Raw genomic sequence first — 57,671 nt, 5'->3', positions numbered from 1 at the left:
ATATTTACTGTCCGCTTCCGGGTCGGCACCAATGGCAGACATGTGCACCATCGTCGAAATGCCTTCCAAGGCAGCAAGGCGCGCAATTCTCTCGGCCCCTTCGGACTGCACCTCGTCAAAGGTGTTCTTTCCGGCCTCGGTCAGAATACCCACGCAGTTCACGACCGCATCCGCCCCATTTAACGCGGCGGCGACCGAAGCATCATCGCGTATGTTGCAGAAAATTGGTTCAACCTGACCCACAGTGCCGTAGGTGCGTACGAACAACGCCTCGTTCGGGCGCCGTACAGCTACGCGAACACGCCATCCTGCCTTGGCCATGCGACGCGTAATATAACGCCCGACAAACCCCGAGCCGCCAAAAATTGTGACAAGCTTAGACATGATCATACTCCCGCGCAGAAAACTTGCGTTCACAGATACATCTCGGCCCGACTAGGAACAAGCCGCAATTCCGCCCACAAGCGGGGTTACGATACAGCAAATGCCGCGCCAGCCGTCGAAAAACCTGCTGAACGAACCTGCACAAACAAGTTGCATGAATTGACGGAATTCCAATTGACACCTCCGCCCTGCGGGATTAGAGCACCCCTCACGACACCTGCCCAGGTGGCGGAATGGTAGACGCGCTAGCTTCAGGTGCTAGTACTGGCAACGGTGTGGAGGTTCGAGTCCTCTCCTGGGCACCAAAGTCAAGCTCAAAAACCCAGCAATGCTGGGTTTTTTGCGTTTTTGCGGGTGTTTTTCCCGAAAACTGCCCCACAGACTGCCCCACATTCATGATCCGCTACCGATGGAACCATCCGGCCGTCCGGTTCTGGGCGAGATTTCCGGCCAAGCCTGGTCGGACCGATCTCCCTTCCATCGCAATGGATGGAGAAAAACATGAACATATCCGACGAAAAGCTACAGGCAGCCCGGATGGCTATGATCCGGATCGTGCAGGCCCGACCAGATGGAAAGAAGTTCGTCCCCATTGTGCTCGAACTCGAGCGTCAGATCGCGGCTAACACGAACATCGACAGCGAGCTTGCTCGCATCATGAAGGAAGCGGCTTAGGCACCACGGGCAATGCAGTTGAATGGCAACGCGATCCAAAAGCGGTGCCGGATACCATGGGTAGTCAATGTTTGGGAGGTCGCACCCGGAAATATCCTTCTGCGCCACGGCAATGAGCTGCGAGCGTAGGCACGTCCGCTACCCCTTGGGGGGATCTTTGTGATTGTTGAACATTGCAAGTCGTCGTGCCCCGCGAACGCCGCCGCGGGGCACGATCAACTCGGTGGGGTTCACCTTTTCTTGATGGTCTCGACTACGTGGGTCGATTTGCGCTCAGTAGCCTTCTTGACCGTGGTGAACCGTCCGGTCTTCGCGCTGCGGCCAACTTTGAATGATTTCGATTTCATTTGTTCTGCTTTCGATAGTGCATTGAGGGCGGGAGGCGCGCTCATCGCGCCCCCCGTTGATCTGGGTCGGGTGCTATTCCGGGATCAGAATAGGCCACGCCCGCAGGCCAAACGCTTTCGCGTAAAGCCGGGTGCCGGTCTTCGGGCATGTCCGCCAAGGGCGGAAAACATACCGGTAGCCCGGCGGAGGGGGTGTGTGACGCTTGGTCATTACACTCTCCACTTCGGGGCGTATCTTGCCTTTGTGCCCAGATTGCGCTATGAGCAGTCCTGCGTAGGAGACTGATTTGCGCGTCTGGGAGGCTCTGCATCGTCAAGCCCCTGATGCACGATGAAGAAATCTGTGAGGAGGCTCGGGTGCCAACCTGAGCCTTCTTTCGTTAGAGCCACCCCCTCTTTGTAAGATCGTCAAGGCGGTAGCTGGCGGCGGGCCGGGAGACGCCGAAACGCTCCATCAGGTCCTCTGCGCTGTCGAGGACCGTAATGTGGCGACCCGGCATCAAGAGCGTGCTGGCAAACCGGTTGGCTTGTTTTTCGGCAGACCGATACGGCTTGAGCTGCTCGTTCGACATCGCGCGCGCCAGCGGCTTGTCGGCATCGGTGTGGAGGAGGAGGTGGCCCAGTTCATGGGCAAACGTGAACCGGGCGCGAACACCGCCGGTGCAGGCCTCATCATACACGTCCTCGCGGATGCGGATGAACCGCCCCCTGGGACACGTCAGCCCTTCAGCGCCATCCATTTCTGCATGCGTGCAGATATCGAAGCTAATCTCCTCAAACCGGTTGGCGAGCAGCTTTTCGACGACGTCGACTACTGGAAAGTAGGGCACCTCCTCAAGCCGGAAGCTGTTCCGGACACTGTCAGCAGCGGCGTCCACCTGCGCCCAGCTCATAGCAGGAGCCCTGAAATCGGACATGTCACCCATCAATCTCTGTCTCCCTTGCGGAGGATGGCGAGTATCTTCTCCAGTTCGTCCGGAGACAGGGCGTCCATCTTGGAACTCATCCGTCGAGCCATCAGCCCAGCGGCATCGCGCTCCAACGGCGTCTGCGCCTCGATTGTGAATGCCTTCCGCGACCGGTCTGCGGCCCGGCGCAGGGCATTAGCTGCATCGCCTGCGAGCTGGTATGCGGCGATGACAAGCTCTTCAAAGCCTGAAGGCGGACTCTTGGAACCGCGCTCGACTGCGGAGATGAAGGCCGACGACTTCTCAAGGCGACGTGACATATCGTAGAGGCGTTCATCTCGATCAATTCTTAGCTTCCGCAGCTCCTTCCCGATATCTGTGGTCATGGTTGGTCTCCTGGTGGTTCGAAGCACAATATGTAGTGTATCGCCGCATCTGTCAACCTCGTTGGTTAATTTCTTGTGCCTGACAGGGTAAATGGCTGAACTCCATTGATTGACGCCGGGCCAGTGCTCCAGGCACCGGGAGGCTTTCGGCCCGATAGTCCTCGAGTCTCGGCCCGCGCAAGTGAGACGGAGACCCGGTTTTGAGGAGGGTGCATTCAGCACCAGTTCCTCGCAATGAGACACTTCGATCAAGCACACTTTGAGACGGCCTCCGCAGCGCCGATCCTCACCACCGAAGCCTATGTCCGACTGCTGCATCCGGAAGATGCGATCGGCAAAGCGACCCTCATGGCGAAGGATGCGACCGGACGTGCACATTCCAGAACCTACACCCTGACCACCGCGCCAGTGTTGGCCAACAATTTCCTGGATGGTGACGGCTACATCAGCCTCCATCGCTTCCATGGCCCTCGAACGGTAAACCAGCTTGCTGCTCTGAACGGCCTATTCCTGGATCTCGATATTGACCGCCTGCCACGCGGCACCAGCAGGTCCGTGGGGGCGTGGTCGCTCGACGTGACGATGCATTGCCTGTCCTTGAAGCTGCCGCCCCCGACCGTGCTTCTTTTCACGGGGCGTGGCCTGGCGGCCATCTGGCTGATCAAGCCCCTGCCGTCCAAAGCCCTGCCGCGGTGGCAGGCGGCGCAGAACGTGCTAATTGAGCTGTTCCGCTCCCTCGGAGCCGATCCCGCCTGCCGCGATGCCGCACGCATCACACGGCTGCCCGGTTCGCTCAACAGCAAAAGCGAAAAGATCGCGTCGATCATCGACGGCACCCTGGAGCGCTACGACTTCGATCAGCTGGCCGACGAGATCTATATGGCCGCCGGCCGCCCGACACGGGAGGAGTTGAAGCACCGGAAGGCGCGCCGGAAGCAGCGCGGGGCGCGAAAGCATTCCGGCGGCCTGCCCGTGGCGGCGCGTTTCGCGGCCATCATGCGGGACCTTGATCGCCTGCGCATCTCATGGGGCGGAAGAGTGCCCGTTGGTGCCCGGAACACTTGGCTGCATCTTTACGCAACCTGCCTCTCCCACACGTTCGGCACCGCAGAGATACCGGACCGTGTTCAGGCGATGGCCGCCGCGGCCACCCCTGGCCTGTCCCCATCCGAAGTGTCTGGCGTCGCAAGGATCGCCGCCCGGCATGCTGCCTTCCCCAAGAACGGAGCATCCCTCTCCGACGGACGATATCATTATGCTGGTGCCACGATCGCCGACTTGCTTGGGGTGACAGCCGCGGAAACACGAACGCTCGGCCTCGAGCAGATCATGCCGACATGCGAGCGTGCGCGAAGGAAAGCGGAGCGAGAACGCCAGCGTCGCCGGACTGCCGGCGCGATGTCGCGCGAAACCTGGCTCGAGGAAAACAGCCGGGAGGCGCGGCAGCCTTGGGTGAACCTCGGCATCTCGCGCACCACTTATTACCGCAGATTGAAAGCAGGTGAGATCGTGGACACAACCGAGCCAGCCTCGGCTCCGCATGTTGAGACTGGTCCGTGCCCGCAACAGGGGGGCTCTGCCTTGCCGGAGGCGCCGGCGGAGGGGCGGAGCCCCGCCGGCAAAGACCCCACCCCCACCCAAAGCCCCAGCCGCCGCACCCGGCCGGAGCAACGCAAAAGCCAAGAGATTGAAAAGCCCCATAGAGCCGGGCTTTACGAAGTGGTTGTCGAACACAATTCCCAAGTGCATTCTCCCCATCAACAGGGAGAAGTAGATTTTGCACATCGACGAATTTATTACCCGCTGGAGCGCGTCCAGCGGGAGTGAGATTGCCAATTTTCAAAGTTTCGCACATGACCTCTGTGCATTACTCGAGGTTGAACGTCCGAAACCCGCGCAAAGTGACGGGCAAACGAATGACTACAGGTTCGAGCGCCCCGTCACCGAGACCCATACAGGAAAGCGACGTAGCCGGCGGATCGATCTCTATCGACGTAGCTGTTTCGTCATGGAGGCCAAACAAGGGGCCGGCCCAAAGGCCGAGGCCGAGCAGCTCAGTCTTCTCTCGCCACAGGATGCACCGCAGACCCAGCTCGGTCATGGGCGTCGGGGCACGCGCGCTTTCGAGGATACGATGCTTCGTGCCCGCAACCAGGCTGACAGCTACGCGCGTGCCATCTCCAAGGAGGACGGCTGGCCGCCCTTCCTGCTGATCGTCGATGTGGGCCATGTCATCGAGGTCTACGCTGACTTTTCCGGCCAGGGGCAGGGCTACACCCAATTCCCGGACGGCAACCGCTTCCGCATCACGCTCGAGGATCTGCGCGACGAGGCCGTGCGCGACCGGCTCCACGCCATCTGGACGAACCCCCAGTCGCTCGACCCCTCGCGCACCGCCGCCCGGGTCACACGCGAGATCGCCGACCACCTCGCACAGCTCGGTCGCAGCTTTGAAGGTCAGGGCCATGACGGCGAGGCTGTGGCCCGCTTCCTCATGCGCTGCCTCTTCACCATGTTCGCCGAGGATGTGGAGCTGCTGCCCAAGGATTCCTTTCGCGACAAGTTGCGCGAGCTGCGGGGCAAGCCCGAGATGGCCGCGCCAGTGCTCCAGTCACTCTGGGAGACGATGAACACCGGCGGCAATTCCCCGGTCCTGATGGCCAAGCTCCTTCGCTTCAACGGAGGTCTCTTCCGCGAAGCCAGCGCGCTGCCGTTGAACGAGGTCCAGCTGAGCCTGCTGATCGAGGCGGCCGAGGCCGACTGGAAACAGGTGGAGCCCGCGATCTTCGGCACTTTGCTGGAACGTGCCCTCGACAAGAAGAGCCGCCACAAGCTGGGTGCCCATTACACCCCGCGCGCCTATGTCGAGCGGCTGGTGATGCCCACCATCATCCAGCCCCTGCGCCGGGACTGGGAGGCGGTTCAGGCCACGGCCGACCTTCTGCGCAGCCAGGGCAAGGATGCGGAGGCCTTGAAAGCGGTGCAGGACTTCCATCGCAAGCTCTGCGAGGTCACGGTGCTCGACCCGGCATGTGGCAGTGGAAATTTCCTATATGTCGCGCTCGAGCTGATGAAGCGGCTCGAGGGCGAAGTGACCGCAACCATGGAGGAGCTGGGCCAGACCCAGGCCTCCTTCAGTCTCGCGGGCCACACCGTCGATCCGCACCAGTTCCTGGGGATCGAGTTGAACCCCTGGGCCGCCAACGTGGCCGAGCTGGTGCTGTGGATCGGCTACCTGCAATGGCATTACCGCACGCATGGCAAGGCCGCCCCGTCCGAGCCGATCCTGCGCGACTTCAAGAACATCGAGCATCGCGACGCCGTGCTCACGTGGTCGGACCGCACGCCCCGGCAGGACGAGTATGGAGTGCCGGTGACCCGCTGGGACGGCACGACCACCATGCGCCACCCGGCGACCGGAGAGGAGGTGCCGGACCCTTCGGCCCGGGTGCAGATCTACGACTACGCGGACCCGCGTCCGGCACAGTGGCCCGAGGCGACCTTCATCGTCGGCAACCCGCCGTTCATCGGCGTCAGCCGGATGCGCGAGGCGCTTGGAGACGGCTATGTCGAAGCGCTGTGGCAGGCCTACCCAAAGATGCCGGGCAGTGCCGACTTGGTGATGTTCTGGTGGGAGAAGGCCGCGCTGAAGGCCCGCGATCCGAAATCCGGCCTGCGCCGCTTCGGCCTCATCACCACCAACTCCCTGCGCCAGACCTTCAACCGCCGGGTGCTGGAGCCGCATCTGGGCGATGCCAAGCACCCCCTGTCGCTGCTCTTTGCCATTCCGGACCACCCTTGGGTGGACACGGTGGACGGCGCGGCGGTGCGCATTGGGATGACGGTGGCGGGGGCGGGGAGCCGGCCGGGGAGGCTGGTGACGGTGGTGTCCGAGAACGGTGAGCGGAACGAGGCCGAGGGTCGGCAGGTCGAGCTGAAGACCGAGTTGGGTCGCATTTTTGCAAATCTGCGGATTGGGGCCGATGTGGCAGCCTCATCTTCGCTATCTGCAAATAAAGGTCTCGCTGCTATGGGTATGAAATTACATGGGGCAGGATTTATTATCTCGAAAGAAGAAGCACTTCGCTTTTCATCGGAAAATCTTGAAGACGCTAAGTTAGTGATCCGCCCCTATATGAACGGAAGAGACTTGGCTCAATCTCCGCGTGGGTTTTGGGCAATAGATTTTTATCCATTTTCACAATCAGAAGCTCGCAGTAAATTTCCCGCGGCACTCCAACATGTCATCGATTTGGTTAAACCTGAAAGGGAAACAAATCGGGAGCCATGGCGCAAAGAGCACTGGTGGTGGTATGGTCGGACCCATGAGGACTTGCGCAACATGACCTCAGGTTTATCACGGGTAATTGGAACCACTCGAACGGCAAAGCACAGGGTTTTCTCATTCCTGCCCGCGACAACAATTGCTGAGAGTAAAATTGTCGTTTTAGGGTTGGAAACAGGCGAGTGGTTGGCGATGCTCTCAAGCCGGCCACACGCTTTGTTCTCGCTCGCTGCGGGTGGCTGGCTCGGAGCGGGAAATGACCCGACTTACAATCATACTGATTGCTTCAACAAATTCCCCTTCCCCGACCTCACCCCATCCCAACGCACCACCCTCCGCCAAATGGGCGAGGAACTCGACGCGCACCGTAAGGAGCGGCAGGCGCAGCACCCGAAGCTGACCTTGACCCAGATGTATAACACCCTTGAAAAGCTCCGTGCCGGCGAGGGGATCGAGGGCCGCGACAAGCAGGTCTACGAGGACGGGCTGGTGGGCTTGCTCAAGGACATCCACGACCGCATCGATAGCGCCGTGGCCGAAGCCTATGGCTGGCCCGAGGGCCTCTCCGAGAACGACATCTTGATGAACCTCGTCGCCCTCAATCACGAGCGCGCCGAAGAAGAGGCTCGAGGCCATGTCCGCTGGCTTCGCCCCGACTACCAGAACCCCGAGGGTCGCGCAGCCGAGGCCAAGCAGGGCAAGCTCGAGATCGCCGCCGGCGCCAAGTCGGGCAAGGCCCCCTGGCCCAAATCGCTCCCCGACCAGATCGCCGCCGTCCGCGAGGCGCTGGAGGATCTCGGCGAGGCCGATGCCGAAACCGTCGCCCGCACCTTCCTGCGCGGCCGCGCCAAGTCCGTAGAGCCTTTGCTGGAAACGCTCGCGGGTCTGGGTATGGCAGAGATGACCGACGAGGGCCGCTATGCCATCTGACCGCCGCTTCATCATCGAGCCCGAAGGCTTGCCTGACCTGGCCGGCATGATGATCGCCATGCTCGACGCGCTGCGACAGCTCGGCGGCTCAGGCAGCATCCAGGAGATCGACGAGACCGTCATCGAGATGGAGTGCGTCAGCGAGGCCGAGCAGGCCATCACGATGCCGAATAACGAGCAGCGTCTGAAGGTGAACTACTACCTCGCCTGGGCGCGCACCTACCTGCGGCGTGGCGGAGGGGTCGAGAATTCGGCCCGCGGCGTGTGGGCGATCACCGAGGCGGGGAGCGTGATCCATAACCGCGGGCCTGTCGCTGCCATCGTGGAACTGGTTCAGGCAGAAGAGCGCGAAAAGGCGCGGCAGAAGCGCAAGGCCAAGGAAGCGGCAGAGGATGTGCCCGGCGGCGCAGGGGTCGCAATCACGGACGCAGACGCCGGCCCGGTGGATGAAGAGGACTGGAAGACAGCACTGCTGTCGGTCCTGGGCGCCATGGACCCGAGCGCTTTTGAGCGCCTGTCTCAGCGCCTTCTGCGCGAGGCCGGCTTCACCAAGGTCGAGGTCCGCGGCAAGACCGGCGACGGCGGTATCGATGGGCTCGGTGTCCTTCGCGTGAACCTCGTCTCGTTCCAGGTCTACTTTCAGTGCAAGCGCTGGAAAGGTGGCGTCGGCGCGAAAGAGATCCGCGACTTCCGCGGGGCACTCCAACGGCGTGCCGATAAGGGCCTGTTCATCACCACGGGCCACTACACGCCGGCTGCCTCCGATGAGGCGACCCGAGATGGTGCCATCGCCATCGACCTTATCGACGGCGACCGACTGTGCGAACTTCTCAAGGAGAACGGACTCGGCGTTGCGACGGAGATGGTGGAGCGCGTGCGCATCGACGGCTCCTGGTTCGACGGGGTTTGAGGCATCAGAAAAAGTTGACCTGACGCTGCCGAATTGTTTTTCGCCCGGATCGGTCGGACCCAATTTCTCCTTGCCACCCCGAGGGGGCGGTAGCGCTGGTAGCGGTAATACCGGCGCTTACCCTACCAAAAGGAGCCGATCATGGCCGGAAAGAACAACAAGACGACCGCCACACAGCTTGAGAAGAAGGTTCGCGCCGCGATCGCCGAACTTAGCAAAGAGGGCAAGCGCCCTACATATGCCAACGTCCGGGACGAGATCGGCGGAGGATCGTTCCGCGACCTCGGACCAATCATCAAGGCGATCCTCGCCGAACAGGAGGCCCGGGCAAAGGCCGAGAGCGCTGTGCCCGAGATGCCCGCCGACGTCGCCGAGCTCGCAGCTGCTATCTGGGAAGGCGCCTATCGTTGTGCCGACGAGATCGCGGGGGCCGATCGGCGTGCCCATGCCGAAGAGCTCAAGAAGCTCCGGGAGGAGATCACCGAGCGCGAAGGTGATGTCACCAAGGCGGAGGATGCTCTCTACGACATGACCGCTCGCGCTGAGGCGGTGGAAGAGATTCAGTCGCAGCTCGAGAAAGAGATCGTGGAACTTCGGGTGGTTGTGGCCGGTCTGGAAGGCCGGCTTCTTGGTCGGGAAGAGACTGTGCCGGATGACGCAGAGAAGCATAAGAAAAGTGCGGCAGAGGCAGACGATACCCGTCAGATCAACCTTTTCGCCGAATTGGTTTCTGACGGAGAACTGCCTGCCACCCGCTTCGAAAACGAACTTGATGGAGAAGGGGCCGACCTTAACACGAAACCCGCAAGCGAAGCAGCTCATGAAGAAATTTTTGCGTTACCGGCATCGCACGAGTGCGCCGAAGCTGCGATTGTAGACACCGGAGCCGACGCGGAAGCCGAGAAGTCCTCCCGTCGTTCCCCGAAGAAAGATGAGACGGAGACAGCTGACCTTCCCGTTCCCGGTATTGCTACCGAACCCGAGCCTGGTCCTTCCGAATGACTTTTGGCCCCTCCTCCATCTGGTCGCGGTGAAGCGCGGCCAGATCGGGGCTCAGTGCATTCGCAACATCCTGCCGACCTGTATCAAGATCAAAGCCCCGCTGCGCGGCGCCGGCCTCAAGGACCTGCACCCCAATCTCGAATTTTCTGCGAAGCGTCTCGTCGTTTTCCACCAGACGAACCGCATCACGGGTCGCCAAGTAGGCCTCCCGAAGATCCAGGTTCGGGGAGGCATTCAGACGATCGCTGATCTCCTTGGGGTTGGCCCCTGGGGAGATTGCCCAAGCGCCCGGAAAGCTCTCTTCGTCATAAGTTATTCCCTTGTCGCCGAGGACTTCACGCAGGACCTTTGGAACCGCAAGTCGACTGCGCTCCAATTCCTGGGCGACGATTGCAGCTTGGCGACGCAGCTCGGCTTCCTTTTTCTCGCGAGCGGCTTCACGGTTGGCCTCGGCCTTTCGCTGGGCGAAGGCGCGCTTGGCGATATCGACCACGAAATCATATGCCGGTCGGATGGCGTCGATCAACGTGGCGCGCTCTGTCTTCGTCACCGGTGCATTGGGGCCGAGTTTGAGACCCTCAGTAATTTCCTCGGTTTCCTCCCGGTAATCGACCTCTCGGTTATCGACAGCGTCCCAGCCTCGGAGCGTGGCCCTCTGAAGCGCCTCAGCATCCGCCGTCTGACGCACTCCGCGTTCGATCTCCTCCTCGGCCCGGGCCTTGGTTGTGGCTGCCTCGCTCGCTTGGACCAGAACGTCGATTTTCTCGGCTTGGAGATCCACCGACTGCCGCGTGAGATCCTGTGCCGCAGCTCTGGCCTCCCGAAGCATCGTGCGGATCTGATCTTCCTGATGTGCGATTTGTGCCGCCAGCGCCTCGCTTCGCTCTTGATCTCGCGCCGCTTGTTCCTGTGCCGCCTTGCGGTCATTGTATTCTGCGGTGGTGAGGCGCTCCACTCCTGGGCCCCTACGGAGGAGCCCTGCCTTTCGGAAGACGTTTTCGTGGATACCATCCTGCCAGACGCGCATGGCATCGCAGTAAGCGCGGTTGCCTGCTTTGCGGACATCCTTCGGATCGTCGCCGGTTCCTGTGCGCGTCGCATGGAACTCTGCCTTGGCCGCCTTTCGGGGGTGAAGGTGATCGACCCGCCCCTGCTGCGGGTCGAGGCTGTAAAAGTGAGCGTGGACCATCCTCTCGTCGAGGTGGATCACGCCCATCATCATCTTCCCGCCAAGGGGGTCGACACGCGTGCGCTCGTCCTCCATGGCCGCCTGAAAAAGCTTCCGGCAGCTCTCCAGCAATGCCGGATCGGCGAGAGCATCCACAGAAGTGATCGGAAGCGAGACAATGGTTGTGTGCAAGGTGGGCGCATCAGCACGAAGCTTGCGCCGCCGCGCCTGAACACTGCCGTCCTTCTTCGTATACCGGAAGCTCTCCTTCTTAGCAGAGGCTGTGGCATGCGCGTTCCGCAGCGCATCGAAGCTTGAAACCTCGCCGGCGATGATCTCCGGGGGCGGCCCGCCCACACCGACATGCATCGACGCCAATTCCTTCCGCTCGGCCTCGTCAATGATCTCTCGTGCTGTCCAAGCTTTCTGACCGCTTTTCTTCTTCGCAGTCGCGTCGGGTCCGGCCCCGGGTGCGCCCTTGACCGAATAGGTCTCCATATGGGCAAACTGATATCCCTGCATCGCTGCGCTCCGCCTCCTGATTTTGTTTGAAGCGGACGGGACATAGGTAAGACCTGCTGATGCGAAAAAGAGAGCTGGGGCGCCCTCCGGAGGCCGGGCGCAATACTCATAGGGACCGACTATGCGTATTCCGAGGCGACCCTTTGGGCCTGAATACGCGCCGGCTCTCCGAGGGCCCCTCACGCCGGGGGGGCGGTCTTGCGCAGACGGCGGCAGGGCGTTCGCCACCCCTGCACTCCGGCGCCTTCCGGCGGATCGAGGGTGTCGTTCGCCACTCCCCCTCGAAACCCCCTGGCGTCTCCGACGGCGCGGGGGAGCGTCGTTCCGCACTCCTCCCCCGCGACCCCCACCTGCTCGCCGCTCCCCACGGCCGGCGAAGAGAGGGCAGGCCCTCTCCTCGACCTCTCCCAGCATGTCCGGCGATTTCGCGAGCGCCGGGTGTCGAAGCGAATGATCGCGGTGTGTATCATGCCTGAACCACCCGTCGCCCATCTCCTTTCATGGCAGGAGATTGGCGATAGGAGGTTTGCCATGATAGATCGACCACCCGTTAGGGAAACCGATCAAGTGATCAGCCCGTATGGGACAGACAACGCAAGAGATCGCCAGCATGAGTGCCGGGCGAACCTATTTCTGACAATCGTCCAATGCATCAGCACCCGGGATATCGAACTTTACTGTGGGAACCTGTTCTTGGGTGCTGTGACGCCCACGGACCCGGGCAGCAGCGATGAGGTCGCCGAGATCTACACTGTGGCACTGATCGAATTTATCGTCGTCCTCGGGCGGATGTCGAACCACGAACGCATGCTGGTTGTCGAGGGGATCACACGGCCTCAGGACTTGACCACCGCACCGTCGCGCCCCGGTCTGTTAACTACCACCAACTCCCGTTTCGGGGCGCACAACAATGGGATTTCTTGGAGAACGATAGAATGAACAGCGCAGCGTCACCCTGGTCCCGGCTCCTCTTTGCGAGAGCCGTGCCCAGGGGAGCCGCAGCCCGAGAGGAATGGAAATCGAACGAACTTGACCCGGTCTTGAGCCGGACACTCCGAGAAACCAGGAGACAACATGTTCGATTTTACCGATACTATCACTGCCGCACCGTCGAAAGCCCTCCAGGAACTGCGGTCCTTTGCAGGCGAGAACGCTGATGCGCTCGCCTGCGCCGCAGCTTTGCTGGGCGCGTCGCCAGGTGTCCGCAACGCTCTGAGTGCGCTGGACGGTCTGGCCAGCCAGGGCCGCCCGACCGCACGCACGATGCGCGCGCTCGACGATTTGGTCGACCTTCTCATGCTCAAGAACGTGCATGAACCACATCGGATCGAAGCCGCATGTTTCGCTGCGTTGGACCCCGCTGAGCCTGTCGTCGAAGAGATCTGCATCCTCGCAGATGGCCTCGCTGACGCCCTTGGAGCATACCGCAAGGACGCGCGCGAGCCGTTGGCCTCTGGAGTGGCAGCATGAGTGGGTCGCGCACGCTATCCCGCTTCGCCGCCCTGGTTGATGGCATCGAAATGACCCCGGATCTGCTCACTGGCGTTGTCACTGCCGCGCTGATGCAAGCCGATGTCGTTGCGGATGAGCTTCACGAGACCATCATTCCGGAACTGCCACCTGCGCAGCGTGCGTTCCCCTCGGCGATGGCAAGCAAGATCGCCAGCCGCGACATCTTCGACGACAGCTTCGCCCGGGATCTCAGAACCCTCATCGAGCTGCTCGGCGGGCAAGTCAGGAAACGCACTCACGTCTTCTTCCATGGCGATGAAAATCACGTTCGCGGGGGTTACGAGAGCATTTTTCGCGAGCCCGGGGTGCAGCCTCTCGCAGCCGCGCTGGGTGAACTCGATCTGTTCTACGACCTCATATCCGCTTCTCTGAGCGCCGCTGACGCGGCCCGTGTAGCAGCGACTTTGATGGACGAGTGAACGTCACGGCGCCCCTGCCTGGGGCGCCGCGCATTGAGGGTCGACTGACCCGTGTCCATGGAAGGATCACCATGGGCAGGCGTGTTGGCCTTCAATCCTTCTGCTGCGCAAGCCGACACGCCACTGACCGAAGCAAAAGGCATTACCGTATCTCCGGCGCGCCGGCGTGGTTAACGGAGCCGATACCCCGCTTCCTCAAGCAGCCTGTCGATCTCCTCCCGGATCTCGGCCCGTGGGCGCGGCTTCCAGCCACCGCCTTCAATCCCAACCAATTCTTGAAGGAGCGAACGCATGATCAGCTCCAATTTGGCACCGTAGACAGGCCGTCCACGAAGCTTGCCGATCGAATGTCCCATGAGCTGCGCGCGCTCTTCGTTGGTCATCGAAGCCTTGTCCATCCGGTCTTCGAAAGAATGCCGAAGCCCGCTTATCACGTAACGATCGGTTGTTTCTTCCGGTAGGGACGGAAAGAGTTTGTTGTTGCGCAGGTAGTTGTTCACATCACCAGAGTAGGAAGCCTTGCCGCGATACTTCGTGAATCCCTTGGGGTGCCGGCGCATTGCTTCCAATGCCGGCCCTTGCAACACAATCGCTCGAGATGTCGACTGCATCTTCAGCTCACGCTTGTCCTCTCCCTCCAGCACAACACGAATCATGATGTGCGGGATCGGAGCGTCCAAGTGGATGTCTTCTTCTGGCAGGTCGTAGATCTCAGATGCTCGGCAACCGCAGATGGCCGTAATGATGGCAATGTCCGAGGCTTGCTGGTTGCAACCTTCGAGCACCCTGTCGCCGATCAGGCGCTTGCACACCCAATCCTCGGGCAGCGGCAATTTCTTCCGATCGTCATCCGCCGCATCGTAGGCGAGCTTCTTGACGCCCAGCCCCTTGAAGAAGTTGACACGCTTGCTGTTGGGCAGTCGAATATCTTCGAAGTGGGCGTCGACCATCTGCCGGACGTAGCGGACCTGCTTGTTCGCGTAATTGGACGTCACCTCGCCGGACTTCGCACGCTTCTTCCAATAGTCCTCGTATTCGGTCGCGTCCTGCTCGGAGATCTTGAGGACGGTTCGCTTTCCGATCACTGCGGTGAAGTCCTTTGCCGCCCGCTTGTAGTTCCCCCACCACTCGCGGCGCTGGCGGGGGTTTTTCGCGCGGATCTCGGCCGCCTTCAAATCCGGCATGCGCTCCGCCATCTCAGCGAGCGTCGCATCCGGTAAATCGAGCGTCCCAAGCGCAGCGGGAACAGCCGCTGAATTCAGGTCCATTTTGGCGACGATCTCGATGCGCGAGAGAAGGTCGTCGATTGGTCCCGTCAGCAGGTCGTCCAGTGGGCTAAACGTCAGCCCCCAACCCTTCAGAAGTTCGATCGATGTATCGAAGATCGCGCGGGTGTCGGCCGCCTTTCCGGCACGTCGCGCGCGCCACTCCGCGAAAAGCGCCACCCTGGCGTTCGCGCATTTTGCCTCGGCGTTCACCCGGTCACGGGTCTTCAACGACCTGTTGATCTCGAGAAGAGGTTCGACGTCGGCGAACTCGGCCGGAACGCGCATGCGAAGGTAGTAAGTTTTTCCTCGAAGCTCGAGGTAATCGGCGGTGGAGGTTGCCACAGAATCTGCCCCACATTCTGCCCCACAATGGGGTCGGTTTTCAGGAACCCCATCCAGAGCCGGATGGAGCGGTTTCTCCCTAAAAACTTGGGTTCATTTGTCCGAGCAGGGAAAAACCGGATCTCCCTCAGGACAGCCTCTCCTGGGCACCACTTGAAACGTATCAGCCAACTGATGTTATGTTTCCGGTCGCAACGAAACCATAGCTTGAATTCGCCCTGCATGACGCAGGCAAATCAGCATGGTTTTGGATACCTCGAGGCGGATCCGCGATAATATAGCCAGGCAATCCTCAATTGGCCGAAGGATCCACAGCGCTTAGGCGTTGCCTGCCCATGACAATTCATACCCAAGAATTTGCCCGCGCATATCAAGAAGCCGTTTGCGCTTGATCGTCTGCCAATCTGCCAATGCCCGAAGGAACATCCCGGCACTTCCCGGATTGCACGAAACGAGATGGCTCCGGAATTGATGTTACAAAACTAAGCTACTTTTCAGTTTTAAGTAACATTTAAGTTGCTGCGAATCGCATCTATCTCTACATTTGTGAATAAGGGAGACTTTCATGGACGCTTATATTTGTGACGCGCAGCGCACACCCATTGGCCGTTTTGGCGGCGCACTTTCATCGGTTCGGGCTGATGATCTGGCCGCTGTACCAATTGCCGCGTTGATGGCACGCCATCCCGATCTGGACTGGTCCAAAATCGATGACGTGATCTTTGGCTGCGCAAACCAGGCCGGCGAAGACAACCGTAATGTGGCCCGTATGGCCGCCCTACTGGCCGGTCTGCCGGTCGATGTGCCCGGTGCAACGATCAACCGTCTGTGTGCCTCTGGCATGGATGCGGTCGGCGTCGCGGCCCGTGCGATCAAGGCCGGCGACATGGATCTGGCGATTGCCGGCGGTGTCGAAAGCATGACCCGCGCGCCTTTCGTGATGCCCAAGGCGCAAACCGCCTTCTCGCGCAGCAACGCCGTATATGACACCACGATCGGCTGGCGCTTTGTGAACCCCAAGATGAAGGCGCAATACGGTGTCGAATCCATGCCCGAAACCGGCGACAACGTGGCAACGGATTATGATATCAGCCGCGAAGATCAGGACGTCTTTGCCAAGCGCAGTCAGGACCGCTGGGAAGCGGCGGACAAGGCCGGTGTTTTCGCCGACGAGATCACCCCCGTGTCGATCCCGCAGCGCAAGGGCGACCCGATTGTCTTTGACCGAGACGAACACCCGCGCCCCGGCACCACGATCGAAGCGCTGACCAAGCTGCGCCCGATCAACGGCCCCGATCTGACCGTGACCGCGGGTAATGCCTCTGGCGTCAACGACGGCGCGGCGGCGATGCTGATGGCGTCCGAAGCAGCGGCGTCGCAGCACGGGCTGACCCCGATTGCACGCGTTGTCGGTATCTCTGCCGCCGGTGTTGAACCACGCGTCATGGGCATCGGCCCTGTTCCTGCCAGCCAGAAAGTTCTGGCTCGCGCAGGTCTGACCATCGACCAGATGGATGTGATCGAACTGAACGAAGCATTCGCTTCGCAAGGGATCGCCACATTGCGCGCGCTTGGCGTGGCGGATGATGCGCCTCATGTGAATGCCAACGGCGGCGCGATTGCCATCGGTCACCCGCTGGGGATGTCCGGTGCCCGTCTGGTCATGACCGCAGCCCTGCAGTTGAAACGCACAGGCGGCCGCTATGCGCTGTGCACCATGTGTGTCGGCGTCGGCCAAGGCGTCGCCATCATCCTCGAACGCGCTTAACGCAATTATCCCCCTGAAAGGATCTGAACGATGTATGCACAGATGATCAAATCCACCGGCCAAGGTGTCAAATCTCTCGAAGATATGGATCCGCAGGAACGCGCCTTTCAGGAACGGATAAATGCGGGCGGCAAGATCGAACCGAAAGACTGGATGCCGGAGGGGTATCGCAAGAACTTGATCCGTCAGATCGGCCAGCACGCGCATTCGGAAATCGTGGGCCAGTTGCCAGAAGGCAACTGGATCACCCGCGCCCCGACGCTGGAGCGTAAGGCGATCCTGCTGGCCAAGGTGCAGGACGAGGCAGGCCACGGTCTGTATCTGTATTGTGCCGCTGAAACACTGGGGGTCAGCCGTGACCAGCTGACCCGCGACCTTCTGTCGGGCAAAATGAAATACAGCTCTATCTTTAATTATCCGACCCTGACATGGGCCGATATGGGGGCTGTGGGCTGGCTCGTGGATGGGGCCGCGATCATGAATCAGGTGCCCCTGCAACGCACATCCTACGGTCCCTATGCCCGCGCGATGGTGCGTATCTGCAAAGAGGAATCGTTCCACCAGCGCCAGGGCTACGACATCATGATGAAGATGGCGAAGGGCACAGACGCGCAGCGCAAGATGGCGCAGGACGCGCTGAACCGCTTCTGGGGTCCCGCGCTGATGATGTTTGGCCCGTCGGACGAAAACTCTGTCCATTCGGCACAATCGATGGCGTGGAAGATCAAGATGAATTCCAATGACGAACTGCGTCAGAAGTTCGTCGATGAATGTGTCCCGCAGGCCGAATATCTGGGCCTCACCGTTCCCGACCCCGATCTGAAGTGGAACGAGGAACGCAGGCATTACGACTTTACCCAGCCCGATTGGGACGAATTCTTTGACGTGCTCAAGGGCAATGGCCCCTGCAATACCGAACGGCTCGCCGCGCGCAACAAGGCGTGGGACGACGGCGCGTGGGTGCGGGACGGTTTGATGGCACATGCGGCGAAGAAACGCGCCGCGAAACTGGCAGCGGAGTAAGCAAGATGAGCAGCCCGGAAGCAAAACCCTACCCCGGCACCCAAGCGGTCGACCACGGCAAGGCTCGCGCCGATGAATGGCCCCTGTTCGAGGTTTTCATTCGCGGTCAGCACGGGCTGAGCCATCGCCACGTCGGGTCGCTTCACGCCGCTGACGCCGAAATGGCGATCAAGAACGCCCGCGATGTCTACACCCGCCGCAACGAAGGCGTGAGCATCTGGGTCGTCGAGGCCGCCCATATCGCCGCCTCCTCGCCCGAGGAAAAAGGCCCGCTGTACGAGCCCGCCAACGACAAAGTCTATCGCCACCCCACCTTCTTTGACATTCCAGACGAAGTGGGGGCGATGTGAGCACGGCAAATATAGACCCTAACAAAGGCGATTTGTTCGAATTTCTATGCCGAATGGGGGATAACACCCTTGTTCTGGGACACCGCGTTTCGGAATGGTGCGGCCACGCCCCCGTGCTGGAGGAAGACATCGCGCTGGCGAATACCGCGCTGGACCTGATCGGCCAGACCACACTTTGGCTGGATCTGGCGGGTAAGGTCGAAGACGCGGGTCGCGATGCGGATCGGCTTGCCTTTCACCGTGACGTCTGGGATTTCCGCAATCTGTTGTTGGTCGAACAGCCCAACGGCGATTTCGGCCAGACGATCATGCGCCAGTTCCTGTTTGACGCATGGCACCTGTCGCAGCTGACCGCCCTGATGGAAAGCAGCGATGCACAGATCACCGCCATCGCGGAAAAGTCGAGCAAAGAGGTGACCTACCATCTGGAGCGCGCGACAGACACGGTGATCGGCCTTGGCGACGGGACCGAGGAAAGCCACCGCCGCATGCAGAACGCGCTGGACCTGTTGTGGCCCTATGTCGGGGAAATGTTCGTCGCGGACGCCGTGGACGAGGCTATGGTCGCAACGGGCATCGCGCCCGATCCTGCGTCCCTGCGCCCCGCCTATGATACCTTGGTGAACGATGTATTCACCGCCGCCACGCTGACACGGCCCGAAACCGACTTCGGCCATCGCGGCGGCAAATCTGGCAAACGCCATTCGGAACATCTGGGGCATATGCTGACGCAGATGCAATGGCTGCAACGCGCCTACCCGGATGCGACATGGTAGTCGAAAAGCCTTCGTTAGAGACGATTTGGGGCTGGCTCCACGCCGTGCCGGACCCCGAGATTCCGGTGATATCGCTTACCGATCTGGGGATCATCCGCGATGTGCAATGGCAGGATGACACGCTAGAGGTCACGGTGACGCCGACATACTCCGGCTGCCCCGCGACGACGATCATCAACCTTGATATCGAAGCGGCATTACGCGGGCACGGGATCGAAAAACTGGCTCTAAAGCGCCAACTTTCGCCTGCCTGGACCTCTGACTGGATGACCGACGCGGGTCGCGCCAAGCTGGAAAGCTACGGCATCGCCCCGCCCCAACCCGCAGGTGGCCCCGAACGCTGCCCCCGTTGCCAATCGACGCATCTGGAAAAGATCAGCCAGTTCGGATCGACACCCTGCAAGGCGCAATGGCGCTGCACCGACTGTCTGGAACCCTTCGATTATTTTAAGTGTATCTGACCCATGAGCCAATTCCTCCCCTTATTAGTGACTGATATTCACCACACCATCCGTGACGCGGTGGTCTTGACCCTACAACCCGAAGACCCACAGGCGTTTGCCTTCAAACAGGGTCAGTATCTGACCTTCAAACAGGATTTCGACGGGACCGAGCTGCGCCGTAACTATTCCATTTGCGCCGGTCTGGGCGACGGCGTGCTGCAAGTGGGGATCAAGCGGGTCGATGGCGGCGCCTTCTCTACCTTTGCGAACGAGGTATTGAAGGTCGGGGATACGCTGCATGCCATGCCCCCCCAAGGCACGTTTTCCGTCGGGTTAGAGCCTGATCGCGCGCGGAATTACCTTGGCTTTGCCGGCGGGTCGGGTATCACACCCGTTCTGTCGATCCTCAAGACGGTGCTGAAACGCGAGCCCAAATCGACCTTTACGCTGGTCTATGCCAACCGCGCTGTGAACACGATCATGTTCCGCGAAGAGCTGGAAGATCTCAAGAACCGCTATATGGGCCGGTTGAGCGTCATTCACATGCTGGAAAGCGGGCAGGACATCGACCTGTTCACCGGCCGTGTAGACCAGAATAAATGCGCCGAGTTGTTCAAGACCTGGATCGACGTGTCGGACATGGACATGGCCTTTATCTGCGGGCCGGAGCCGATGATGTTGGCCATCGCGGATGCCCTGAAAACCCACGGGTTAGAGCCTGATCAGATCAAGTTCGAACTGTTCAGCGAAAGCCAGCAGGGCCGTCTGGCGAAACAGGAAATGGCCAAGCGCAGCGAAGGTCAGGCGCAAACGCAGGTGACCGTGAAAATCGACGGCGCGCAGCACAGCTTTACCATGGCCAAGGGGCAGTCGGTGCTGGATGCCGCGCTAGAGAATAAGCTTGATGCGCCCTTTGCCTGCAAGGCGGGGGTCTGTTCGACCTGCATGTGCAAGGTCACCGAAGGCGAGGTCGAGATGCTGTCGAACCACGCGCTGGAGGACTACGAAGTCGAACGCGGATACCGGCTGAGCTGCCAAAGCTATCCGCTGAGCGACACGCTTTTCATTGACTACGACCATCACTAAGGGGCCCAATATGCGCGATATCCAAAGCTTTGCCGCCGGACAATGGATCAACCCCGGTGCCGGTGCACGCAACATCGCAAGCGCTATCACCGGCGATGTGATCGCCCAAGCCGGCAATGACGCGCTGCAGGTTCAGACGATGCTGGCCTATGCCCGCGACATCGGCGGCCCCGCCCTGCGCAAGCTGACCTTTCACGACCGTGCCCGGATGCTCAAGGCCGTCGCGCTCTACCTCAATGACCATAAACAGAGCCTTTACGAGCTGTCGTTCGACACAGGCGGCACGCAGGCTGACCACATGATCGATGTGGATGGCGGGATCGGCACGATGCAGGTCTACGCCGCCAAAGGTCGCCGCGAAATGCCAGATGATCAGGTCTATCTTGATGGTCCCGTCGAACAGCTGGGCCGCGCGGGTCAGTTCATGGGCCGCCACATCTGCACACCGATGCAGGGCGTTGCGGTGCATATCAACGCTTTCAACTTCCCCGTTTGGGGCATGTTGGAAAAGCTCGCCCCGACGCTGCTGGCCGGGGTGCCTGCCATCGTCAAACCCGCCACCGCCACCTGTCAGGTGACCGAGGCCTGTTTCCGCCTGATGATCCAATCCGGTATTCTGCCAGACGGCGCGATCCAATTGGTGACGGGGGGCTTGGGCGATATGCTGGACCACCTCGATTGTCAGGATGTCGTCAGTTTTACAGGCTCTGCCGAAACCGCGCTACAACTGCGCGGCACCCCTGTGTTGGTCGAACGCTCCGTCCGTTTCGCGTCTGAACAGGACAGCCTCAATGCTTCTGTGTTAGGGTCTGATGCGGGCCCTGGCACGCCCGAGTTTGATCTGTTTGTGAAAGAGATCCAGCGCGAGATGACGGCTAAGGCGGGGCAGAAATGCACCGCCATCCGCCGGATCATGGTACCGCAACCCCATGTGGATGCGCTGATCGCCGCGCTGTCGGAACGATTGGCCAAAGTCACCATCGGCGATCCGCGGCTTGAAGGCACGAAAATGGGCGCGCTTGTTTCACAATCGCAGCGCCGCGACGTGCTGGAGAAAGCCGCCCTGATCAGGACAGAGGCGACGCGTGTCTTTGGTGACCCCGATGCCTTTGCGGTCGAGGGTGCGGATGCCCAGAAAGGTGCCTTTGTCCCGCCGATGCTGTTCCACTGCGCCGATCCCGATGCCGCCACGCATGTGCACGACACCGAGGCTTTCGGCCCTGTGTCCACCATCGTGCCTTACCGCGACACCGATCACGCCATCGCGCTGCTGAACAAGGGCAAAGGGTCACTGGTCGCATCCATCATCACCCGCGACGGCAAGACCGCGCGCGACATGGTGATGGGCGCAGGCGCGTTTCACGGGCGGCTCTATTTCAACAACCGCGACTCGATGGCCGAGGCGACGGGCCACGGTGCCCCCCTGCCCCATATGGTCCACGGGGGTCCGGGGCGTGCAGGTGGCGGCGAGGAACTGGGCGGCGTGCGCGGTGTCATGCATTACATGCAGCGCACCGCCATTCAGGGCAGCCCCGATATTCTGACCGCCATCGGCAAGCAATGGGTGCCCGGCGCGACCGAGATTTCGGACCGCGACCACCCGTTCACCCGCCGCTTTGGCGCGCTGGATCTGGGCGAGACGTTCAATTCTGCCAGCCGCACCGTGTCGCTGGAGGATATCGAGACTTTCGCCCATTTCACCGGTGATACGTTTTACGCGCATATGGATGACGCCGCCGCCAAGGCGAACCCGTTCTTTCCGGGCCGTGTCGCCCATGGCTATCTGCTGCTGAGCTTTGCCGCAGGGCTGTTCGTGCAGCCCGACCCCGGCCCTGTGCTGGCGAATACCGGGCTGGATAACCTGCGCTTTATGGCACCGGTGCAGGCGGGCGACAGCATCAAGGTCCGGCTCAGCGTCAAGGCAAAGACGCCTCGCAATGACGAATACGGTGAGGTACGCTGGCACGTGACCCTGACCAATCAGGATGATGCCGCCGTGGCCGAGTATGAATTGCTGACGATGAATGCGTACTAAAACCTTCGCCGAGGCGACCAACGCCCTCAAGGATTTGAAAGGCCAGCGGGTCTGGTCGCTGATGATCAGCCTTTTCGGCGATCTCGCGCGGCGCGACGGTGATGCCATCAACGGCCCGGTGCTGTCCGCGATCATGACTGCTATGGACGTACGCCCCGAAGCTGCCCGCGTTGCCTTGCATCGGTTGCGCAAGGACAACTGGATCGCATCGGAAAAACACGGGCGCATAAGCCGACACAGCCTGACCCGGGAAGGCCGCAATCAAAGTCAGGCGGCCAGTCCGCGCATATATGCCACGCCGGGAGATCTTGATCAGTCGTGGCAAATGGTCATGACCGAAGACGTGGGCACGCCCACACTGGAACAGGCAGGCTTCACCGCGTTCCTTCCGCGCTGCTATGTTGGCCCGGCCTCCTCCAAGGTGCCGGTGGGTGCGGTGGCACTGGTCGGTCAAAAGGTTCCCGAATGGATGAAGCTCCAGCTTGAGCCCGCGCAATTGGCTGAAAGCTACGATCAGCTTGCCCATGCACTTGAGCAGACTGCCCGCTTCTTACCGTCCCCCACAGACCTTACCCCGCTTGAAATCGCTACATTGCGATGCCTGATCGTGCACAACTGGCGCAGGCTGGCGCTGAAGCATCCGTCGCTTCCACGCCCCTTGATGCGCGATGAATGGCCCGGGCTCAAAGCGCATGTCCTGGTTGCCGATCTGCTTGAACGCTACCCCCGCCCCGATCTATCAGAGATATCGGTGTTATAGGGAACCCGCGAAAGCGACACTTTCGCACGGCGACGTGGGGCGATATAGGAAAGCCATGACAAATAGACTTTATCAACATGACTTGCCTGACGGGTTGGATCTGGGCCCCATCGTGGCGATCGACTGCGAAACCATGGGCCTGCACCCACATCGTGATCGCTTGTGTGTGGTTCAGCTTTCGGGCGGTGACGGCAACGCCCATCTGATCCAGATCGCACCGGGGCAAACCGACGCCCCGAACCTGTGTCGTCTTTTGGAAAACCGGAACGTGCTCAAGCTGTTTCATTATGGCAGGTTTGATATCGCGGCCTTGTTGAATACCTTTGGTGTCACCACATATCCTGTGTACTGCACCAAAATCGCCAGCCGTCTTGTGCGCACCTATACCGATCGGCACGGGTTGGCAAAGCTATGTCAGGAATTGTTGGGCATCGATCTGTCAAAGCAACAGCAATCCAGCGATTGGGGTGCGGAAAAGCTGACTAAAGCGCAGATAGAGTATGCTGCGTCCGACGTATTGCACCTGCACAAGCTGCGGGACACACTGAACCAGATGCTGATCCGCGAAGGTCGTGTCGAGCTCGCGCAAGCGTGTTTTGAATTTTTGCCAACCCGTGCCCAGTTGGATCTGGCAGGCTGGCCCGAAACGGATATTTTTGCACACGCATGAGCACCCCATTCCTAGATACCGCCCGCCGCGTCATTCGCACCGAAGCAGAAGCACTGGTGCAACTGGCGGACAGCCTTGATGACAGATTTCGCCAAGCGATTGACATGCTTGTCGCGACGCGCGGCCGGGTGATCGTCACCGGCATCGGCAAATCCGGCCATATTGCCAAAAAGATTGCCGCGACCTTGGCCAGCACGGGTACACCCGCACAGTTCGTTCACCCCGCCGAAGCGAGCCACGGCGACTTGGGCATGATCACCAGCGATGATGTGGTACTGGCGATCTCCAACTCAGGCGAAGCGCCCGAGTTGGCAAACTTGATCTCTTATTCGCGCCGCTTTTCCATTCCACTGATCGGCATCACGAGTCGGGCAGAAAGCAGCCTTGGCACCCAATGCGATGTCATCTTGCAACTGCCGCAGTTGTCCGAGGCCTGTGGGACCGGCGTTGTCCCCTCGACGTCAACCACCATGACGCTGGCGATGGGTGATGCAGTAGCGATCGCATTGATGGAAAACCGCGCCTTTACAGCCGAGCATTTTCGCGAGTTTCACCCCGGTGGCAAACTGGGTGCGCGACTGAACCGCGTCGCGGATCTGATGCACACAGGCGATGCCCTGCCGTTGGTGCAGGCTGATGCTCCCATGTCCGAAGCCCTGATGGCCCTGAGCAGCAAATCCTTTGGGGTCGTTATCGTTGCCGACGCTGACGGTACCTTGCAAGGTATCATCACAAGCGGCGATCTTGGCCGTCATCTTGATGGGTTGCTGTCGAAAACCGCCCGTGACGTGATGACAAGCAACCCCGTGACCATCGCCCCCAACGCTTTGGCTGAAAAGGCCGTAGGTATCATGAATGGTCGCAAGATTACCTGTCTTGTGGTTGTCGAACCTGATGGAAACAACAAGCCAACTGGCTTGCTTCATATTCACGACTGCCTGCGTATCGGTTTGGGCTAGCGCTCCGATGCAAAGGGATCGCTACACACGTCTGGTGTCCTGGCTCAAGGTGCTGTTTCCCCTGATGGCACTTGGTCTGCTATCCACCTTGTTTCTCCTGTCACGCGCCATCGATCCCGGACAGGCTTTGCCATTTGCGGAAAAGGATATCCAGGACAGGTTGCGCGATCAGCAAATCACCGGGCCGTTCTTTTCGGGCGCAAGCTCTTCCGGCGACGCCCTATCGTTTTATGCGGACGTGCTGACCACGCCGGATGGCAAGGTGGGGACCAACCGTGCCCGCAATCTCCGGGCGACGATCAGCACCCCCAACGGCACGACGTTCCGACTGCAATCGGACACGGCAGATTTTGACTTGGCGCAAGACTACGCCGAATTACTGGGTGATGTCATATTCACAACCTCCACAGGCTATCGATTGACCAGTGAAAAGATGACGTCAGAATTGTCAAACCTGAACGTCAAATCTCCGGGTGCGGTATTCGGAACCGCTCCTGCCGGTACCCTGGAGGCCGGAGCAATGTCTGTCACTCAGGCCGAAAATGACGAAGCGCCCCAATTGCTTTTCACAAACCGGGTGAAGCTGATATACAAACCGAAACCTTTGATAGAGTGACGAGCATGAAATCTTTGCTTCTGCCCATTTTCCTATTTTTCTCCGCGCTCCCGCTTGCGGCGCAGGGCACAAATGTGGCTTTCGGAACGATCCGGCAAGATACAAGCTTGCCCGTAGAAGTGACGGCAGACAATCTGGCTGTCGATCAGGCTACCGGTACCGCTGTATTTACCGATAATGTCATAATTGGTCAGGGTGAAATGCGCCTTTCCGCGGCACGTGTCCTGGTAGTTTACCGCGACAAGAACACTGGCATTGCGCGGCTTGAAGCGACTGGTGGTGTTACCTTGGTATCTGGTCAGGACGCGGCCGAATCAGAGCGTGCCGATTATGATATCGATACCGGGGAAATCGTCATGTCGGGCAATGTGCTGCTGTCACAGGGGCAAAATGCGATCAGTTCGAACACCATGACCGTCAACCTTTCTGAGGGCACTGCGCGCATGTCAGGCAGAGTTAAAACTATACTGCAACCCGGCAGTAATAACTGATGCCCAAACCTTCGCTGACTGTCGCCGAAGGCTCGAGCGGGCTGCGCATAGAACATCTGCGCAAGTCATACCGCAAGAAAACCGTGATTCGCGATTTTTCGATGACGCTTGACAGAGGGGAGGTCGTGGCGCTGCTGGGCCCGAACGGGTCTGGCAAGACCACAACCTTCTATGCCGTGGCGGGTCTGGTCATGCCGGAGGGCGGCACCGTCACCATTGACGGTAAAGACGTGACGTCGCTGCCGATGTACCGCCGCGCGCAGCTTGGCATCGGGTATCTGCCGCAAGAGATGAGCATCTTTCGCGGCCTAAGTGTGCAGGATAACATCGCCGCCATTCTCGACATTTCCGTTTCGGGTGCCCGCAAGCGGCGCGAGCGGCTTGAAGCATTGCTATCGGAATTTTCGATAGAACACCTGCGTCGCGCACCGGCGCTTGCCCTGTCGGGCGGAGAACGGCGCCGTGTCGAAATCGCCCGCTGTTTGGCGGCCAATCCCAAGTATTTGCTGCTGGATGAACCTTTCGCGGGCGTGGACCCTATTTCGGTCGACGATATCAGGCACCTTGTCTCCGATCTCAAGAAACGCGGTATCGGCGTGCTTATCACCGACCACAACGTGCGCGAAACGCTTGAAATTGTGGATCGGGCCTACATTCTACACGAGGGTAAGGTTTTGATGTCCGGCACACCCGATGAAGTCGTGGAGAACGAGAATGTTCGGCGCGTGTACCTGGGCGATAATTTCCGTATCTCCTAAAAAGTCTTGGTAATATTGCGCCAATATCCGCACAGTCTCGCAGCAGTTTTATTTGACATCGTACCGCTTTCCAGCGCTCAATAGAGGAATGGTGACACTGCGTTTCACGTTTGTCTTGCATCGACCCTCCCCTAAGGGGGTGATGGATTTCAACCAAAACGCAACACCATTCCCCCGCATCTGAACGTATCATTCTCGCGCATTCTTGCGCACGATGATGCTGTTCGGAATGATAAGAATAAGGAGAGTTTATGCGGTACCAAATCAGTGGCAAACAAATCGACATCGGCGAGGCGCTTCAAACCCATGTAAAAACAGAATTGGGCGAAGCCGTTAAGAAATACGCAGAGCGCCCGACAGACGCCAATGTCGTATTTTCCAAGTCAGGACATGAGTTCGTCTGTGAGGCTACGGTTCATCTTTCCACGGGTTTGACAGCCTCTGCAAAAGCCCATGCTACTGATATATATGGATCTTTCGATTCCTGTGCGGCCAAGATGGAAAAACAGCTCAGGCGCTACAAGCGGCGGTTGAAAGATCATCATCGCGAGAGAGCAGAACCGGTTGAACTTTTCGGTGCATCCTCGTATATCCTCGCCTCAGAAAGCGATTCAGACGCGCAGGAACCCGAAACCCTCAACCCCATGATCATCGCGGAAATGCAGACAAAAATCGCAACCTTGTCTGTTGGTGAAGCTGTCATGCAGATGGAGATTTCGGGGTCACCGGTCGTCGTGTTTCGCAAGGACGGTGCCCAAGGTGTGAACGTTGTGTATCGCCGCGAAGACGGAAATATCGGATGGATTGATCCGTCGTAACACGAAACCGGCGATAAGTGCCACAAACAGAGCGAGCAGAATGAAGTTATGGATTTTGCGAAACTCTTAAAGCCGGACGCGGTAAAAATCCTCACGTCGGCCTCGAGTAAAAAGCGCCTGCTCCACGATATCGGGGAGCTGGCGCACAATGCCTACGGACTGGATGCCGGCAACGTGGTCGATGCGCTCATGACGCGCGAATCTCTTGGCCCGACAGGCGTGGGCCATGGGATTGCCCTGCCGCACGCCCGGCTTGAAGGGTTGGACAAGGTGCTTGGTGCGTTTGTTCTGCTGGACAAGCCGATTGATTTCAACGCGGTTGATCGCCAGCCAGTCGACATCGCCTTTGCCCTTTTTGCACCCGAAAGCGCAGGGGTCGAACATCTAAAGGCTTTGGCTCTTGTATCTCGAACCCTTCGCGATGAATCCGTCTGCTCCAAGTTGCGGGCCAACCCCGAACCTGCGACGCTTTATACCATTCTCACCGAAGCACACGCCACAAAGGCGGCCTAACCACCTAGCGCCAACGGTCAAACCCGAACATCATATAGTCTCTTTGGTACGCGTCCGCCGCCAGCTTTTCGATTTCGTCGTCATAGATCGCGCCTAGGTAGAAAGGCTTTTGTGGACGCCGCGGGGGCAGCGCAGGGGACGTCGACAATCCGGCGCTATGGGCCAGCCCATGCAATTCAAGTTCAAGATCGCTTTCCCGAATGATCCGGTCAGGCAGCGCGAATTCACCAAAGCCCTGGATGGCTTGCGCTTGTGTGCACCATGCCTGATCCACGCGAATGGCGGTCTGGCCGTTCAGATTACCTTTGATAAAGGTTAAAAATGCCTTGAACGCCACCCGATGTTCCGCCTCATCATAACTGCTGTCAGGCTCACCGTCCGGCAAAGGAAGCTTATAGCGCTTGATAAGCGTCGCACGTAGCTGGCTATATGAACCCTTGCCCGTAGTCACAATGTGGCGGCAAAACGCGTCATGCGCACGATCAACGGGATGTCGTAAAACGGTAAAACTGCGGTGACCGGGGTGCTTGCGCTTCCACTGGCGCAATTGCTTTTGGTTCATCTTGCTCGGCAGATCACCGCGCTCGCTATTGTCCAACGCTGCAAGCCAGTCCAGTATCTGCGGTTCCGGCCCGCTGCGAAGCGGTAGATACAACAACGGGGCCTTGGCCGCAGCCACATATGACGGCACCACAGGCCCCCTGCGCGGCTCAAAGTTGGGGGTGCGCGTGAGATCAAACTGATCAAACCGGCTTAGGGCGGCCTGCATCTCGTCAAAGTTGCTCACCTTGGCGGCAACCGGTTCGGGGTTCTGTTTCTTGAGGCTTTTATCAAGCGCTTCAAGCCGGTCATCGACACCCAGATAACAAGCAAGTCCGTTCATCACCTCGACGCTTTGCAGGTCTTCATAGGCTATATAGAACGCCGTCTGCCCTTGGGTTTGCAATCTGCGCAACAGCATAAGCTGAAACTTTTGCAAGTCCTCAATATGGCTGGCAAATTCACCCTCATCAAACACCGCGTGCCCTGATTTGTGGGCCTTCATATCCGTAAGTTTCCACTGGCCGGTGGCCTGGGCGATTTTCCAGCTCACATAGCTTTCAACAGGGTTACGGGTCAGGATGATCTTGGCACAACTGGTATCGTCAATCAGAAGATCCACAACCCTCGGATCATGGTCGTGAAAATAGCGGAATCCACCCAATCCGTCGGATTGTGTCTTGATCGCCTCCAGCAGAATTCGAGGATCGTTATCGCGGGTCTCTTGATCCACCCCCAGAATTTCAGACGTGTTGGGATATCCGATGAAATGAGGATTGAAGGCCTCTCCATGGCAAGTGATGCCCGAAAAGGCGTTCAGATTGCTTTCAAGGAAGTTCGAGCCTGTTCGCATTTCGGCAAAGACAACGAAGCTGCTAAAATTCAAAGACATATGTTATTGCACCAAATATGGCTTGCGCGGTGGTTTCTGCGGCATCGCCACGTCCTGCTCGATAGGAAAGTCGCCCATCAAGTAGGGGTGCATGCCTTGGTTCTTCAGGTTTTGCAGAAATTGTCCGAACCCTCGTAGATCAACCATTTTCGGTACCTCCGATACCCGGTGTGAACGGGTTTGGCCAATCTGCTCCAAAATACTTTGCAGTGGTTCGATAGGGGCTTCGATGAATTCGGCCATAGTCCAAATTCGCACGCGGGCTTTCGTGTAAGGTGAACGGAAAATCTTGATCTGTTCGCTTTCGATCTTTTGCAACACCGCCGCTTTGCGCCTTATATCCGCGAAATCCTTGTTGGATTTGAACAGTTGAACAGCCCATGCGCCGGTAATCATCGACAGTTGTGCGTTGGGATCCTTGGCGATGTGCCAACATATATCCTGATTGTCATTTGGCCCGTACTGAAAGCATTGGCGTTCGCCCCGGGTATTCCAGATCAGATTGGTCAGAAAGGCTTTGCTATCGTAATCACGCACAGCTGCGCTGGTGCCAAGTGCCCCGTTTATCGTCGACTGATCGTCCGAATAATGCACATGATCAGGTGCAAAAAGATGCCCGTGCACCCGAACGCCCGTGGCTTTGCCCAACCATGGTTCAAAGTTATCGAACAAGTCGGAAAATCCCTGAAAAACCGAATAGGGTGCCGCAGTCACGCCGTTTTCCCAGTCCTCATTCGGGAAGCGGCTCTGCATATATAGACCCGATCGGCCGCGTGTGCGGCGCTCCACTGCTTTGGCAAATACCCGGTCAATCTTGCCCGGATTGGGCTCTGTCCGTTTCAATGCAGTTCCAGCGTCAATCAAAAAAGCCTCGTACAAGCGGTCAGCATGCGGCCAGATCTTGCGCGCCACGAAGCAATCGGACCGACGCAGCAATTGCAGGTGGTCATCATAAAAAATGTGCGGCTTTCCCTGAAAATCGAATTTTGACAACGTCAGTGACCGGCTTTCGATCCGCCGTGCGTACTTTCGCGACAACGTCTGAAAATAGCTTTCATCCGGGATCCAGACTCGCTTGAAGTAACGGTCGTATTCAGCGCGGTCAGGGTCTTGCAGGATCGCGGAAAGCGTCTGGCGGGTAAGGCACCACCACTGTGACCCCATATGAGGCACGACACCCGCCGGTAATCTTCGCTTCATGTGCAGCCTACGCTGCACAGCAACAGCCTTGTCAAAAAGATACCTGTGCCGCTTCCACGAGAACGGAAACCGCAGGGTGAAACGTTCGTGGTCCAAGCCTCCTACAGTCCATGGCACGTCTGCGGTCGTCGCGCTTTCGATAAAATCGGTATGGGGACGCGCGGCAAGATAGCTGACCAATTCGCTTACCGGGCGCAGTGGCAAACAGGACCCAGACGCCAGATAAACATGGCGCACATTCGGAAAACGGGCGAGCATCAGCTCGGACCCCGCCTGCGATGCCGCCACGATTCCCCAAGTCCCCCATTCGCAGCGATAGCGCGTGGTGAATACTACGTCCGGCACGGTGGCAAGGTTTTCAACAAAGGCGTCACGCGCCTTGCTCGGGACGGCTTTGTCGATGTGGATCACCACCGGGCATCCATTCGCCGCCCAGTGCCGCGCGACCTGTTCGGCACGGTCAAGCGCAGTGTGCACCAACATGACTATACCGACCGTCATGCCCAGTTCCCTTTTGACATGAGCCCTAAAATCTCAAGCTGTCGCCAGTTTATATATTGTTCCGACCACTTGCACCAAAGCTGTGGGTCATCTTGCAAGCTGGCCGCATAGGCTTTGTATTCGACAGAACCCGCATAATGCTGGCCGCGCTCAAGTTCTTCCTTCGCTTTGGAACCGAACGTATCCAAAAATTTGGCATGAAGCAGCACACCGGACGCTTTTTCGCCGCCCCATTCGTCATAAACCTGATTTAACCCTCGGGGCAGAAGCATGTGGGTTGAACTGACATAGACATAGCGCCGGTCCCATTTGACCAACGGAATCTTGTTCAGGGCCGGGGCCTTTTCGGGTGCATCCTTGAAGAAAACCCGCATGCGCGGACCGCCCTGTATCCACAGGTTAGCGTATTTTGAATTTCGCCTCAAAGAATAGTTCCCGCTGTCGAACCACGAAGCGATCTCGATCGGGTTTTGGCCAGATTGGTAGGGCTGGTCATCAAGACGGCCCTTTGGGTACATATCCAGAAGCATCGCCGAAAACGATTTTATCGATGACGCATCAAGCCAGTCAGTCAAAGCCCGCAGCGGGCGAGTGTCGCAAAATGGGTAAACCAGAAATTCGTCAGGGTCGACCGTCAGCGTCCAGTGACCATGCGCATGTTTCATCTGAAGCCAGTTCAGCCAATCCGCGCCAAACCGAGACCGGCGATAGCTGGCCCGCGTGGTCCACACCGATACGTCAGGCTGTTCAGACAAATACTCTAGGGAACCATCGGCACTGCCGTTGTCGACAAAAAAGAAGTGCCCCACACCCATCTTGCGATAATAATCCAGAAAATATGGCAGTCTGATTTTTTCATTTCGCTGCGTGCAATACAGCAAAATATCATCGGGTCTGATCAAGCGGGTCTGGTCCACAACCTGCTTGAGCTCGCGCCGCTTGCGAAACGCACGAATGCGCCATCGTTTGCGCTGAAGCCGAAGCCGGTATGATCGAATTAAACCCAAAAACTGCCCTTCACATCGGAGTCTATATCACATTCCGGCGCACTCACCTTTAAGCGGTCACCTTAGTTGCGGGCGCTTAACACAGTACTGAAGTGTTCAGTCCACGTTGGGCCAACAAAGGTTTGCGATATCTCGTCCTGTTTCGCGTCATTTGCCCACGAGGTAATTATCTTCTGCCATTGATATCGGTCAGAAACACTTGCGTAAACAGGCATATAGCCCAAGAACTCTTGCAAGACCGGAAGATCGTTGCATAAAACACGCGTTCGCAATGCCAATGCTTCATAGGGCGGAAGACCAAAACCTTCTGCCAGACTGGGGAAAAGCGCACCCGCAGCTCCCTGAACCAGCGCCGCCAATGCCGCATCGGAAAGGTTTGATATCTCGCGTACGGGGCCGTCAGGGTCCAATGAATCGAGCCGGTCAAACACCGCTTCATTGTTCCAGCCGCGTGCGCCGCAAATCAACAAGACCGGCGCGTCAGGTCCGAGTTCCTGCCAGATATCCAACAGAAACATGTGGTTTTTCCGGGGTTCTATCGTACCTACCGTTACAAAATAGGGCGGTCGCGGCGGCAGCGATGAGGGAAGCGCTGCGCTGTCAGGTACCGGGGGGACCATCCCTAGGTGAGCCACCACCCCCTTGGGCACGGCACCCCATTGCAGCATTTGTGCCTCAGTTCGGTCGCGGGTGTCTGCTGAATTATAAATCACCAGATCAGCCCATTGTCGCACTCGTTGGATCTTGGCTCTGAACGGCTCGACCGTCCCAGTGCGCTGAAACTGCGGGTATTCAAGCGGGATTACGTCGTGGATCAACACCGCAAGATGCACGCCCGCCCCTTTCATAGCCGACAGGACGCGGTCGGTAAGGTTACTGTGACCAACGTTGTAATAGGTGCAATTGTCGGGAAGTTTGTCGCAAAGCCGCCGCAAAAGCCAGGGTGTGGAACGCCCCACAGCGAGCCTGCGAAAATCTGCCTCGGCACGTTTGACGATAGTGTTCTCGGGGGCAGTCAGCCATGACAGACGGTCACAATCGCCCCAGGCAATCCGCCCCTCGATCCGGTCCAAGACGCCTTGCAACCCTTGCCTGTCCAGCAAAAGATAGCCAAACGCCGTGCGCACAAGGCCAAAACACGCAGTATCACCGGCCAAAAAACGGGTAAGATAAGCGTGCTCTACCCTGTCAACGCCCGTTGGTATACGTCCCGCACGCCGCATGGTCCGGGTCAGGTCCAGCAGTCGCGCGGACGGGGCTTTATGTGTTGTAGTGACCAGTTTGATGCCATCTCCAGGCGTCAGAAATCATTTGGGGTAGCGTTGAACGCGAAGGAGCCCATCCCAACTCTGCCACAGCTCGCGTTGATCCGGAAACCAGTTTCGTGCAATCGCCGGGTCTTCGTTCACCTTCGATAATCGGGACAGCACGATTAGTGACATCACGACTGTGATCGATAACTTCTCGAACCGAAAACCCCGAACCGGTACCCAGATTGAAAACGCGGCTCGGCTTGCCGTCCAGTAACCATCTCAACCCCAGCACATGCGCATCCACCAGATCGCAAACATGCACGTAATCACGAATACAGGTCCCGTCGGGTGTGTCGTAATCTGTACCGAAAATGGTCAACGCATCACGTTTGCCATCAATGGCATCCAGCATAAGGGGAATCAGGTGGGTCTCAGGTTTGTGGAACTCACCAACGTCACCCTCGGGGTCAGCGCCAGCTACGTTGAAATAGCGAAAAATAACGCTTTTCATACCGTACGCTGCCCCGAAATCGCGCAAGATGTCTTCTATGGCGCGTTTTGATGAACCATAGGCATTGATCGGATACTGGTCACTGTCTTCGTCAAGCACAACATTATCCTGGTCACCATACGTGGCGCAGGTCGATGAAAACACAAAGTTTCCGCATTCTGCCGATGCCGCGGCCTCGATCAAGTTCAACGACCCTTGAACGTTGTTTCGCCAATAGCGCCCCGGGTGTTTCATGCTTTCGCCGACTTGGCTCAGGGCGGCGAAATGCATGACGGCTACAGGCGTGTGTCGCGCAAAGACAGCGTCAATTTCTGCTCTGTTCAGCAGATCGCCCTGAATAAACGGGCCGAATTTGACGGCATCGCGCCAACCGGTGATCAGATTGTCAAAGGTGACAGGCGTAAATCCAGCAGCGGCAAGCGCCTTGCAGGCATGCGACCCGATGTAACCCGCGCCGCCTGTGACCAGAACATTCGCCATTAAGTTGCCTTTGCCGGTTGCCTATTGCGCCGCTTTATCGACCATCATGACATCTTGCAAATACGCATAAAGATCATCGCGCAGCTCGTCGCGGGCCAAGCCAAAAGAAACCGTAGCTTGCAAAAAGCCCGATTTGGACCCGCAGTCGAAACGTTGGCCCTTGAACCGATAGCCATAGACATCGTGGCCCTGGGTCAGCTCTGCGGCGATCGCATCGGTCAACTGGATTTCACCGCCCGAGCCGGATTTGAGCTGGTTGAGGTTCTTCAATACATTGGGTGACAGAATATAGCGACCGATAACGGCAAGGTTCGATGGCGCATCCTCGGTTTTTGGTTTCTCTACCATACCTCGGATTTTAACCAGTTCCCCCTGATCGTCATCAACATCAAGCATACCATACGAAGATGAGCGTTCCGGGTGAACCTCCATTGCGGCCACCATGTTACCGCCGGTTTCATTATATGCTTCGACCATTTGCTGAAGACAGGGCTTTTCGGCGGCGATGACGTCATCGGGCAGGATAACCGCGAAAGGTTCATTTCCTATCAGCCGACGCGCACACCATACCGCATGCCCCAGGCCAAGCGCTTTGTGCTGGCGGATATAGGCGATGGCTCCGCTGTCCATATTGGTATTTTTGAGAGTTTCTAGCAGCTCTGTCTTTCCCTTTGACCGAAGCTCCTGTTCAAGCACCGGGGCGTGATCAAAGTAATCTTCCAAAGCGCCTTTTCCGCGAGAGGTTACAAATATGAACTCCTTGATCCCGGCAGCGCGGGCTTCGTCGATCGCATATTGGATCAGCGGGCGGTCCACCAATGTCATGATTTCTTTTGGCACTGATTTGGTCGCGGGCAAGAAACGCGTCCCCAGTCCGGCCACTGGAAAAATTGCTTTCGTAACTTTCTTAGCCATAATAAACTTTCGTCCTTAAATGTCGTGATAGCTATGTGGTTCACTTGCGGTGTGCGTCCAGCCGTAAAGCATCAACTCACAAACTTTATGGCAACAACTTGCTGTTTTTGCGTTCAAAGCCTCGTTGCCTGGCAACTCGTACGGTTTCGCGGCGTGCGCGATAACCGCGAGAGTAAATGGTGAACATCGGTTCGCTCCGTTCGACCTTACCAAAAACTCCGCCTTTCTGCACCCAAAAACCGGCTGGATCGAAAGAAAGCTTGTGAAACAATGCCGTGGACGACATTACCAAAAGCGTCACGATCTTGCCTTCTGACACTTGCTCGGTCGCTGTTTGGCGGTCAATGGCGGCCTGCGCCGGCCTGCTGACGATCATAACGGTCTCGCGGTGGCGGCTTGGGAAACGCCAAAACGGACCAGATGAATAGCGTGGCAAAGGCGCACCCCCAAGCTGACGCAAGCCTCCTTGCGCATATCCTGCGTCAAGCCCCTTCATCAACCGCCGTACATCGCGCGGTTCAAGCTGACCAGATTGCATGAAACCCAGCAGTCGCCGGGACTGTTCACTGCGGCGTTCCTGCCAATGGGTCTTGTGGCTACCCACCGCGATATGCTTGCGCTGGAAAACAGCCCAGCTTGCACCAATATCGACAAGATCTTTAGGTACGCGATCCGCACTTCGCGTCGTGTTTTCGGCATACCCATGGTGAACTTCGGCTAACGGCACCAACGCCGTGGCGTGACCGGCCCGTGCCAGACGCATATTCAGGTCGGTTTCATCCAGAAAATAATGAAATGCGGGGTCAAAGCCGTTTAGATCGATTAACACGTCGCGCCGAAAGGCCATGTTCGTACCTTCGGTTTTGACAGCATACCCTTTGGGAGGAGTGAAAACAGTTGCATGTTCTGAATTCACCTTCATCGGGTGCGCAATACCATTGGCATCCAAGCTGGCGGCCTTCCATTGAAAGGAAATGCCATTTCGACCCCGAACGAAGCCACCGGTAGCCGCGATATCAGCTCGCTCAAACGGAGCGATCAAATAACGCAGCCACATGGGTTCGGGGACCGCGTCATCATCTATGAAAGCCACGACTTCGCCGGCAGCACGGGTCAGCCCCATATTCCGCGCCGCCGAAATATTTGGGACATCAAAGGGAACGAGCTTTAGGTTTTCGCTGAAATCAAGCGTTTGGGCGGCCTCTATTCCATCGGGATCCGCCACCACGATAACTTCGAAATTCCAGTATTGGAGCTGAGAAATACCTTTCAATGTTCGAGCCAATGAACCGGGCCGCGCTCGGCTGACGACCACGACACTGACTGGCAAATCGGTCATTCCAATCCCATCTCGCCCATCATCGCCTCTATTTTCGGCACATCCTCGGGGTTGTTCATCTCCCAGAACTGCCGCCCTTTGGCGTCGACTTCGACACAAAGCACCATGTGATTGTTTTCCATGAACCGAAGCTGCTCGAGCCCTTCGAGCTGTTCGAGCGGCCCTACCGGCCACGTCGGATAGGATGCTAACGCCGCGGGACGGTATGCATAGACACCGACATGATGGAACACCGGTGTAGTTTCAGCGTCATCATAGGTTTTCGACGTGAAGGGCACTACCTCTTTGGAAAAGTAAAGCGCACTGTGGTTGGTGGCAAAAACCGCAGTAGTCCCCCCGACACGCCCGGCTTTGCGATCCGCCAGCAGGCTGTTCAAGGTCGATCCGTCACAACGTAAAACAGGCGTGGCGATACCGGCATCGCTGTCGCCCTTCAGCCCCTCAACAAGGCTTTCGACAAACCAATGCGGGGTCAGCGGGGCGTCGCCCTGTAGGTTGACCACGATGTCGTAACCGCCGCCCAATGCCGCATGGGCTTCGGCGCAGCGTTCGGTTCCGTTTGCGCAATCGACCGACGTCATCACGACCTCGGCGCCAAAGCTGGCGGCGGCGTTTTTTATCCGGTCATCATCCGTGGCGACAACGACCCTGTCCACACCCCGAACCTCGCAAGCCGCGCGCCAACTGCGTTCAATCAGGCTGCGCGATACCCCGCCTGCCCCTTTCAACATAGCCAGTGGTTTGGCGGGATAGCGTGATGACGCATAGCGGGCGGGAATGACCAGAAGAACAGACATCAAGAAGCCTTTAGTTCGACGCCCGGAGCATGGGCGATGAAGAACGGGTTGGCGAAATCGGCCTTGCCGTATTTCAACGGAGTCAGGTCATCAAAGCGCACGACGACACCCCCGGCCCCCGTTAGCACAGCGTGACCTGCTGCGGTGTCCCACTCCATCGTGCGGCCAACCCGCGGGTAGAGATCTGCCTCGCCTGTGGCGATCAAACAGAACTTCAACGATGACCCGGCGCTGGTCATGTCGCGTACCTTGTACTGGGCGATATAGTCATCGGTCGCCTGATCGCGGTGAGATTTTGACGCGACAACCATCAACGCAGCATTATCGGGGCGCGAGACCGAGATAGGCTTTGTCGGGCCGATTTCGTCCGTGGCAAACTCACCGGTTTCCTCAACCGAGCTTCCGTCGGCCAATGTAAAGAACATGCGCGACCGCGCAGGCGCATAAACCACACCACGTGTTGGTTCCCCGCCTTCGACCAACGCAATGTTCACGGTAAAGTCACCCCTGCGATTGATGAACTCTTTGGTGCCGTCCAATGGATCGACAATCAGGAATGTGTCACCTTTGGCAGAATGAGTAGCGGCTTGTTCTTCGGTAACCAGCACCACATCGGGAAACGCAGCGCGCAGCCCGTCAGAGATGATCTTGTCTGCGGCTTCGTCGGCAACCGTTACGGGGCTCGCGTCCGATTTGGTTTTCACATCGAAATCTCCGGCGTCGTAGATTTCCATGATCTTGTCACCGGCTTCGATTGCCAGACGGCGCATGACCGTCACCAATTCTTGATAATCCATATTGCCGCGGCCCCTTCAGTTTGATTGATTACCTTACGCAAACTCCTTATGGTTGGCCATTAGCGGAACAGCAAGAATTCCGTGCCACGACAGGGTGCAAAGAGGCTTTTCAACATGTTCCAACCACGGCGTACCACCAGAGGCAACATGACCTCGGCCTTGAACATGGCCGAACTGGTTTATCACTCTGTCGTCAGATCCGTCCGGAAACAGCATAACAACGCCTTTGCGGCCATTGGTATCAATATTCTTCAAGCCGTCATCTTTGTCGGTGTGTTCTATGTCATGTTCACAATCCTGGGGATGCGCGGGTCTTCGATCCGGGGGGATTTCGTGATCTACATCATGACCGGTATTTTCCTGTTCATGATGCATACGAAAACAGTAACCGCCGTTGCCGCAGCCGAAGGCCCTGCAAGCGCGATGATGCAGCACGCCCCCATGACCACGATGATTGCATTGGCAGCCGCCGCCCTTGGGTCGCTGTATATTCAGATGCTGTCCTTGATCATGATCATGTCGATCTATCATCTGGCGTTTAATCCCGTGGTCATCGACGACCCGTCGGGTGTCTTCTTTATGATGATGATTGCCTGGTTCACCGGCGTTGCGGTCGGTATGGTGTTGTTGGCGATCAAGCCGTGGGCACCGTCATTCACCCAGATTTTCACGTCGCTTTACCAGCGGGCCAACATGGTGGCATCTGGCAAAATGTTTCTGGCCAATTCACTGCCGACGTTCATGATCGCGATGTTCGACTGGAACCCGCTGTTTCACATCATTGATCAGGCGCGCGGATATGCGTTCATCAATTACAACCCACGTTACAGCAACTGGGAATATGCGGTCTGGGTCGGCGTTGTGCTTATGGTGATCGGCCTGATGGGTGAATTTTATACCCGCAAACACGCCTCGGCGAGCTGGAGCGCACGACGCTGACCCTATTCGACGACTCGCAGTGTCAGGTTTATCCGCCCGCCTTTGGGTAACAGCGTGGAAGACCCTGCCCTGATCCGGTCAATGCCGTGATAGTTCAAGCGAGCTTCCCCACCCATGACCACGACGTCCCCCGACTGGAGCCAAATGCTTTCGGTTTTGCCCCCGCGTTTTTGCCCTCCGATACGGAAAAGGCCCTCATCTCCGAGCGATACCGACACCACGGGCCAACGAAAATCTGCCTCGTCCTTGTCTTGGTGCAGGCCCATTTTGGCTTCCGGTCCGTAATAGTTGATCAAGCAACATTCCGGGCGCTTCTCCAAGCCCGTCAGAGCGTCCCAGATGGCAAGCGCTTCGTCGGGAATCGCCGGCCACGCTGATCCGTCGGGATGCCGGTCAACATAGCGATAGCCCCTTTCATCCGTAAGCCAGCCATATTTTCCCGCCGATGTCATTCGCACCGACATTTTCTGCCCGCGCGGCGTGACGGGGCGAAAAAAAGGGGCCACTTTCACCACAGCCCTGACAGCATTCAACAATTTGCCCTGCGACGTGGTATCAAGGTGATTTTTGTGAATTTCAAAGCCGCGCAAGTCCAATATCGTCATCTGAGCGCCTTTCCTGACTGCTTTCGTGAAAAATCCTTGTAGATTTCCCAATTCCTTTCTCATGCAACGGTTGCAGGGTCCATATCTGCTCCTTATATACGCCCAGAACCGCCGAGGGCATCCAGCCTTTGGTGAAAAAGATCGGAGCAAGGGTGCCGTAACGGGCCTGAGCTTCGTGTAATCGCCTTGAGTAAATGAGGGATCAAAGCATGGCCAAAGTAATTGGTATCGACTTAGGAACTACAAATAGCTGTGTCGCCATCATGGATGGTAGCCAGCCGCGGGTTATCGAAAACGCCGAAGGTGCGCGTACTACCCCTTCCATCGTGGCATTCACAGATGACGAACGTCTGGTCGGTCAGCCCGCCAAGCGGCAGGCTGTCACAAACGCGGACAACACCATTTTCGGTGTGAAGCGTCTGATCGGTCGTCGCAATGACGACCCGGATCTGGCCAAAGACAAGAAAAACCTGCCATTCAAAGTCATCGATGGTGGCAATGGCGACGCATGGGTTGAAGCCAGGGGCGAGAAATACTCTCCTTCGCAAATCTCTGCGTTCATCCTTGGTAAGATGAAAGAAACAGCAGAATCGTATCTGGGCGAAGAAGTTACCCAAGCGGTTATCACGGTGCCTGCGTACTTTAACGACGCTCAGCGTCAGGCGACCAAAGATGCGGGCAAGATTGCCGGCCTCGAAGTGCTGCGGATCATCAACGAACCGACAGCGGCTGCCTTGGCGTACGGTCTGGACAAGAAAGAAACCCAAACCATCGCGGTCTATGACCTTGGTGGCGGTACATTCGACGTCACGATCCTCGAGATCGACGATGGTCTGTTCGAAGTGAAATCTACCAATGGTGATACGTTCCTCGGTGGTGAAGATTTTGACATGCGCTTGGTCAACTACCTTGCGGATGAATTCAAAAAGGCCAACGGTGTCGACCTTACGCAAGACAAGATGGCGCTTCAGCGTCTGAAGGAAGCTGCGGAAAAGGCCAAGATCGAACTGTCGAGCGCAAACCAGACAGAGATTAACCAGCCGTTCATTTCGATGGGCAAAGACGGTTCGCCTCTGCACATGGTCATGAAACTGACCCGCTCCAAGTTGGAGCAGCTGGTGGGTGACTTGATCAAAGCTTCGCTCAAGCCTTGTGCCGCTGCGTTGAAAGATGCCGGTGTTTCCGCTTCCGAGATCGACGAAGTCGTTCTGGTTGGTGGTATGACACGTATGCCGCGCGTGATCGAGGAAGTGACCAAGTTCTTTGGTAAAGAGCCGCACAAGGGTGTTAACCCGGATGAGGTTGTTGCCTTGGGTGCCGCCATTCAGGCCGGTGTTTTGCAAGGTGACGTCAAAGACGTCGTTCTGCTTGACGTGACACCGCTGAGCTTGGGTATCGAAACATTGGGCGGTGTTTTCACCCGTCTGATCGACCGCAACACCACGATCCCGACCAAGAAGTCGCAGGTCTTCTCGACTGCCGAAGACAACCAGAACGCTGTGACCATCCGGGTTTTCCAGGGTGAGCGCGAAATGGCGGCAGACAACAAGATCCTTGGCGCTTTCAATCTGGAAAGCATTCCACCCGCACCACGCGGTATGCCCCAGATCGAAGTGACCTTCGACATTGACGCAAACGGTATCGTTGCCGTTGGCGCATTGGACAAGGGCACGGGCAAGGAACAGAAGATCACGATCCAAGCGTCGGGCGGATTGTCTGATGCTGACATCGAAAAGATGGTCAAGGATGCGGAAGAGAATGCGGAATCCGATAAGGAGCGCCGTGCACTGATCGAAGCAAAGAACCAGGCGGAATCGCTGATCCACTCGACCGAGAAGTCGCTGGAAGAGCATTCCGACAAGGTTGATCCGACCACTGTCGAAGCGATCGAACTGGCCATTGCCGCGTTGAATGACGAACTGGCGACCGACAACGTCGAAAAGATCAAGTCAGGCATTCAAAACGTCACAGAGTCGGCAATGAAACTGGGTGAAGCCATCTATAAGGCGGCTCAGGAAGACAATGAAGATGTTGCTCAGGCCGCAGACGCGCCCCATGGCGACGACGACATTGTTGACGCCGATTTCGAAGATCTAGACGATAACAAGCGCGCATAAGCACGCCCATGGAATCCTTGATAGGCCGGTCCGCTTGCTTGCCGGGCCGGCCTGTCACGTTCCAGCGTAGGAGCTAATCTATGGCCAAACGTGATTACTACGAAATTCTCGGTGTGCCCAAAGGCGCGTCCGCCGATGATATCAAAAGAGGCTATCGAACCAAAGCCAAGGAATTGCACCCCGATCGGAATGCCGACAATCCCAATGCCGAGGCCCAGTTCAAAGAAGCGAACGAAGCCTATGAGATATTGAAGAATGCCGACAAGAAAGCAGCCTATGACCGTTATGGTCATGCGGCTTTCGAAGGTGGCATGGGGGGTGGTCAACGTCACGGTGCCGGTGCGCACGGTGATTTTTCGTCCGCATTCTCGGATGTGTTTGATGATTTGTTCGGTGACTTCATGGGCAATCAACGCGGAGGTGGCGGTGGACGTCGCGCCGCGCGGGGTGCCGATTTGCGGTTTAACTTGGGTATCACGCTCGAAGATGCCTATAAGGGCATGCAGAAATCCATCAACGTGCCGACCTCTGTTGCGTGTGATGCATGCAGCGGCTCGGGGGCCGAAGGCGGTGCTGAACCGACGACCTGTCCGACCTGTTCGGGGATGGGCAAAGTCCGTGCGCAGCAGGGCTTCTTTACCGTTGAACGTACGTGCCCGACCTGTTCGGGGATGGGTCAGATCATCAAGAACCCCTGCAAAGTGTGCCGGGGCGCAGGACGTGTCGATAAGGACCGGGCGCTGTCGGTCAACATCCCCGCCGGGGTTGAAACCGGGACACGCATTCGCTTGGCCGGTGAAGGCGAAGCAGGCATGCGCGGCGGTCCGGCAGGTGACCTGTACATCTTCATCGAGGTCCAGGAACACGACCTGTTCGAACGCGACGGTTCAAATCTTTTTTGCCGGGTACCCGTTTCAATGAGCACCGCAGCTCTTGGTGGCAGCATTGAAGTACCTACTATCGACGGGGGTCGCGGACGGGTGCAAATCCCGGCCGGTAGCCAGTCAGGCCGTCAAATGCGCCTGCGCAGCAAGGGGATGCCGCCACTTCGCGGCGGAGGCACTGGCGACATGATCATCGAATTGGCCGTCGAAACGCCGGTGAACCTCACCGGTCGCCAAAAAGAGCTGCTGCGGGAGTTCGAAAAGGAATCGTCGAACAACAACCCTGAATCCAGCAGTTTTTTTTCTTCGGTTAAATCCTTTTGGGATTCGATGAAAAGTTGATGAAACGGGGTGGGGCATCCGTCTCACCCTTTTTTTCGCTGATCCGGGCTATCCAATTTAGCGCGCTGATAACCTGTTTCGCGCACAGTCAGCGGATGGCGTCCAAACCTTCTCAATTCGCTGATCCGATGTTGCCGTTTCTAAACGACGAAACCGCGCAAACAGCCCCTGTGTCGGGCAAACAACCATCGTATATCGTTGATCATCGTCAGCGTCTGCGTGCCCGTTTTATGGTGGGGGGCGCTGCGGCAATCCCGGATTACGAACTGCTTGAACTGGTTTTGTTCCGCGCCATACCGCGACGCGATGTAAAGCCGCTTGCCCGTGCATTGATGGATGAATTCGGCGACTTTAACCGTGTCATATCAGCAGCTTCATCCCGTCTGCGCAGCATTTCAGGTGTCGGCGACGCAGTGGTCACAGAGCTCAAAATTATCGAAGCCGCTGCCCACCGCATGGCCCGGTCAAAGATGATGCGCACGCATGTGGTATCAAGCTGGGATGCCTTGCTGGATTATTGCCACACCACCATGGCCCACCGGGAAACCGAACAATTCCGCGTTCTCTATCTTGATCGTAAGAATGTCATCATTGCTGATGAAGAACAGGGAAAAGGCACTGTTGACCATGTCCCGGTCTACCCTCGTGAGGTCGCGAAACGTGCGTTGGAACTGAATGCTAGCGCGTTGATCCTCGTTCATAATCATCCTTCGGGCGATCCTACCCCATCCCAGAATGACATCGACATGACACAACAGATCCATAACGCTTGCAATGCGCTAGGGCTCACCCTGCATGATCACCTTATCATCGGAAAATCCCGCGAGCTGAGCTTTCGCGCCGAAGGGTACCTATAACCGCAGGAAGCGTGTTCGAATTTGCCGGATATACCCTGATCCGCGAAGCTGCTACTTGTGGGGGATGAACATGCCGAAGAATTCAACCTCCGTTTCACTGACAGATCGCACAGGGCTGCCGGATGCCCTGCGTGCGCTGGTCGTCGCCTATCCGCGCAATGGATGGGAAGAGAACCCAGCCTATAGTCGTTTGATAAGGTTCTGGCTGGACCGCCACATGATGTTCCGGCAGATTCTTGATCATCTTGATAAAGACACCGAAAGCGCGCTTGACGGAAACCAGAACCCCGACAGCTACAAGCGGAGGGTTAGCCAGTTGGGCGGGAGGCTTATCAACGAGCTGCATGGCCACCATCAAATCGAAGATATGCATTATTTCCCCACGATGGCCTTGCTTGATCAACGCACGGCTATGGGTTTCGACATACTTGATAAAGACCATCAACTTCTTGATGAAATACTTTCGGACTTGGCCGATACCGCCAATGGCGTGCTGCGCTTTAATGGGGCTAAGGCAGGGTTTGTGGATACTGTTGCGGCGATGAAAGATCGGCTAAACGCGTTTAGACCGATGTTGAACCGTCATCTGATTGACGAGGAAGAATTGGTCGTGCCTGTCTTGCTCAAATACGATCCGCCGCAGTTTCGTTGACCTCTAGCGCACCCAAACTTCGACCCTGCGGTTGGCCTGTCTGCCCCAAGCGCTGTCGTCGCATGCCATAGGCATTGCCTCTCCGAACGCATCTACATCCAGAGCGACGCGATCAAGATTGACCGTTATGGCAGCAGCTATGACGGCTTGGCGCACCGCTTCCGCTCTGCGCAGGGCGATTTCGCGGTTGGCGAATGCCGCGCCTTTTCCGTCACTGAAACCCACAAACAAAAGACGGCGAGTGTCATACTGCCCGACTTCCAACGCGCGAGCCAATTGCTGCACATTGGATCGAGATTGCGCGTCCAGCCGAACCGATCCGGCTTCAAACCGGAATGATGTGGTCAAACGTGCCATCGGAGTTAGCGTTGCCGTCATCATTTTAAGTTCATCCAAAGAAATCTCTGGTCCGGCCACGGCTATCGCATTGGCAAATCTATTGCCTTGTTCCTCGACGGGTATCTCCTCTGCCGTCTGATCGACAAAACCGGCCCGTCGTATGACCAGTTGAGCGTTCGGGCTGCGTGTAAACGAAAGGAACTCCCGAGCGATCTGTGGCAGACGCCGGGCGGGAAAGTATAGAAACATTGGTGCGGTCAGGGGATAATCTTCGGTCTTGATGGCCAGGCGCGAAACATCCAGGGAAAATCCACAGCTTCCCGACAACGTCAGGATGGCGGTGCCGTGCTGCTCAGCATAGCTGGTAATACCAATAGACAAGCTGTCTTTTTCAACGGCCGCTGCCAGCTCAGCCAGATCGTCGTGGCGGGTAATTTCCTGCGCAAAATCCAATAGTGCAGGGCGCATGACCTGATCATGGATAGCTTGCGCCAAACCGCTGCTATCATCTGGTAAATGCAGGTCAATCGGGGCATCGGGGCCCCCAAGAGTTTTCCAGTTCGATATTTTTCCCGAAAACACCTGCGCCAGCATAAGCGGAGAGATGCTGTGGATCGGGTTGGAAACCGATACCACAGGGACCACCGCATCCAGCGCCAGAACGCGGCTTCGGTTGGGTCCCTTCATATCCCCCAACCCAGCTTCGCGTGCCAAAAGGCGTTCTTGCGGGCGCATTTCACGAAGCGACATTACTATATCGGCTTCGTCAGCCAACAAGTCCGCGAAGCCTTCGTCAGCGTTACTTGCCGAGAAAAGGAAAAGCGCCACGGTCTGATTGGTTTTTTCGTCTTCAAGGCGATAGGTGAAACGATTTTCAGCTTCATCATCCTTGACGGCGCGATAGCCGTTTCTCGAAGCGAAGGCGTCTATGAGCGCCGGCATCAAGACCCTGCCCATCGTTGCCGAGCCGGAAAGCTGAAGCTCGGCCACAAAGATATCAAGGTTGGGGCACCCGGGGCCCGCGCATTGAACCCCTGAGCTATCGATGGTCAATTCACCATATTCCGTTGCAACGCGGTAGAATTCGCCATCAAACCCCAACAAGGTGCCGCTGAGCTCAACTTTTCCATCTCGCGAGGTCAACGCGATATCCTGGGCAACCACGGGTAGCGTGCCCATAACAAGGAAAAGTGCGGCGTAAACTGCCACACGTATATGCGTGATCATAAGACCCCAAGCGTTGCTTTAGTTGCTCGCAACCTTCATATCTTGGAGCAGATTATTCAACACAAGAAAGCTACCCAAAGCGGTACAATCGGGCACGGCGAGTGACAAATCCTGGGTGACCAGTTGATCGCGACCTCGTAGTTCAAAAGATTTGGCTTCTATTTCGGTACCGCAGTTGGCTTGAATCACTTCGGCCTCAACAGTGAGCTTCACGCCGCCTTCGCGGCTCTCCATTTCTGCGGGGAAGGTATATACCTCTGCAACCAGCGGTTCGACCGCATCCAGATCGCCATTCATGGTGATAAACCCGCCTTCTCCGGTAATTGCTGCCGCCATGCTTCGTGGCTGGCCGCTCCAGACGTGGCCGGCCCCAGAATAGTCGGAACCGGATTCCAACGCATGGATTTGAAGCCCCGTGTCACCTTTCCATTGCAACACGACCCGCCCGAAATCGGTAAGATCCTCGACTTTGGCTTGAGCGACCGCGCCATCGCCATTTCCAAAAGCAAACACAAAAACTGCGGTCTCAGCCAGCGCAGGCACGTCAATACTAAGAGACCCGGTTTTCGACGTGGTCTGCGTAAAGATCATTCCATTATGATGCACCGTGACCCGTTCGTTCGGAAGGCAGGGGGCCGTTAACGTGAGGTTAACCATCGCGGCTGCCATAGGACGCGCCTTCGCAGAAATCTCACAAGAGGTTTCTTCGATTTCTGACAGAGCCGACGTGGTGTCATTGGACAAATGCACGGTGTCATCAGGCGCGGGTTGGACAGTGGTTTCATTCGAGCTGTCGTCCAACATAGGCTCAGTCGGTTCGGTAAACTCCGCCGATGTGAGCGTTATATCCTTTACCACGAGCATAGAGGTTTCGGCGTCAAGAGAACGCAATTCGCGATCGGACTTTGCATTTCCGTAAAGCGCGTTTGCGGCTTCCGAACTTTGCATAACGTACCCGATTGCCAATGCACAGGCGAGCGTACCCACCGCCGTTACTGTTTCTTTGATATATGACACTTGGACGACCCTACCCGGATTGATTCCAGATAAGGATCAGCGAAGACCGAGGCACCGTTATGTTCTTGCAGTGGAAAGTTTAAGGCAATTTTTAGGCAGCCATTGATGGCCGCGACAAACCTAGTTGTCGTAATAGCCTTTTCCATACGCCGCATAAGCACCTGAATCGCCACCATATCCGTAACGTTTCATTCCCTTTTCATCGATCTGGCTCAGCACCAAACCGGTGATACGCTGGTTTGAATTGTGGAAGAACCGCATCGATTCCTCCACGAGCGCCTTACTTGTACTGTCCCATTTTACCGAGAAAAGAATAGCATCAGCGCACTCGGCAATAATGCGTGCATCAGGGACCACCAACACCGGCGGTGTGTCGATGATTATGAAATCATATTCACTGCGCATTTGCTCTATGAACGACTTGAACCTATCCGAAGAAAAGATGTCAGCGGCGTTTACCGTGGTCTTTTCGCCGGTCAGAACATCCGCTTCGAACCCAGCCGGCCGGTGAATGGCATCGGCAAATTTCACGTCGCCATTCAAAACCGAGGCTATGCCCGTATGCGGGAGGCTGGGGAAGTATTCGTTCAGCGTCCGGCGACGGATATCGCCTTCGATCAATAGAACCGATTTCCCCAACCCGGATAGAAACTTTGAAAGAGATAGCGAAACAGTAGTCTTACCTTCCCCCGGGATAGAGGACGTCGAAATGATCACTTGCGGCTTTTTGTCGAGATTGGACAACATTAACGACGTCCGCAGATTTCTAATGGATTCCGCCGCCGCCGAAGTCGGTTTTTCGGAGAGATACGTCAAAGTATCCGTACGGTGGCGTGCCGGCATCTTCGGAATTTGGCCGATAACAGTATAGCCGGTGAACTGCTCAAGTTCATTAGCGGTGCGGAAGGTACTGGTGCGGAATTCGCGTAAGAGAACCAGACCTGAACCGATCATAATCCCTAAGATCATGGCAAGAGATAAAATTTGCGCTTTCTTGGGTGCGCTTGCGTTTGCTGGTACAACAGAACCTGAAAGCATTCTACTATCCGCTTTCTGGATGCCTTCTTGCGCCGAGGTCTCCTTCAAACGTGTCAAAAAATATTCATAAAGCAAACGAGTCGCTTCCGACTCCCGCGTAAGCTGCTGCAACGCGATCATATCCGTGCCTTGGTTGGAGATTTGATTTGCCAATTCGGTTTCTGAGGCTTTAAGGGCTGCCAATTGTTGGCTTGCTCGGATCGACTCAGACTGGACGCGCGCGACAATAGCCTCATATCGCGCATCGAAGCTGGCACGCTTCTCTTGGGAATCCAATCCACCGCTCGCAATCCTGACCAGCGTCGAGTCTTGAGCGATCGCCAGCTTTTGCTCCGGCGTCTCGGCAGAGTTAAGGTCATTCAGACGTTTTTCGGTCTCTGCCTGTGTCGTTGCTGCGCCGTCGATGCGGTAACGCAGCTCCTTGATCTGCCGTTCCAATGCCTGAAGCCCTTCAATCGACACCAGTTGGGTCTGGGCCGTGAATTCCGAAACTTTCTTTTCTGCGGTTTCTAATTCTATCTGGAGCTCGGACACACGGTTGCTCAACCAGGCAGTTGCCTTTTCAGTCGCTTCGAATTTCACTTCGATTTGGTTGAGTATATAGCTTTCGGCAATCGTGTTCGCGATCAGCGCCGACTTCGTAGGCGATTCGGTTTCCACCGTGATATTAAAAACAAGGCTTTGACGGACATTTGAGACCGATACCCTATCCAACAACGCGGCAACCACGCTGTCTTTGACGCGGTTTTTTTCCAACTCAGGGTCTAACGCAATGTCAGTATCCTGACCAAGGCCCATGATCGTGCGAATACGGGATAACGTGGAACCAATGAGGGAAGGCTCCCTTAGCGCTACATTAAATTCTGGATCGTTTACAAGGCTCAGGCGGTCCACCACCTTCCCTACCAAGCCGCGCGACCGAATAACCTCGACTTCGGTATTCACTTCGGTGGAATCACCGGAAAAGCCGCCCACTACGGCTTTGAGGTCGACCACGCTGTCTTCTTTGGTTTCAAGAACGACCACTGAAGTGGAACGATACTTGGGCACAGCGACACCATAAACGTAATATCCTGCCAACAGCATCGACGCGAGCGTGACGAGAGCAATGAGCCATTTTCCCCGCCAGAGCGTCGCTAGCAAAGCGCCGACGTCTATCGTGTCGTCATCTTCGGCGGGTGCCTGAGAGAAGTTTTTCTGGCTTTGGTTCATCATATTGTGGTGGTCCGCTAATCGTTGCCAAACTGAGGCTATGTAACTGTGCAATCGAGATCGGCACCGGGCCTGCACAAATGGGTGCAAGCTCGGGTCGAAAAAAAATCCAACCAAAGCAAACTAATTCAAAAGACAATTATCTTCCAGTCAGCAGTTGGCTTTTCCAAATCCCATAGTAACTTTATTTATTCCGAAGGCTTTTTATGTCATATAAGCTGAACTTGGTAAGTTTAGTTTTCCTATTTTAACCCATTGCGCGCAATGAAGCTTGCTAAATCAAGGATTAGCTGACCTCTGGCCGCAGCGATATTAGCTGCGCCGCCTTTCGGGTCAAACGGAACCGACAAGTCAAACAATCCAGACCGTTCTTGCGTGCCGTTCATAACGGCTACAAAATATTGACCTGACGCGTTGAATTGCCCTGCTTCTGACGCAATCAACTTGCTGAATCTCACTTCAAGGCGCGCGTCTGGATATGCCTCGAATGGCCATGGCTCTGATGCTATTCGTCGCCCCGTAAGACGCGACAGGTTTTCGCTTAATTCAAGTGCCACAGCACGTTCGGGAGAGTCAGCCCACAATTGATCGGCGGAACTGATCATCGTTCCATTACTTTTCAGGATATGGATCTCGTCATCAGCCGCATAGGTTGGCAGTGAAACATCCCGCACTTCGACTGCGGAAAAACGAATATTGATCTTTTCGGTAACCTGAGGACTATCCACTGCGAAACGGTCAGTGGTTCCACACGCTGTCAACGCCAGCACAAGACCAAGACCAAGTATATTCTTAACAACGTTCATTTTCTATCGTCCCAGCAAGAGCGAATTAGGATTACGTTCAATGGTGCGCGCTAAAGATGCAAGTGCATCGGCCGCTTTTTGAATATCACGCATGGTTTCTTGTGCTGTTCGGCTGATTTCGTCGCCCTTGTCATAACCTTCGATTGTCCGGCTCGCCTGTGAGAACAAGGTCGATAGGCGACTGACAATCTGCGGCAGATCCTGAACAGATACGGCAATGTTATCGGCGGCGTTTCGGGCAGAAGCCAATGTCCGGTTCACATTCTCGACTGCGCCACCTTCTCGTAGCGCCTGAAGCGTATAATTTAGTTCGTCCAGCGCGTTTTTCAACGCTCCCGGCAGGGCTATTGCATCAGGTGTACCGATGACTTGATCTGCCGAGTTGGTTAAAGCAGTAAGCTCATCGACCAGCTGTTGAAGTTCAAGTTGACTGGCCTTTTCAGCAACCGATTGGATCTCCAAAATCAGATCCGGAACACCTTCGGTGGACACAGTGAAAGACTGGGCAGCCTCTGAAACGGAATCTACAGCATCCAACAGCCGCTTCGCCATCTGTTCTTTCTCAAGTGTGGCGACCAGCATTTCGACGCGCGATAAGGTCGCGTTCAGCGAAACCGGGATGTTCTGCACCGAGTCAGAAGCGACTAATCCGGTTACCTCATTGATTAACGTACGAACATCGCGAGGCGTCTGCTGAAGATCATCACTACCGATTAGGGCTTGCGCCGAGTTCATCAGACCGATGGCGCTGTTAAGAAGTTCCTCGATCGGGAGGTTGTTGATCCTCGTAAACACCCCTTCGACCGTAGCCGCGGCATCGGATGTTTCGTTGGCGGTTGTCGGCATAATGGGAAAGTTGTCCCCGGATTCCACAAGCCGCGCCGAAGGGGCGTCTTCAACCACCACGAACTCCACCTTCAGACCGCCCGTCAGCAGGCTTGCCGAGGCAAGTCGTGCACGCAGGCCATTCAACACCCGGTCTTCAAGAAACCGAAGAGCGCTTGCGGCGGATACATCGCCCGGCAGACCCAAACGGGCGGGTTGGATCGAAAGCGTCACGTTCAGGCGCACGCGGCTGTCGCCAAATTGGTTATAATCGACAATACCCGACAGGGATTCGACCTCGCCGATGTTCAGCCCGCTCAGCTCGACCGGGGCCCCTACTGCCAAGCCGGATACATTGTCATCGAAGACAACGCTAAGCTTCAGCGGATCGACTTCGGAAGCGCTGAAAACCGAAGATCGCGCATCTTCCTTGGTCGCGAAAACTTCGAATACGGTTCCGTCCTGGACGCGATTGCCACCGGAAACAAATGTGTCAAATGTAATCCCGCCGCCGATCACCGTCGCCAGTGATTGGAAGTCAATTTCGGCTCCGGCAGGTCCGATGCTCACGCTAAAGCCTGAACTGTCCCAGAAACGGGTCGAGCTGTTTATCAGGTTGCGATGTTCTTCGTAAATCAATGCCTCGACGATCGCAAAATTACCCTTTGGTGCGATCTCGGCTTTGCCCACTCGACCGACTTCGATACCCCGGTACAAGATCGGGGCGTTATCCGTAAGCTGCCCGTTGCCTACGGTGCGAAAGGCAATCTGCAATCCGGACTCACCGGCCCGGATCAAGGGGGCTGAACTTGACCCTGAAAACCGGTTCGCAAACGGGCCTGGCTTTTCGCTCCAGGAGCCTTCGATATAGACGCCACTTAAAACTGTACCCAAGCCGCTGATACCGCGGGCCGATACCTCTGGTTGGACCACCCAGAAGGCTGCGCTGCTGTCTATATACGGTGCTACGCTCTTGCTCACTCGGATGGTTGCCAAGACCTTACTCAGATCTTCGGTAAAGCCGACGGATTCCACACGTCCGACTGTTACATCCCGATAGCGCAATTCGGTTTCACCCGCCTTGATCCCGGCCCCTTTGTCGAATTCGATATAAATCTCGGGTCCGCGCGCATTATAGCTGTTCCAAGCCACGCCCAAGGCAACGACCAACGCCAACAGGGGTATAAGCCAAACGATGGACGTGCCGCTCAAAAAAATCTTGCGTGCAGATTTGACCTGCACGTCGGGCGGTGTTTCAGACATCTTGTCGTGATCCCCTATCCTTGGCTTCTTGGTCCCAGATCAAGCGGGAATCGAACGCCTGCGCGGAAAGCATGGTAAATATGACAGACAGGGCGAAAAACATACTCGCAGGGCCGGGGTTGATTGTCGCCAGTGTCTTGAGTTGCACCAATGAAGACAAAATCGCAACCACAAAGATATCAATCATCGACCATCTGCCAATATATTCAACGATCTCGTACATCAATTGACGAGAATGGTTCCCGGCAGGGAGCCGGGTTTTCACGCTGATCGCCAGATAGGCAATGGCCCAGAATTTAGCGAGCGGGATCACTACAGATGCCACCAGAATGATAAAAGAAACCCCGTAGGCACCGTGCTGCGCCAGCTCTACCGCGCCTCCGATAATCGTACTCTCATCGACTTGAAAAAGCGTTTTGGTCTTGAGCATGGGATACGTATTGGCCGGGATATAGCACATCAAGCCCACCAGCCATAAAGCCCACACCTTTTGTAGGCTTTGAAAATCGCGCGACACCATCTTGTGCCCGCACCGCCCGCAGACCTGCGTGCCCAAAGGCCAGGCCTTTGTGCATCGGGTACAGGCAACGATACCCATTTCTCGCGCGCTCAGGATCTTTTGGGGTGTTCCAGTGAATTCCATACCGACCATTTACACATAAAGCTTTCTTGCGCCACAATAAGTACAACCAGCGCACTGAACATCCAGAAAGCAGGGCCAAAACCCACAGTAGCAAGATCGGCGACTTTAACCAAAGCGACTGCACATCCCAACACAAATATTTCGGCCATAGACCAAGGCCGCAGCGCTTCTGATACCCGGAATGCCTGTATCGCGTGCCGTGCCGGCGGCAGGTCCAGTACGATCGGGACCAGCACATACAACGTAAGCATGACGCGTACCAAGGGGATCAAAATGATCAGCGCCGCGGTCACCAAAGCCAGCAGAATCATCGGTCCGTTCGCAAAGGCCAGGGCCGCGTCCAGGATGGAGACCGAATTTTTATTGCCGGCAGCATCAATATCGAGAAACGGAAAGAATGTCGCACCGATGAGCAGGATAAAGATGCCAACCGCTATCGCGATGATCTGCAACCCGGCTTTGCGCTTTGGTGCGATCAGCACAGTATGACATCGCTGACAAACTGCTTTTTCACCGATTTCGGGGACCTGCAGATGAAACACGGCATCGCACTGAGGGCAGACAATAATATCTGCCAATGGGATAGCCAATTCGTGGTCAACGGTGTCTTTCATATCCACATCATAAATTATGGATGCAGCACTGTGTATCGCTTTCTTTCCTTCAGGCTGTCACGTAACCGTTGATCTCAACGAAAACCCTCGCATTTTCTCTAGGACGCGGCATTCGTGCTCTCAGGCGGCTCCGGGCAGCAACACTTTGCGCGAACCTTCGTCAAACGCATCCAGTCGCTGTGGCCATATGGTACCCGGCCACCGCAGTTCCATCTGTCGCTTTCTGGGGCGGTATACGGCGGTGTAAAGCGTGCCGAAACCAGCATTGAACGCATGGGAATACAGCGGCGGTTTGAGAAAGGCGCTGATGAATTTCTCTTCCGAATCGCGATGAAAACGCAATCGCTGCAACAAATACCGTTCACGCTCGACGGTGGCTGTGAACCGCGCGTGACTGATCCACTCAACATTCTCCTGATGGTTCGTCGCAACCGAGGCATTGGTGATGATGGCTGGCCGATCAGGGGCCATCAACGCGGTCAGATACTTGCGCTTTCGGTCCAGCACCGTGACATTATAGCTCATGTGAGTTGGCATGCGCGCCAATACCGCGCTGGCATGTTCAGTTGTTTCGCAGGTTTGCAGTACATAGCGCAGGATCAGCGGAACGCCAAAGCCGACACCCACGACCCGCCGCCCGCCAAACGTCAACGAGATAGACAAACCAGCGTCGTTCACCCCGTCCACCAGGCCGAACAGCCCATCCGACGTTCCCATGACCTTGCGACCTTGCCAGGCCGTATGCAACAGCAGGCTATCAAATGCGCTGGTGTTATAGTCATAGTTCCGCACCATGACCGGCTCTTTACCGCCCCAAATCGCCTGACTGCATCCTGATAGGTATGGGGGCGGGCAATAAAAGCTCAGAAACCTCGCAGCATGATCGCCGCCGCCGGCCTGTTCGCACAGATCTTCGTATAACGGCACGATTTCCGGCATATGGGTCTTCAGCGCCCGGCGGCATTCCGCAAATGTCGGGCGTGCGGATTCACCCTCCTTCAACCACCATCTTCGGTAGTGAGGCCAATATTCGGCGAAAAGCCCGGCCCATTTGGGACCGGGCAGATCTTCTGAAATGGCACGCCACAGCATGAGCTGCCCTTTCGGTGCTTACAGGATTTTAAACGCCGGGTCAGAAAAGGCTGGACCAGCTTCGGCAACGGGCAAAGGACGTCCGTTGACCGACCTCTTGATTCCGTGAATCCACTTTTTCGCCCGTTCATTCAACTGGAAAGATTTCGTCATTGACCTGCCACGGGTCACAAGAATACCGATATCGGCCCCTTCATAGCGATAGTCACCCGGTTGTAGGATGCGCAGGAAAAACGCCTCGTTCTCGGATTCAACGGCGCGGCGGTGATAGTCAAACCGGTCAAAAACCACGCGACCATCCTCGAGCATCTTGTAGATACCTGTTTCAGGTGCCTCGGTACAGATATCGACGCTGTCGTCGGTATGCTTAATGACCATTTGCGACCACCCATCGATCATCTCGGGGTCGGCCCAGCGGTTGTTCAGCTCTTCCACGTTCAGATCGAACTTTTTCTTGCTGAATTCCAGCAGGTGGAACAGGAACAACGGCGCATCCGCATGTGCAAATGCGGCGTGGTTCGTCATCGACGATGCGCCCGTGATGCGCGGATTCAGCTCGCCCAGCCAGATATCACCGGTTTTTTTGTCGATAAGGAAGTCCAGCTCGAAATAGCCACGATAGCCTTCCTTGCGCAGTTGTTCCCCGAACTTATAGGTCAGTTCGCGCGCTTTCTGACGAACCTTGGGCGGGAAGGCTGTCGACAGGATTTCGTTGCCACACCAGCCCCCGCGATAGGGCGTCAGATCCTTGAACCCGACCAATTCGGTCATCAGCGGGCCAACGATCGTGCCTTCCTTGGTGGCGCAAGCCTCGATCGCGGAACCGCGGCAGTCGATCCGCTTCATGATCTTGATCTCGCCCTCGCCGACGATCTCGGATTCATGACGGCGGAAGTCTGCTTCGGATTTGATGAAGAACGTCGTGTGGCCACTGTCGCCAAAGGCGGATTGCAGCACCAGATCATGGCCGATCCCGGCCTTCTCGCAGGTCTTCTTGAGGTCTTCGTAATCCTTGACCTCGGCCAGCACGTTCGGCACGGAAGGCACACCGGCCTTGTTGCCGATCCGCACGGTTTCGATCTTGTTATCCATCTTTTGGCGCAGCTTGGCCTTGGGGAACCAGACATCCGCCCCCAGCTCTTTCGACAGACGTTCGGTTTCTTCATCGAACATCAGAAAAACGAATTTGGGCTTCCCACCGCGCCGCTTGATAAAGTCGATGACTTCCTTGTGCTGCAACAGATAGTTGTTGATATCTTCGATGCTTTGAAATTCAGCGTGTGGCTGTTCGGACGGGCAGAACACATTGGGGTGTTTGCCGCCGTAGCAGTCGATATAGCAGATATACTTGAAGTTCTTCACCCATTCATCAAGGCCCAACAGGTTAAAGTTAGTGGCCGAGATAAAGTACACAGGGTCTTCGTTGCGGTGAAAGAACCGACGAATTTCCGAGATATTCTTGAGAACAGTCGTTGCCATGATATTGGGTCCTTTGCTTTTCTTATTCTGGTGAAGACGACAGGTTTTTCTTGCGCACCCGCTTTAGCGCCGCGTCGGTAAAGACACGCAGCCCCAGATCGGGGCGATAGCCGTGTATTTCGCTTACATCCAAAGCGCGCATAAACGACAGGATTTCCTGGCTTACTACCTGTCCGGGGACAAGGATGGGAAAGCCGGGCGGATAGGGGATGATAAAGCTTGCGGATACAACCGTTTGGTTGCTATCCATCGCATCTTTCAGCGATCCGTTCATCTCAAGGTAATCTGTGTTCTTTTCGTCGTAAGCCAGGAAAAACGCCGTTCTGATATCACCTTCGGAAGTGATGCTATCACTGCGGAACGCTTCGTGAAAGCGGCTGAAATCCGGCAGCGGCGGGTAGTTCTCCATCAGGTTGGCAACGCGGTTATCGAACGACCGACGCTCCATCTTGCTGGCGTCGTCCAGACGGTCATCCAGTGATTTCGCGATCTCGACCAGCACTTCGATAAGGTAGGCAACGCTGGAACGCGTGGTACCGATATTGGTCATGAACAACACGGTATTGCGCGAGGTTTTATTGATCTGGATGCCGTATTTATCCATCAAGATATCGGTCTTGAATGTATCACCGTCCCAGCCCGTACCACCCACGAGCAACGTCACGCGGCTGGCGTCCAGAACAAACTGGTCATTCTCCCAGCAGTCCCACATGTCAGTCCAGCCCTGTTGCTGATCATAATAACTGGTCACCCCGCTTTCACGGTATTCTTCCGGGATCATGTCACCGGCAGTCAGCACCTTGAAGTATTTGTTCAAAAGGGGATGGTCCGCTATCGCACGTCGCATCGACAAAGCCGCCTCGATCTGGCGCTGGACAAATTCAAAGCCTTCCAGTTCGACCTGACGCCGCCCCACATCCAAAGACGCGATGATCTGATAGTTTGGCGATGTCGAGGTATGCGTCATATACGCTTCGTGGAAAGACTGTTCGACCTCGCCTTTAAAATCCTGATCATTGACGTGGATCATCGACCCCTGCCGCAGCGAGGTCAGCGTTTTATGTGTCGATTGCGTCGTGTACACCCTGACACGCGATTTCGGCGGCGGAATCAGGCGCGTATTCAACAGCGTTTCGTCATCTGCGTCCTTCAGTGTTTTCTGCTGCTTTTCATACGCTTCCAGATGCTGAGCGGATTTGAACTTTTCGCGCAGGGTATTGGCGGCGTTCATGCCGGTGCGCTGGCGGTATGTCGGGTTGAACCTGGCAAATGCAAACCATGCTTCATCCCACAAAAATATAAGGTCGGGCTTGATCGCCAGACATTCCTCCATCACCCTCTCGACGTTATACACAAGCCCGTCA

53 protein-coding genes, 1 tRNA gene and 1 pseudogene (2 of these 55 running past the window's edge) are annotated in these 57,671 nt (G+C 56.9%); 29 read left to right on the top strand and 26 right to left on the bottom strand.

Annotation, left to right across the window (positions count from 1 at the left end; translation table 11 throughout):
• Positions 1 to 384, bottom strand: the beginning of a protein-coding gene (locus AC13DE_RS14430; protein WP_483048226.1) for a complex I NDUFA9 subunit family protein. It extends 600 nt beyond the left edge of the window; only the first 384 of its 984 coding nucleotides appear in the window; its start codon is at positions 382 to 384; its stop codon lies beyond the left edge, outside the window.
• A gap of 219 nt (positions 385 to 603) precedes the next feature.
• Between AC13DE_RS14430 and AC13DE_RS14425 the strand changes: the two genes are divergently transcribed.
• Positions 604 to 689: transfer RNA gene (locus AC13DE_RS14425), tRNA-Leu, on the top strand.
• Positions 690 to 885: 196 nt separating this feature from the next.
• Entirely contained in the window at positions 886 to 1,059 is a 174-nt protein-coding gene (locus AC13DE_RS14420; RefSeq protein ID WP_483048225.1) for a hypothetical protein, read from the top strand.
• A 230-nt stretch (positions 1,060 to 1,289) separates the two neighbouring features.
• Here the strand turns inward: AC13DE_RS14420 and AC13DE_RS14415 are convergent, their stop codons facing one another.
• The 3 genes from AC13DE_RS14415 to AC13DE_RS14405 form a co-directional block, all read right to left on the bottom strand.
• A complete protein-coding gene (locus tag AC13DE_RS14415; RefSeq protein ID WP_483048224.1) occupies positions 1,290 to 1,451 on the bottom strand; it encodes a hypothetical protein in 162 nt (53 codons plus the stop codon).
• A gap of 335 nt (positions 1,452 to 1,786) precedes the next feature.
• Positions 1,787 to 2,332: an ImmA/IrrE family metallo-endopeptidase gene (locus AC13DE_RS14410; RefSeq protein WP_483048223.1), complete on the bottom strand. Its 546-nt coding sequence runs from the start codon at positions 2,330 to 2,332 to the stop codon at positions 1,787 to 1,789.
• The gene (locus AC13DE_RS14405; protein WP_483048222.1) at positions 2,332 to 2,700 is read right to left on the bottom strand and encodes a hypothetical protein; all 369 of its coding nucleotides are present in this window, start codon (positions 2,698 to 2,700) and stop codon (positions 2,332 to 2,334) included. The genes AC13DE_RS14410 and AC13DE_RS14405 overlap by 1 nt, the downstream gene beginning before the upstream one ends.
• 234 nt (positions 2,701 to 2,934) lie before the next feature.
• On the opposite strand from AC13DE_RS14405, the gene AC13DE_RS14400 reads away from it, so the two are divergent.
• The 4 genes from AC13DE_RS14400 (at position 2,935) to AC13DE_RS14385 (ending at position 9,827) form a co-directional block, all read left to right on the top strand.
• Positions 2,935 to 4,527, top strand: a complete 1,593-nt coding sequence (locus tag AC13DE_RS14400) for a hypothetical protein (protein ID WP_483048221.1) — start codon at positions 2,935 to 2,937, stop codon at positions 4,525 to 4,527.
• Positions 4,478 to 7,915, top strand: a complete 3,438-nt coding sequence (locus AC13DE_RS14395; protein WP_483048220.1) for a class I SAM-dependent DNA methyltransferase — start codon at positions 4,478 to 4,480, stop codon at positions 7,913 to 7,915. Before AC13DE_RS14400 ends, AC13DE_RS14395 begins: the two co-directional genes overlap by 50 nt.
• Entirely contained in the window at positions 7,905 to 8,825 is a 921-nt protein-coding gene (locus tag AC13DE_RS14390; RefSeq protein ID WP_483048219.1) for a restriction endonuclease, read from the top strand. Before AC13DE_RS14395 ends, AC13DE_RS14390 begins: the two co-directional genes overlap by 11 nt.
• Positions 8,826 to 8,966: 141 nt before the next feature.
• A complete protein-coding gene (locus AC13DE_RS14385) occupies positions 8,967 to 9,827 on the top strand; it encodes a DNA-binding protein (protein WP_483048218.1) in 861 nt (286 codons plus the stop codon).
• Here AC13DE_RS14385 and AC13DE_RS14380 read toward each other — a convergent pair.
• Complete coding sequence (locus AC13DE_RS14380) at positions 9,796 to 11,517, bottom strand: hypothetical protein (protein ID WP_483048217.1); 1,722 nt, start codon at positions 11,515 to 11,517, stop codon at positions 9,796 to 9,798. The genes AC13DE_RS14385 and AC13DE_RS14380 overlap by 32 nt on opposite strands.
• Positions 11,518 to 12,048: 531 nt before the next feature.
• On the opposite strand from AC13DE_RS14380, the gene AC13DE_RS14375 reads away from it, so the two are divergent.
• The 3 genes from AC13DE_RS14375 to AC13DE_RS14365 all read left to right on the top strand — a co-directional run bounded on the left by AC13DE_RS14375 (position 12,049) and on the right by AC13DE_RS14365 (position 13,448).
• Positions 12,049 to 12,456, top strand: coding sequence for a hypothetical protein (locus tag AC13DE_RS14375; RefSeq protein WP_483048216.1), 408 nt, complete (start codon positions 12,049 to 12,051; stop codon positions 12,454 to 12,456).
• A 135-nt stretch (positions 12,457 to 12,591) separates the two neighbouring features.
• Positions 12,592 to 12,987: a hypothetical protein gene (locus AC13DE_RS14370; protein ID WP_483048215.1), complete on the top strand. Its 396-nt coding sequence runs from the start codon at positions 12,592 to 12,594 to the stop codon at positions 12,985 to 12,987.
• Complete coding sequence (locus tag AC13DE_RS14365) at positions 12,984 to 13,448, top strand: hypothetical protein (protein ID WP_483048214.1); 465 nt, start codon at positions 12,984 to 12,986, stop codon at positions 13,446 to 13,448. The genes AC13DE_RS14370 and AC13DE_RS14365 overlap by 4 nt, the downstream gene beginning before the upstream one ends.
• 170 nt (positions 13,449 to 13,618) lie before the next feature.
• Here AC13DE_RS14365 and AC13DE_RS14360 read toward each other — a convergent pair whose 3' ends face one another.
• Positions 13,619 to 15,058 carry a DUF6538 domain-containing protein gene (locus AC13DE_RS14360; protein ID WP_483048213.1) on the bottom strand — a complete coding sequence of 480 codons (1,440 nt, stop codon included), beginning with the start codon at positions 15,056 to 15,058 and terminating at the stop codon, positions 13,619 to 13,621.
• 565 nt (positions 15,059 to 15,623) lie between these two features.
• Between AC13DE_RS14360 and pcaF the strand changes: the two genes are divergently transcribed.
• The 15 genes from pcaF to AC13DE_RS14285 all read left to right on the top strand — a co-directional run bounded on the left by pcaF (position 15,624) and on the right by AC13DE_RS14285 (position 28,124).
• Complete coding sequence (gene pcaF / locus AC13DE_RS14355; RefSeq protein WP_483048212.1) at positions 15,624 to 16,826, top strand: 3-oxoadipyl-CoA thiolase; 1,203 nt, start codon at positions 15,624 to 15,626, stop codon at positions 16,824 to 16,826.
• Between the two features lie 30 nt (positions 16,827 to 16,856).
• Positions 16,857 to 17,849 carry a 1,2-phenylacetyl-CoA epoxidase subunit PaaA gene (gene paaA, locus AC13DE_RS14350; protein ID WP_483048211.1) on the top strand — a complete coding sequence of 331 codons (993 nt, stop codon included), beginning with the start codon at positions 16,857 to 16,859 and terminating at the stop codon, positions 17,847 to 17,849.
• Positions 17,850 to 17,854: 5 nt separating this feature from the next.
• Positions 17,855 to 18,199: a 1,2-phenylacetyl-CoA epoxidase subunit PaaB gene (gene paaB / locus AC13DE_RS14345; protein WP_278424979.1), complete on the top strand. Its 345-nt coding sequence runs from the start codon at positions 17,855 to 17,857 to the stop codon at positions 18,197 to 18,199.
• 53 nt (positions 18,200 to 18,252) lie between these two features.
• Positions 18,253 to 18,975, top strand: a complete 723-nt coding sequence (paaC, locus tag AC13DE_RS14340; protein ID WP_483048437.1) for a 1,2-phenylacetyl-CoA epoxidase subunit PaaC — start codon at positions 18,253 to 18,255, stop codon at positions 18,973 to 18,975.
• On the top strand, positions 18,969 to 19,436 hold the full coding sequence (gene paaD, locus AC13DE_RS14335) for a 1,2-phenylacetyl-CoA epoxidase subunit PaaD (protein WP_286758689.1): 468 nt from the start codon (positions 18,969 to 18,971) through the stop codon (positions 19,434 to 19,436). The genes paaC and paaD overlap by 7 nt, the downstream gene beginning before the upstream one ends.
• Positions 19,437 to 19,439: 3 nt before the next feature.
• Entirely contained in the window at positions 19,440 to 20,504 is a 1,065-nt protein-coding gene (locus tag AC13DE_RS14330; RefSeq protein WP_483048210.1) for a 2Fe-2S iron-sulfur cluster-binding protein, read from the top strand.
• Positions 20,505 to 20,514: 10 nt separating this feature from the next.
• Complete coding sequence (paaZ, locus tag AC13DE_RS14325; RefSeq protein ID WP_483048209.1) at positions 20,515 to 22,539, top strand: phenylacetic acid degradation bifunctional protein PaaZ; 2,025 nt, start codon at positions 20,515 to 20,517, stop codon at positions 22,537 to 22,539.
• A complete protein-coding gene (locus tag AC13DE_RS14320; protein ID WP_483048208.1) occupies positions 22,529 to 23,299 on the top strand; it encodes a PaaX family transcriptional regulator C-terminal domain-containing protein in 771 nt (256 codons plus the stop codon). Before paaZ ends, AC13DE_RS14320 begins: the two co-directional genes overlap by 11 nt.
• A 55-nt stretch (positions 23,300 to 23,354) precedes the next feature.
• Entirely contained in the window at positions 23,355 to 23,969 is a 615-nt protein-coding gene (locus AC13DE_RS14315; protein ID WP_446297203.1) for a ribonuclease D, read from the top strand.
• Complete coding sequence (locus AC13DE_RS14310; protein ID WP_446312769.1) at positions 23,966 to 24,928, top strand: KpsF/GutQ family sugar-phosphate isomerase; 963 nt, start codon at positions 23,966 to 23,968, stop codon at positions 24,926 to 24,928. The genes AC13DE_RS14315 and AC13DE_RS14310 overlap by 4 nt, the downstream gene beginning before the upstream one ends.
• A gap of 64 nt (positions 24,929 to 24,992) precedes the next feature.
• Positions 24,993 to 25,544, top strand: coding sequence for a hypothetical protein (locus tag AC13DE_RS14305; protein WP_483048207.1), 552 nt, complete (start codon positions 24,993 to 24,995; stop codon positions 25,542 to 25,544).
• 5 nt (positions 25,545 to 25,549) lie between these two features.
• Positions 25,550 to 26,035: a lipopolysaccharide transport periplasmic protein LptA gene (lptA, locus tag AC13DE_RS14300; RefSeq protein ID WP_446297200.1), complete on the top strand. Its 486-nt coding sequence runs from the start codon at positions 25,550 to 25,552 to the stop codon at positions 26,033 to 26,035.
• Positions 26,035 to 26,793, top strand: a complete 759-nt coding sequence (lptB, locus tag AC13DE_RS14295; RefSeq protein WP_446297199.1) for an LPS export ABC transporter ATP-binding protein — start codon at positions 26,035 to 26,037, stop codon at positions 26,791 to 26,793. The genes lptA and lptB overlap by 1 nt, the downstream gene beginning before the upstream one ends.
• Positions 26,794 to 27,044: 251 nt before the next feature.
• Complete coding sequence (gene hpf / locus AC13DE_RS14290; protein ID WP_446297198.1) at positions 27,045 to 27,611, top strand: ribosome hibernation-promoting factor, HPF/YfiA family; 567 nt, start codon at positions 27,045 to 27,047, stop codon at positions 27,609 to 27,611.
• A gap of 48 nt (positions 27,612 to 27,659) precedes the next feature.
• Positions 27,660 to 28,124, top strand: coding sequence for a PTS sugar transporter subunit IIA (locus tag AC13DE_RS14285; RefSeq protein ID WP_446297197.1), 465 nt, complete (start codon positions 27,660 to 27,662; stop codon positions 28,122 to 28,124).
• 4 nt (positions 28,125 to 28,128) lie between these two features.
• On the opposite strand, the gene AC13DE_RS14280 is transcribed toward AC13DE_RS14285, so the two are convergent.
• From AC13DE_RS14280 to cysQ, 9 genes are all read right to left on the bottom strand, one after another.
• Positions 28,129 to 29,556 (bottom strand): nodulation protein NodH, encoded by a 1,428-nt coding sequence (locus AC13DE_RS14280; protein WP_483048206.1) that lies wholly within the window; start codon positions 29,554 to 29,556, stop codon positions 28,129 to 28,131.
• Between the two features lie 3 nt (positions 29,557 to 29,559).
• Positions 29,560 to 31,257: a DUF5927 domain-containing protein gene (locus AC13DE_RS14275; protein WP_483048205.1), complete on the bottom strand. Its 1,698-nt coding sequence runs from the start codon at positions 31,255 to 31,257 to the stop codon at positions 29,560 to 29,562.
• Positions 31,254 to 32,264 carry a glycosyltransferase family 2 protein gene (locus AC13DE_RS14270; protein ID WP_446306247.1) on the bottom strand — a complete coding sequence of 337 codons (1,011 nt, stop codon included), beginning with the start codon at positions 32,262 to 32,264 and terminating at the stop codon, positions 31,254 to 31,256. The genes AC13DE_RS14275 and AC13DE_RS14270 overlap by 4 nt, the downstream gene beginning before the upstream one ends.
• A gap of 62 nt (positions 32,265 to 32,326) precedes the next feature.
• Entirely contained in the window at positions 32,327 to 33,487 is a 1,161-nt protein-coding gene (locus AC13DE_RS14265; protein WP_483048204.1) for a glycosyltransferase, read from the bottom strand.
• A 37-nt stretch (positions 33,488 to 33,524) separates the two neighbouring features.
• Positions 33,525 to 34,508: a UDP-glucose 4-epimerase GalE gene (galE, locus tag AC13DE_RS14260; RefSeq protein ID WP_483048203.1), complete on the bottom strand. Its 984-nt coding sequence runs from the start codon at positions 34,506 to 34,508 to the stop codon at positions 33,525 to 33,527.
• Positions 34,509 to 34,529: 21 nt separating this feature from the next.
• A complete protein-coding gene (galU, locus tag AC13DE_RS14255) occupies positions 34,530 to 35,423 on the bottom strand; it encodes a UTP--glucose-1-phosphate uridylyltransferase GalU (RefSeq protein WP_446297191.1) in 894 nt (297 codons plus the stop codon).
• An 85-nt stretch (positions 35,424 to 35,508) separates the two neighbouring features.
• Positions 35,509 to 36,762, bottom strand: coding sequence for a glycosyltransferase family 2 protein (locus tag AC13DE_RS14250; RefSeq protein ID WP_483048202.1), 1,254 nt, complete (start codon positions 36,760 to 36,762; stop codon positions 35,509 to 35,511).
• Entirely contained in the window at positions 36,759 to 37,559 is an 801-nt protein-coding gene (locus AC13DE_RS14245) for a 3-deoxy-manno-octulosonate cytidylyltransferase (protein ID WP_446312778.1), read from the bottom strand. Before AC13DE_RS14245 ends, AC13DE_RS14250 begins: the two co-directional genes overlap by 4 nt.
• Complete coding sequence (cysQ, locus tag AC13DE_RS14240) at positions 37,559 to 38,356, bottom strand: 3'(2'),5'-bisphosphate nucleotidase CysQ (RefSeq protein WP_483048201.1); 798 nt, start codon at positions 38,354 to 38,356, stop codon at positions 37,559 to 37,561. The genes AC13DE_RS14245 and cysQ overlap by 1 nt, the downstream gene beginning before the upstream one ends.
• A gap of 114 nt (positions 38,357 to 38,470) precedes the next feature.
• On the opposite strand from cysQ, the gene AC13DE_RS14235 reads away from it, so the two are divergent.
• A complete protein-coding gene (locus AC13DE_RS14235) occupies positions 38,471 to 39,295 on the top strand; it encodes an ABC transporter permease (RefSeq protein ID WP_446295965.1) in 825 nt (274 codons plus the stop codon).
• A gap of 2 nt (positions 39,296 to 39,297) precedes the next feature.
• Here AC13DE_RS14235 and AC13DE_RS14230 read toward each other — a convergent pair whose 3' ends face one another.
• Complete coding sequence (locus AC13DE_RS14230; protein WP_483048200.1) at positions 39,298 to 39,900, bottom strand: alpha-ketoglutarate-dependent dioxygenase AlkB family protein; 603 nt, start codon at positions 39,898 to 39,900, stop codon at positions 39,298 to 39,300.
• A 209-nt stretch (positions 39,901 to 40,109) separates the two neighbouring features.
• Between AC13DE_RS14230 and dnaK the strand changes: the two genes are divergently transcribed.
• The 4 genes from dnaK to AC13DE_RS14210 all read left to right on the top strand — a co-directional run bounded on the left by dnaK (position 40,110) and on the right by AC13DE_RS14210 (position 44,752).
• On the top strand, positions 40,110 to 42,017 hold the full coding sequence (gene dnaK / locus AC13DE_RS14225) for a molecular chaperone DnaK (RefSeq protein WP_446312780.1): 1,908 nt from the start codon (positions 40,110 to 40,112) through the stop codon (positions 42,015 to 42,017).
• Positions 42,018 to 42,097: 80 nt separating this feature from the next.
• Entirely contained in the window at positions 42,098 to 43,243 is a 1,146-nt protein-coding gene (dnaJ, locus tag AC13DE_RS14220) for a molecular chaperone DnaJ (protein WP_446295961.1), read from the top strand.
• A 95-nt stretch (positions 43,244 to 43,338) separates the two neighbouring features.
• Entirely contained in the window at positions 43,339 to 44,100 is a 762-nt protein-coding gene (radC, locus tag AC13DE_RS14215) for a RadC family protein (RefSeq protein ID WP_446295960.1), read from the top strand.
• A gap of 70 nt (positions 44,101 to 44,170) precedes the next feature.
• Entirely contained in the window at positions 44,171 to 44,752 is a 582-nt protein-coding gene (locus tag AC13DE_RS14210; RefSeq protein ID WP_483048199.1) for a hemerythrin domain-containing protein, read from the top strand.
• Between the two features lie 3 nt (positions 44,753 to 44,755).
• Here AC13DE_RS14210 and AC13DE_RS14205 read toward each other — a convergent pair whose 3' ends face one another.
• The 10 genes and pseudogenes from AC13DE_RS14205 to AC13DE_RS14160 all read right to left on the bottom strand — a co-directional run.
• The gene (locus AC13DE_RS14205) at positions 44,756 to 46,318 is read right to left on the bottom strand and encodes a substrate-binding domain-containing protein (protein ID WP_483048198.1); all 1,563 of its coding nucleotides are present in this window, start codon (positions 46,316 to 46,318) and stop codon (positions 44,756 to 44,758) included.
• 18 nt (positions 46,319 to 46,336) lie between these two features.
• Complete coding sequence (locus tag AC13DE_RS14200) at positions 46,337 to 47,335, bottom strand: hypothetical protein (protein WP_483048197.1); 999 nt, start codon at positions 47,333 to 47,335, stop codon at positions 46,337 to 46,339.
• Between the two features lie 120 nt (positions 47,336 to 47,455).
• Entirely contained in the window at positions 47,456 to 49,588 is a 2,133-nt protein-coding gene (locus tag AC13DE_RS14195; RefSeq protein WP_483048196.1) for a polysaccharide biosynthesis tyrosine autokinase, read from the bottom strand.
• A 239-nt stretch (positions 49,589 to 49,827) separates the two neighbouring features.
• The gene (locus AC13DE_RS14190; RefSeq protein ID WP_446312785.1) at positions 49,828 to 50,391 is read right to left on the bottom strand and encodes a PqiC family protein; all 564 of its coding nucleotides are present in this window, start codon (positions 50,389 to 50,391) and stop codon (positions 49,828 to 49,830) included.
• A gap of 3 nt (positions 50,392 to 50,394) precedes the next feature.
• Positions 50,395 to 52,479, bottom strand: a complete 2,085-nt coding sequence (locus tag AC13DE_RS14185; protein WP_446295952.1) for a PqiB family protein — start codon at positions 52,477 to 52,479, stop codon at positions 50,395 to 50,397.
• Positions 52,472 to 53,077 carry a paraquat-inducible protein A gene (locus AC13DE_RS14180; RefSeq protein ID WP_289082331.1) on the bottom strand — a complete coding sequence of 202 codons (606 nt, stop codon included), beginning with the start codon at positions 53,075 to 53,077 and terminating at the stop codon, positions 52,472 to 52,474. The genes AC13DE_RS14185 and AC13DE_RS14180 overlap by 8 nt, the downstream gene beginning before the upstream one ends.
• 11 nt (positions 53,078 to 53,088) lie before the next feature.
• Complete coding sequence (locus tag AC13DE_RS14175; RefSeq protein WP_289082332.1) at positions 53,089 to 53,736, bottom strand: paraquat-inducible protein A; 648 nt, start codon at positions 53,734 to 53,736, stop codon at positions 53,089 to 53,091.
• A 120-nt stretch (positions 53,737 to 53,856) separates the two neighbouring features.
• Positions 53,857 to 54,828 carry a C45 family autoproteolytic acyltransferase/hydrolase gene (locus AC13DE_RS14170; RefSeq protein WP_446295951.1) on the bottom strand — a complete coding sequence of 324 codons (972 nt, stop codon included), beginning with the start codon at positions 54,826 to 54,828 and terminating at the stop codon, positions 53,857 to 53,859.
• Positions 54,829 to 54,846: 18 nt separating this feature from the next.
• Positions 54,847 to 56,316, bottom strand: a pseudogene (locus tag AC13DE_RS14165) (biotin carboxylase); the annotation flags it as partial.
• Between the two features lie 13 nt (positions 56,317 to 56,329).
• Positions 56,330 to 57,671, bottom strand: partial view of an aminotransferase class I/II-fold pyridoxal phosphate-dependent enzyme gene (locus AC13DE_RS14160; protein WP_446315568.1) — the 3' end only. It continues 1,397 nt past the right edge of the window; only the last 1,342 of its 2,739 coding nucleotides appear in the window; its start codon lies beyond the right edge, outside the window; its stop codon occupies positions 56,330 to 56,332.

This window comes from Sulfitobacter sp. L-8 (assembly GCF_056859255.1).
This window is presented reverse-complemented; position numbering and strand designations above follow the sequence as displayed.

Bases quoted from the DNA above. Each gene is read 5' to 3' on its own strand.
- AC13DE_RS14330 (WP_483048210.1), top strand. From the start codon at position 19,440: ATGAGCCAATTCCTCCCCTTATTAGTGACTGATATTCACCACACCATC.
- AC13DE_RS14420 (WP_483048225.1), top strand. From the start codon at position 886: ATGAACATATCCGACGAAAAGCTACAGGCAGCCCGGATGGCTATGATC.
- AC13DE_RS14265 (WP_483048204.1), bottom strand. From the start codon at position 33,487: ATGCGGCGTGCGGGACGTATACCAACGGGCGTTGACAGGGTAGAGCAC.
- AC13DE_RS14230 (WP_483048200.1), bottom strand. From the start codon at position 39,900: ATGACGATATTGGACTTGCGCGGCTTTGAAATTCACAAAAATCACCTT.
- AC13DE_RS14170 (WP_446295951.1), bottom strand. From the start codon at position 54,828: ATGCTGTGGCGTGCCATTTCAGAAGATCTGCCCGGTCCCAAATGGGCC.
- AC13DE_RS14390 (WP_483048219.1), top strand. From the start codon at position 7,905: ATGCCATCTGACCGCCGCTTCATCATCGAGCCCGAAGGCTTGCCTGAC.
- paaZ (WP_483048209.1), top strand. From the start codon at position 20,515: ATGCGCGATATCCAAAGCTTTGCCGCCGGACAATGGATCAACCCCGGT.
- paaB (WP_278424979.1), top strand. From the start codon at position 17,855: ATGAGCAGCCCGGAAGCAAAACCCTACCCCGGCACCCAAGCGGTCGAC.
- paaC (WP_483048437.1), top strand. From the start codon at position 18,253: ATGGGGGATAACACCCTTGTTCTGGGACACCGCGTTTCGGAATGGTGC.
- pcaF (WP_483048212.1), top strand. From the start codon at position 15,624: ATGGACGCTTATATTTGTGACGCGCAGCGCACACCCATTGGCCGTTTT.
- AC13DE_RS14310 (WP_446312769.1), top strand. From the start codon at position 23,966: ATGAGCACCCCATTCCTAGATACCGCCCGCCGCGTCATTCGCACCGAA.
- galE (WP_483048203.1), bottom strand. From the start codon at position 34,508: ATGGCGAATGTTCTGGTCACAGGCGGCGCGGGTTACATCGGGTCGCAT.
- AC13DE_RS14375 (WP_483048216.1), top strand. From the start codon at position 12,049: ATGATAGATCGACCACCCGTTAGGGAAACCGATCAAGTGATCAGCCCG.
- paaA (WP_483048211.1), top strand. From the start codon at position 16,857: ATGTATGCACAGATGATCAAATCCACCGGCCAAGGTGTCAAATCTCTC.
- AC13DE_RS14365 (WP_483048214.1), top strand. From the start codon at position 12,984: ATGAGTGGGTCGCGCACGCTATCCCGCTTCGCCGCCCTGGTTGATGGC.
- AC13DE_RS14190 (WP_446312785.1), bottom strand. From the start codon at position 50,391: ATGAACGTTGTTAAGAATATACTTGGTCTTGGTCTTGTGCTGGCGTTG.
- AC13DE_RS14305 (WP_483048207.1), top strand. From the start codon at position 24,993: ATGGCACTTGGTCTGCTATCCACCTTGTTTCTCCTGTCACGCGCCATC.
- paaD (WP_286758689.1), top strand. From the start codon at position 18,969: ATGGTAGTCGAAAAGCCTTCGTTAGAGACGATTTGGGGCTGGCTCCAC.
- galU (WP_446297191.1), bottom strand. From the start codon at position 35,423: ATGGCTAAGAAAGTTACGAAAGCAATTTTTCCAGTGGCCGGACTGGGG.
- AC13DE_RS14250 (WP_483048202.1), bottom strand. From the start codon at position 36,762: ATGACCGATTTGCCAGTCAGTGTCGTGGTCGTCAGCCGAGCGCGGCCC.
- lptA (WP_446297200.1), top strand. From the start codon at position 25,550: ATGAAATCTTTGCTTCTGCCCATTTTCCTATTTTTCTCCGCGCTCCCG.
- AC13DE_RS14315 (WP_446297203.1), top strand. From the start codon at position 23,355: ATGACAAATAGACTTTATCAACATGACTTGCCTGACGGGTTGGATCTG.
- hpf (WP_446297198.1), top strand. From the start codon at position 27,045: ATGCGGTACCAAATCAGTGGCAAACAAATCGACATCGGCGAGGCGCTT.
- AC13DE_RS14195 (WP_483048196.1), bottom strand. From the start codon at position 49,588: ATGATGAACCAAAGCCAGAAAAACTTCTCTCAGGCACCCGCCGAAGAT.
- AC13DE_RS14410 (WP_483048223.1), bottom strand. From the start codon at position 2,332: ATGGGTGACATGTCCGATTTCAGGGCTCCTGCTATGAGCTGGGCGCAG.
- dnaK (WP_446312780.1), top strand. From the start codon at position 40,110: ATGGCCAAAGTAATTGGTATCGACTTAGGAACTACAAATAGCTGTGTC.
- AC13DE_RS14385 (WP_483048218.1), top strand. From the start codon at position 8,967: ATGGCCGGAAAGAACAACAAGACGACCGCCACACAGCTTGAGAAGAAG.
- AC13DE_RS14235 (WP_446295965.1), top strand. From the start codon at position 38,471: ATGTTCCAACCACGGCGTACCACCAGAGGCAACATGACCTCGGCCTTG.
- AC13DE_RS14415 (WP_483048224.1), bottom strand. From the start codon at position 1,451: ATGAGCGCGCCTCCCGCCCTCAATGCACTATCGAAAGCAGAACAAATG.
- AC13DE_RS14185 (WP_446295952.1), bottom strand. From the start codon at position 52,479: ATGTCTGAAACACCGCCCGACGTGCAGGTCAAATCTGCACGCAAGATT.
- AC13DE_RS14320 (WP_483048208.1), top strand. From the start codon at position 22,529: ATGCGTACTAAAACCTTCGCCGAGGCGACCAACGCCCTCAAGGATTTG.
- AC13DE_RS14180 (WP_289082331.1), bottom strand. From the start codon at position 53,077: ATGGGTATCGTTGCCTGTACCCGATGCACAAAGGCCTGGCCTTTGGGC.
- AC13DE_RS14280 (WP_483048206.1), bottom strand. From the start codon at position 29,556: ATGTCTTTGAATTTTAGCAGCTTCGTTGTCTTTGCCGAAATGCGAACA.
- AC13DE_RS14380 (WP_483048217.1), bottom strand. From the start codon at position 11,517: ATGCAGGGATATCAGTTTGCCCATATGGAGACCTATTCGGTCAAGGGC.
- AC13DE_RS14175 (WP_289082332.1), bottom strand. From the start codon at position 53,736: ATGAAAGACACCGTTGACCACGAATTGGCTATCCCATTGGCAGATATT.
- dnaJ (WP_446295961.1), top strand. From the start codon at position 42,098: ATGGCCAAACGTGATTACTACGAAATTCTCGGTGTGCCCAAAGGCGCG.
- AC13DE_RS14245 (WP_446312778.1), bottom strand. From the start codon at position 37,559: ATGTCTGTTCTTCTGGTCATTCCCGCCCGCTATGCGTCATCACGCTAT.
- cysQ (WP_483048201.1), bottom strand. From the start codon at position 38,356: ATGGATTATCAAGAATTGGTGACGGTCATGCGCCGTCTGGCAATCGAA.
- AC13DE_RS14405 (WP_483048222.1), bottom strand. From the start codon at position 2,700: ATGACCACAGATATCGGGAAGGAGCTGCGGAAGCTAAGAATTGATCGA.
- radC (WP_446295960.1), top strand. From the start codon at position 43,339: ATGGCGTCCAAACCTTCTCAATTCGCTGATCCGATGTTGCCGTTTCTA.
- AC13DE_RS14205 (WP_483048198.1), bottom strand. From the start codon at position 46,318: ATGATCACGCATATACGTGTGGCAGTTTACGCCGCACTTTTCCTTGTT.
- lptB (WP_446297199.1), top strand. From the start codon at position 26,035: ATGCCCAAACCTTCGCTGACTGTCGCCGAAGGCTCGAGCGGGCTGCGC.
- AC13DE_RS14275 (WP_483048205.1), bottom strand. From the start codon at position 31,257: ATGACGGTCGGTATAGTCATGTTGGTGCACACTGCGCTTGACCGTGCC.
- AC13DE_RS14210 (WP_483048199.1), top strand. From the start codon at position 44,171: ATGCCGAAGAATTCAACCTCCGTTTCACTGACAGATCGCACAGGGCTG.
- AC13DE_RS14370 (WP_483048215.1), top strand. From the start codon at position 12,592: ATGTTCGATTTTACCGATACTATCACTGCCGCACCGTCGAAAGCCCTC.
- AC13DE_RS14285 (WP_446297197.1), top strand. From the start codon at position 27,660: ATGGATTTTGCGAAACTCTTAAAGCCGGACGCGGTAAAAATCCTCACG.
- AC13DE_RS14400 (WP_483048221.1), top strand. From the start codon at position 2,935: ATGAGACACTTCGATCAAGCACACTTTGAGACGGCCTCCGCAGCGCCG.